Genomic DNA, 54,429 nt, shown 5'->3' with positions numbered 1-54,429 from the left:
GTCGAGGCCGGCACCGAGGTGACCTGGGCCATCCGGGCCGCCGCGCCGACGCGTACCTACGGTGGTGGAGACGCCGACGCCCTCCCGGCGCGGGGCGCGCTCGGCGCACGGCTGCGTGCGCACGTCGACGCCGGACGGATCCGGCTGCTCACCGGCTTCTCCGTGCGGGCGCTCACCCCGACCGACGGCCGGGTGAGTGTGGCCCTGCGGCACGGCGACGGCAGCGCCGAGTCGATCACCGTCGACCGTGTCGTCGCGGCCACGGGCTTCCGCCCCGACCACGGCATCGCCGCCGAGCTGCGGCTGGACCTCGACCCGGTGCTGGGTGCGACCCGTGCCCTGGCCCCGCTGATCGACCCCAACGAGCACTCCTGCGGCACGGTGCCGCCGCACGGCGTGGACGTGCTCGCCCATCCGGAGCACTGCTACTTCGCCGTCGGCATGAAGTCCTACGGCCGGGCGCCGACGTTCCTCATGGCCACCGGCTACGAGCAGGTCCGCTCCGTGGTCGCCGCGCTCGCCGGTGACTGGGCGGCCGCCCGCGACGTCCAGCTCGACCTGCCCGAAACCGGCGTGTGCAGCAGTGATTCCGCCGTCTCGGCGGGCGACGACTGCTGTGGGTCGCAACCGACGGGGCGTGGACTGTCCACAGGCGTCTCCGGTGGGCTGCGGTCCGCGCCGATCAGCCTCGTCGCCCTCGACGCCGCGCCAGCAGGAGGTTGTTGCGCCAGCTGATCACCGGTACGACGGCGCCCACCGCCCTCGCGCTCGGCGGGCGCCGTCACCGTCGGCTAGCGCAGGCCACGCAGGTACGCGCGGACGGGCGGGCGACGAGCCGCTCGGCGGGAATCGGACGGGAGCACCGTTCGCACACGCCGTAGCTGCCGTCGTCGACCCGTCGCAGCGCGACGTCCAGCTCGGCCAGGCGTCGGCGGGTGGCGTCCAGGACGGCGGTGAGCTGCGCGCGTTCGAAGGCGATGGTGCTGCCCTCGGGGTCGTGTTCGTCATCGGCGTTGGACGACCGGGACGCCTCGAAAAGACTCCGCAGGTCGCCGTCCAGGGCGGTGGCCTGAGCCTCGGTCTGTTCGCGTAGCCGCAGCAACTCCTCGCGGACCGCGCTGAAATCGCTGTTCATGACCATTCCACAGTACCTGGGGGATGACAGCGGTCACATCACTGGCATTCCGAGACGACCGGTCATATCGTAGTGTCTGTCAGTCAGCCGGAACCCCGGGCGAGAGGAGGGCCACGAGATGCCACGACCGAAGTCACCGGCCTCCGTCGGAACCCGGCAACGGTTGTCCGACGCGGCGTTGGACCTGTTCCACCTGCGCGGCTACAACGGCACGAGCGTCCAGGACATCGTCGCCGCTGCCGGGGCGCCCAAGGGCACCTTCTACAACCACTTCGCCAGCAAGGAAGACCTCGCCCTCGACTCGGTGGCGAGATACTCAGCGGCGATGGGGCTGGAAATGCTCGACGAGAAGCGGGGCGGCACGCCGCTGGAGCGGATCACCGCTCACCTGAGATACATCACCGGCCTCGGCGACACCATGGGTGATCGCGGATGCCTGCTCGGCAACTTCGCCACCGAGATCCCGGCACACAGCGATGTTCTGCGCAACGCGGTCGACGCCGGCTTCGGCCGCTGGGTCGCCGCGCTCGCCACGGCGATCGAGCAGGCGCGGGCCGCCGGTGAACTGCACGGCGACGAACCCGCCGCCGATCTCGCCGGCTTCGTCGTCTCCAGCTACGAGGGGGCGGCAGCGCGGGCGAAGGCATCCGGTGACCCGGCCGCACTCCAGGAGTTCTTCACGATCACCACGGCCCGGATCCTCACCTGATCCGGGTCCGATCCCAGCGGTGACAGCCCGCGTCGTCCCATCCGCGCGGCGCGTACCCAATCCAAGACGACCGGTCGTACGCCTTCGGCCGGGAAGCAGCACCCCACACCTGAGGAGTGAGACATGAGCACCTACCTGATCAACCACCTGCGTATCCCGGGCGGAGTTCCGACCGAGGATTCCCTGCGTTACCTGGAGCAGGTGCAGGCCACCACCGAGGCGTACGGCGCCAAGTGGCTCGTCCTGGACGCCGAGGTGCAGGTTCTCGAGGGCAGCTGGCCCGGTTCGGTCGTGCTGATCGAGTTCCCGGACGCGGAAACCGCCAGGACCTGGTACAACTCGCCCGAGTACCAGGCGATCCTGTCGCTGCGCGTCGATCACACCATCAACGACCTGGTCCTGGTGGACTCGGTCGGCCCGGACTTCACTGTGGCGGGCTACGCGCGTCAGATCCGGACCCTGCTCGGCCAGTGACCAGCGCTCGCTGACCTGCCGTACCGCGATCCCCGCGCACGCCGTGCCGTGCGCGGGGATCGGCTACATGAAGTTGCGGGTGTGCAGGGCGGAGAGCGCCGCCGCCTCGTCGTCCCGGAAACCCAGCCGGACGAGGCGGCGCTGACGGCCCTGATCCATCGCGTGCTTCAGAGCCCGCACCCGGTCGAAGCCGGCGGACACGTCATTCGGCTGCCAGCCACCCGCCGCGAGCACCACCAGCGCGTCGAAGACATCAGCGTTGAGCCCGGCCGTGTCGACCAGCGCGTCGTGGCGGCGGTGGATGGCCGCCCGCAGCCGGTCCCGCAGCAGCGGATCCAGCCGCGCCTGATGCTCCAGGTGTGCCATGCCGAACACCACGTGCCGGCGCTCGTCCTGCATCGCGAGCCAACAGATCCGGCGGGTCACCGGGTCCGGGGCGAACTCGTGCAGGAACGAGAGCAGATCGACGAAGCTGCCCTCGCCGAGCACGGAGAGCAGGAACGACGCCAACGCGAAGTCCGACTCCGCGACGAGGGTGAACAGCGACTGCCGACCGCCAGCGGACGACGTGCCCATCTCGGCGCCCCGCAGCAGCGCCCGCCGGCTGAAGACCTCCATGTGCCGGGCCTCGTCGGCCATCTGCACGGCGAGCAGCTGCACCACCTCCCGAAAGTGCGGATGGATGCGCCCCACGAACCGGGCCGGCACGACGAGGGCGGCCTGCTCGTTCTCGACCAGATAGGTCATCACCTGTACCACAGCGGCCTCGACGTCGGCCGGCAGCGCGAACGGGTCGTCCCACGGCACCGCGGTCTGCGGGTCCCACTGTCGGGCGGCGGCCTGCGCGTACAGGTGTGGGGCGATGTCGGCCCAGACCAGGTCGCGGTCGTCCAGGTCGAACCGGGCCTCCGGACCACCGGCTTCCAGGAGCGCGCCCCGGGCGCCGAGCCCCCACCTTGCGGGCGGACGGCTGCTCAGCGCCGACGGCAGGGCCGGCCCGGCCCGCTCAGCGCCGAACCAGCGGTCGTCATCCGCCGACCCCCGGACCACCACCGCCACCAGCTCGTTCGCCTCGCCCCGGTCAGGCCATTCGACCCGATGACCCCGGCCACGACACCAGGCGGGCAGGTGGACGCGCAGCGCCGGGTCGCGACCGGAGACCGCCAACCGGCTGCCGGGCGGCAACCCGGCCAGGGCGCGCTGCACCAGCAGGTGCGCGCCACTGCCGAAACCCAGGTCACCCAGGTCGACAGCGGCGACAGGTGTCACGCTCACGGTCGGTAGTGCGGGGCCGTCACCCGCCCGTCGGGAGAGTAGAAACCGCTGGCGTCGACAGCGGCGGCGAGGGCGGCATACCCGGTGGTGCGGCCCTCCCGCCAGGCCGTCAGCCCTTCCAGGTCGAGCAGTGGACGCACCTGCGGATCGGCGTACGACATGCCGAGCAGGAGCGTGCCGAAGAGCCGGACGCCTTCGGACTCCGGCGCGCGGACAGTCATGTTGCAGTGGTCGTAGCGTGCGGTCTGGGCCACGACCCGGGTGCCCTCGGGCGGTAGCGTGCCCTCCTGGACGAACGCCAGGTGGTTGGCGTCGATCATGCAGGCGGCGTCGACCTCCCCGGCCACCAGGGCGCGCGCCGCGTCGCGCTCGCCGCCGATGTGGTCGCCGTGCAGGCCGACACCCACGTCGAAACGGCGTATGTCGACAGTGACACCGGCCGCCGCCAGGTGGCCCAGCGGAATGAGCGTCGCCTGTGGACTGTCGATCGCCCCGACGGCGACCACCCGTCCGGCGAGGTCGGTGAGCTGGCGCACCGGCGAGTCCGCGCGAACCACGACGATCGAGGTGAGGTCCTGGTCGGTGTCGCGCATGGTGAGCGCGCGCACGGCAGTGCCGTCGGCGGCCGCCAGCCGCTCGGCCCGCAGCCAGGCCAGGGGAGAGTTCCAGGCCGCGTCGATCCGCCCGGCGACGAGGTCCTCCACCTGTCGTTCGTAGTGCGAGTAGAGGACGAAGTCGAAGTCCAGGCCCCGCCCGCGCAGCCAGGTGCGGAAGCCCTCCCAGATGGTCACCACCTTGGGGTCGTACGCGACGGCGCCCATCAGGACGGTGGGCGCGGGCATCAGCGGTTGGCCTCGTCGAGCAGCGGCAGCCCGGTGGCGAGCCGACCGACGAAATCGTGCAGCGCGTCGGTGGTCGGCGCCATCACCCGGGCCGCGCGGGCGTCGCGGAAACGACGCTCAAGACCCAACTCCTTGCGGAAGGCGCTGCCCCCGCAGAGCTGCATCGCGCCATCGGTCACGTCGGCGACTGTCTCGCCGGCGAGCGCCTTGACCTGGAGCACCCGCAGCATCGCGTCGTCCCGGCCCGTCTCCAGAGCGGTGAGCGTGTCACCCAGGAAGGCACGCAGCGCGGCGGTGCGGATCATCAGCCGGGCGAGGTCGCGTCGGGTGACTGGCGCGTCGCGCAGGGCGGCGCCGGTGTGCGCGAGCGTGGTCCTGGTCAGATGACGGCCCGCCTCGGCCACGGCGCTGTCGGCGAGACCGAGGCAGAAAGCGGCGTTGAGCACCAGGAACCAGGGCAGGACCGCGCCGAGAGCGGTGTCGAGCCCGGCCCCGTCGGCGGCCATCCTCGCCGTCGCCGGAACCCGGAGCCCGTCGGCGGTCATCGGCCGAGAGCCGTTGCCCCGCAGACCCAGCCCGTCGAAGTCGCCGGCCACGTTCAGGCCGGCGCTGTCGGCCGGCACCAGCCACAAGGTCATCGGACCGGCGTCGCGGCTCAGCGGAAGGCTCGACCAGACGTAGCTGTTGGCCTCGCCGGCCGAGGTGACCCAGCTCTTACGGGCGTCGAGGCGGACTGTGTCGTCGTCTGCGGCTGTCGCGGTGCCGGTCGGCGACCAGAAGTGGCTGCGCGATCCGTACTCGGAAAAGCCCAACGTGGTGAGGTGATCCCCGGCGGCGATGGCGGCGCGGACGTCGCGCGGGCCGTGCGCCTCGACGACGGCGGTCGCCGCGTAGTGCATGAGCACCACCATCGCTGTGGACCCGCACTCGGCGGCCAGCCGCTCGATCACCTCGGCGACCGCCCGCATGCCGTGGCCGGCGCCACCGACCTCGGTCGATGAGGCCAGGCCGAGCAGACCGGCTGCGGCGAGAGCGTCGACACCCGGACGGGGGAAGACCCCGTCCCGGTCGACGATCGGCGCCTGCGGGCGGACCACGTCGTCGATCACCGTGCCGAGCGTGTCAGTGGGATCGGTGGCGGTCTGGACATTGTCGACACTGGTCGTCATGCTCGGTTGCCCCTTCAGGGAGGCCGATGGGACCGCCGTCGACACTATCCGAACCCGTAGACGGAGCGCGAGCGTCGGATCACCGTCTGGCGCGAGCGTCGTCCCGATGGGGTCGGCCGTGCCCGTCGTCCCGGTCGATGCGCAGCTCGCGCTCCAACTCGGTGATGACCGCCCGCAGGTCGTCCAGCCGTTGGGTGAGCGCGATCCGGTCCACCTCGTCCGGTACGCCGTCGCCGTCCTCGTCGTATCCGGGGGCCAGTCGCTCGGTCATCTCCAATCGGCGAGCCTCCTCCATGGAGTTCACGATGACCGCGATGAGGATGTTGAGCAGCAGGTTGACGGTGATGACCACGTAGCTGACGTAGTAGAGCAGCGTCCATGGTGAGATCGCCAGGCCCTGTTCGATGAGGTCCGGCAGCGTCTCCAGCGACAACAGCACGAACAACGTCAGCAGCGACCGGCCGATGTCGCCGTACTCCTGCGGATACCTGTCGCCGAAGATCAGCCAGCCGGCCATGCCGTACACGTAGAGCGTCACGACGGCCAGGGCGAGGAACCCGGTCACGCCCGGCAGGCTGCGCCACAGCGCGGAGACGATGGTCCGCAGACCCGGCGAGAACCGCACCAGGCGGACCATGCGGGCGACCCGGACGACCCGCAGCAGCGCCGGATCGCCGTGCAGACCCGGGATGAAGATCGCCGCGATCACCACGAAGTCGAAGACGTTCCAGCCGTGCCGGAAGAAGTCCTGTGGGCGTCTGCCGTAAGCGGCCAGCCGGATGGCGATCTCGACGACGAAGACGGCCCGGAAGAGCAGCTCCAGCCCGTGCAGCGCGGTGCCCGCCGGGCTCAGATCGTCGTACGTCTCCAGGCCGAGAACGATGCCGTTGGCAAGGATGACCACGACGATGGCGATCTCGAAGGGCCGTGACCGGGCGAGCTGGTCGCATCGGTCGGTCCAACCCGAGCGGTTGCCCGGTGTGGACGGCCCACCCCGCGGGGCGGGCACTGCTGCGTCGCTCACCAGTCGACCGGCTCGATCGTGTGACGGCGCGGGTGGTGTGCGGGCATGCCCACCAGCCTAGCCAAGATCAATGACGGTGTGCGATCGCGCGACCGTTCAGGAGTGCGGCGTCCGCCGCGTCGTCACGGGCGCCGCGAAGAAGTCGGCGAGCGGTTCGACGATCCTCGGGTGCGCCCGGTTGATGGCGTCGTGGCCACTGCGCGGGATCATCAGTGTCCGGGCGCGCGGTAACGCACGGGCCAGTGCCGTGTTCTGTTGCACGTAGTAGGGCGGGCCGTCGGCTCCGCAGGCCAGCAGCACCTCGGCGCTCACTTCGGCCCACCGGGTGGCCGGGCCGTCGTGCGCCAGGATCAGCGCCGCCTCGTCCAACGTCGTCGGCAGCAGTTCGCCCATCGTCCGGCCGATCGGCGTACGCAGGAACGCGCGGATGATCGCCACCCGGACGGCGAGTGGGAGTCTCGCCGCCGCCATCTGCGAGTTGATTCCCGCAGTCGTGATGGCGAGGCTTCGGGCGGTGTCGCCGGCTTGTAGTGCCGCCCGGGCGGGCGCGAGCCACGCCGACGGGAAGCTGCCGTCGATCGAGACCGCGGCGTCGTAGAGGGCGAGCCGTTCGATCGGCAGTCGGGGCGCGGCTTCGAGCGCCAGGAAACCGCCGCCGCTGTGGCCGATGACGTTGCCGGACCCGGTGCGCTCCAGCACCGCGGCGAGGTCGTCGACCTCCTGATCGACGGTGTAGGGCATCGACCTCGGTGGTGCGTCGGCCCGTCCCCGTCGGTTGTAGAGGTGCACCGTGAACCGGTCGGCGAGCGCCCTGGCCAGCCGCCGGTAGACGTCGATCGTCACGCCGCCACCGTGCACCACGACGATCCCCGGCCCCGCTCCCGTCGAGTGCAGCACGATCGTCGCGCCGTCCCGTGCTTTGACCTGCTCCATGTCCGGTCCACCCTTCCCACGCCGACAACAACTGCAAACGCCGTTCGCAGTTTACAGTAGATCAGTGAGTGACGCACCCGCGAGTACCGGTCACGCCGACCCGGGCCGGCAACCGATCTGGAGCAGACCCGAACGCGGCAGCCGCGGCCCCGCGCCAGCGCACAGTCGGGAGGCCATCGTCGCGGCCGCCATCGCCCTGGCCGACGCCGAAGGACTGGCGGCGGTGTCGATGCGCGCCGTGGCCGCCGCGCTCGGCACCGGCGCCGGGTCCCTCTACCGCTACCTGACGTCCCGTGACGACCTGCTGGACCTGATGACCGACCGGGCGGTGGGGGAGCTGCGCCCGTACCCGCAGGTGGAGGGCGACTGGTTGGAGACGATGGTGCTGCTGGGACGACGGCAGTTGGCGCTGTTCGGCACCCACCCGTGGTTGCTCGACGTGATCCACCGGCCCTCCGGCATCGGCCCGGAGGGCCTGGCCTGGTTCGACAACTGCATCCGGGTGCTGGAACCCGTGCGCTGCCCGGTCGCCGCCAAGTTCGAGGCCATCGCGATGATGACAGGCGTGGTGAGCCTCTTCGCCCGCCGTGAATCCGCCGCTGGGGCGTTCAGCTTCGCCGGGCTGGATCTCGCGGCACACCCGCACCTGGTCGCGGCGTTCATTCAGCCCTCCGGACCGGCCCCCCGCGCGGACCTCGTCGAGCGGACCCTGCGCAGTCTGCTCAGCGGCCTGCTGATCACGGAGTCGACCGAGGTGGGCTGAGCGGATCGGCGCACAGGCCGTGTCCGTTGTTCCTTCGCCACCACGACATCCCCTGGTCTAGGTTCTCGATGGTGAGCGGGACCAGGCCGGCCCGCGCCAACTGCGAAGAGGTGCGCGATGTCCGACCCTGATCTTGCCGACCTGCGCCAACGGGCCAAGGACGGTGACCGGGACGCTGTCGACCAGCTTGTCGAGCTCGCGGGGGAGCGGGGTGACCTCACGGAGTTACGTCAGCTGGCCGAGGACGGCAGCGCCGACGCGGCGGCTCAACTTGTCGAACTCGCCACCGAACTCGGCGACATGAACGAGCTGCGGCGTCTCACCGACCGGGGCGACAAGGACGCCGCTGACCAACTCGTCGAGTTGGCCGCGGAGCGGGCGGACGTCGGCGAGCTTCGCCGGCTCGCCGACGGTGGGAACCGGGACGCGGCCGACGTCCTGGCCGAGCTCACCGAAGAACAGGACGAGGCGGAGTAGCCGGCCGGGACGCGGGAGCGCCCGGTGTCACGTCGCGGTGGTGAGGTACCTGCGGTAGCCGAGCGCGGACTGCGTTAACCCGACGGACGCGTAGAACCGGTGGGCATCGGTACGCGCGGCGTTCGACACCAGTTGGACCTTGTAGCAGCCGGCTGCCGTCGCCTCGTCGAGCGCCGCCAGCATGAGGGCCCGGGCAACCCCACGGCGGCGCCAGTCGGGCGCGACCACCACGTTCTCCACCACCATGTACGGTCGCGCGCCGTGGGTGAGGTTGGGGGCGACCAGGGTGTCGAGGGTGCCCACGAAGGTGTCCCCGGCGACGGCCAGCAGGAGCCGGCGGCCGGCTTGGGCGTGCAGGTCACGCCAGGCGGCGGCGAGCCGGGCGGGGTCCGGCCGCGCGTCGTCGGGAGCGAGTTGCCACAGCACGTCGAAGACCAGTTCGGGGTCGTCCTGCGCTACGGCGGCCCGGACGACGAAGTCGTCGCCGCTCACCGGGTCGCGGCCGGAGTGTCCAGGTCGGACCGCACGGCGTGTCGACATGGCGGCTCGACGGGCCGGGGGAGCTGCTCATCGACGTGCCTCACCATGCCGTCGAGGATACGTCTGCGGTTTCACCGGGTGACGGGCGACGGCGAACGGAGGCCCCGTCGCCCGTCTCGGTGAGGGATCCGGTTCAGGCCCGCGCGGCCCGGATGGCGTCGCGCAGCGGGGTGCTGGGCCGGCCGAGCAGACGGCTGAGGTCGTCGCTGTCGGTTGCCAGCTCGCCGTTGGCGATCGAGTGGTCGAGCGCGGCGACGAAACCGGCGGTGCCCGCGTCCAGGCCGACGTTCTCCAGGGCCGAGGCCAGCTCGGCGGCGGACATGTCCTGGTGGACGACTCTGGTGCCGGTCACCTCTGTGACGGCCTCGGCCAGCTCGTCGAAGGTGAAAGCGGTGCCGCCCAGTTCGTGGACGGCGTTGCCGTCCTCGTCGCGGGTCAGCGCGGCCACGGCCGCCCCCGCGTAGTCGGCCCGGGTCGCGGTGGAGATCTTGCTGCCGCCGGTGGCACCGAGAATCGTGCCGGACCCCAGGTACTGCGGGAGTTGGTCGGTGTAGTTCTCGGTGTACCAACCGTTGCGCAGCACCGTGTAGGTCAGACCGGACGCGGCAAGGACCTCCTCGGTGGCCTTGTGCTCCGGGGCGAGCGGGTTCGCTGTGGTGTCGGCCTTCAGGATGCTGGTGTAGACGAGACGCTCCACCCCGGCGAGCTTGGCGGCGTCGATGACTGCGGTGTGCTGCGCGACGCGCTGGCCGGGAGCGTCGCCGGAGATGAGCAGCAGGCGGCGTACGCCGGCCACGGCGCCGGGCAGCGTCGACGGGTCGTCGTAGTTGGCCTTGCGGATCTCGACCCCGCGCGCGGCCAGGTCGGCGGCCTTCTCCGGGCTGCGGACGATGGCGGCGATCTCGGCGGCGGGTACGCCGCTGTCGAGCAGTTGCTCGATCACCAGGCGGCCCAACCGGCCGGTGGCGCCGGTGACGGCATAGGTGGGCATGGGAACCTCCGGAGGGTGGGGACAGATCAGTAAGCACTTACGAATCTACAGCACTAACCGATGGGAGGCATGGGATAGGCTGGTGAGGTGAGCGACATGCCGGCCCAGGACCCGGCGGGGCCTACCCAGGATTTCGTCAGCGATGTCTTCGCCAGGGGTTGCACCTCCCGGGCGGCCTTCGAGGACGTCACCTCGAAGTGGGCCTCGCTGGCCCTGTTGGCGCTCGGCGAGGGCAGCTACCGGTTCAACGCGCTGCGTCGCCGCATCGACGGGGTCAGCGAGCGGATGCTCTCCCAGACCCTGCAGACCCTCGAACGCGACGGGATGCTCACCCGGGAGGTGCTCACAGCGATCCCACCGCGCGTCGAATACTCGCTGACCCCGCTCGGGGCCCGGGTCGCCGAACAACTGCGTGGCCTCGCCGATCTGCTGGAGGCCTCGGTGCCCGAGTTGCAGACCGCCCGCGACAGCCGCGAGCGCGACCGGGGCTAGGGCGATCCCGCGCCGGCCTCGCGTCGCGCCACGACCGTCCTCGGGCTCTGGCGGATGCGTTGGGTCGCCACGACACATGCCAGCACCACCAGCGCCGCCGCGATCGAGGCGGGGGAGACCACCTCGCCGAGCAGCAGCGCCGACCACAGCAGGGTCAGCACCGGCTGGGCGAGTTGGACCTGGCCCACCTGCGCTATACCGCCCCGGGCCAGGCCCGCGTACCAGGCAAAGAAGCCCAGGAACATCGAGACCCCGGTGAGGTAGCCGAACGCCGACCAGGCGAGAGCGTCGGCCCGCATCGGGCTGGTGGCGGCGGCGAACGCCGTGACGGGAACGGTGATGGGCAGCGAGAGCAGCAACGCCCAGCAGATCGTCCGAGCGCCGCCCAACTCGCGGGCGAGCGCGCCGCCCTCGGCGTAGCCGAGGCCGCAGAGCACCACCGCCGCGAGCAGGAACAGGTCGGGCACTGTGAGGGCTCCGCGTACCGCGCCGCTGACGCCGAGGAACGCGAGGACCGCCAGCAGTCCGCCCGCGCTCACGATCCAAAACAGCGGCGGTGGGCGTTCGCCGGCCCGCAGCACCGCGAACACGGCCGTCATCGCGGGCAGCGCGGCGATGACGACAGCGCTGTGCGCGGAGGTCTGGGTGAGTAGCGCCATCGAGGTGAACAACGGAAAGCCGACGATGACGCCGAGGGCGACGATCGGCAGCCGTTGCCACTGACCGCGGGTGGGCCGCGGTGCGCCGGTGAGACGCAGGTACGCCAAAGCCAGCAGCCCCGCGCCGACAGCCCGGCCGAAGGCGACGAACCACGGGTCGAGTTGCTGCACGACGATGCGGGTGGCCGGAAGCGACAGGCTGAAGCCGAGCACACCCAGGGCGCCGAGGCCGAGCCCGAGGACCCGATCCGCTGTTACCGTGTTTCGGGCAGTAGCGCTACTCTTGTCCCTCATGGAAAACGGTAACGCAGCCCAACGCGTTATCCAAGATCTGCGGGGTCTCGCGGTCGCCGCCGGTCCCGGTGCCCGGCTGCCCTCGGTACGCGAGTTGACCGCCCGACATCAGGCGTCGCCGGTCACCGTCGCCGAGGCGATCCGTCAGTTGGCGGCCGAAGGGCTGATCGAGGCACGGCCCGGCCGAGGCACCTTTGTGGCCACATCACCGGACGAGCCGGGGGTGCCCGACCTGTCCTGGCAGACCGTCGCGCTCGGGCCCCGCCGGTTCGGTCAGGACGAGATGCAGGCGCTGTTGGCGCTGACGCCCGCCGGAACGATCCCGCTGTCCGGTGGCTACCTCCACGCTGACCTCCAGCCCGCCGCCGCGCTCGGCGCCGCCCTCACCCGGGCCGCCCGCCAGCCGGCGAGCTGGCAGCGCGGGCCGGTCGAGGGTCGCACGGACCTGCGCGCCTGGTTCGCCCGCGAGGCCGGTGCGGGGCTGCACGCCGAGGACATGCTGATCTGCCCCGGCGGGCAGGCCGCTCTGTCGTCCGCGTTGCGGGCGCTCACCGCGCCCGGCGACGCCCTGCTCGTCGAGTCGCCGACCTACCTGGGTGCGTTGGCAGCGGCCCGCGCGGCCGGGCTGCGGGTGGTGCCCGTGCCGGCCGACGCCGACGGGGTACGGCCCGACCAGCTCGCCGCCGCGTTCGCTCGCACCGGCGCCCGGCTCTTCTACTGCCAGCCTCTCTACGCCAACCCGCACGGCGCGACACTGGCGCAGCACCGCCGGGCGCAGGTCGCCGAGGCGGTACGCGACGCGGGTGCGTTCCTGATCGAGGACGACTACGCCCGTGACCTCACCATCGACGATCCGGTCCCGCCACCACTGGCCAGCGACGATCCCGACGGCCACGTCATCTACCTGCGCTCGCTGACCAAGTCGACAGCCCCCGGGCTGCGCGTCGCCGCCATCGGAGCCCGGGGCCCGGCCGGAGCGCGACTGCGCGCCGCCCGGCTGCTCGACGACTTCTTCGTCGCCGGTCCACTGCAACAGGCGGCGATCGACTTCCTCACCTCTCCGGCGTGGTCGCGGCATCGCCGGGCACTGCGCGCCGCTCTGCGGACACGCCGGGACGCGTTGCTGACCGCGCTACGCCGGCACCTGCCAGGCCTTGCCCCGCAGTCGGTCCCACGTGGCGGCATGCACCTCTGGGTGCCCCTCGCCGCCGGCACCGACGACGCGGCGCTGGCCGCTGCCGCGGCGGCCGAGGGCGTCGCCGTCTTCCCGGGTCGGCCCTGGTACGCGGCCGAACCCCCGGCCCCGCACCTTCGCCTCACCTACGCGGCAGCCGCGCCCGAACTCATGGACGAGGCCGTTCGGCGTCTCGCCCGCGTCCTCAGTTGAACACCGGGCGCCTGGTTGGTTGGCGTCCTGGTCGGGGGTCTCAGGTGTTCAGCGTCTCGCGCGGCGGCACACCGAAGCTGGCGTGGTATCGCGCGGTGAACCTGCTGTGGCTGGCGAATCCCCACCGGCTGGCGATCGCCGAGACCGTCTCCTGGCGTGGGTCGGCGTGCAGCAGGTCGTGGTGTGCCCGGACGAGTCGAACCCGACGCAGGTAGGCCATCGGGGTGGTGCCGAGGTGACGGCGGAAGGCGAGTTGCACCGCCCGGAGGGAGACGCCGGCCGCGCCGGCGATGTCGGCCGCGCTGATGTCCCGTTCGGCGTGCTCCTCCAGAAACGTGATCGCCCGTCGCAGCGTGGCGGTGGTGGCGTCGTTCCGGTCCGCGGCGGTCGGTTCGGTGAACGCGGTGTTGGGGAAGACCGCGAGCGCCGCCGCGGCCAGCATCCGGGCGGCGTTGCCGATCACCAGCGACTGTGCCCCGGCGGCCGGGCTGTTCAACACGACGTCGCGGACGAAGCTGGTGGTGTTGCGCCACTGCCGGGCGAGGGCTGCGCTGGCGGCACCCAGCTCGGTGAACTCGATCCGGCCGGGCCGGCGGGCCGGTGCGGTGGTGGCCACCTGCGCCAGCACCGACAGGTCCAGTACGCAGAGCTCCACCTCACCGGGATGCCAGTGGACGGTGCATGGCTCCTCCGGCCTGGTGACGAGGAAGACCTCGCCGGGGCCGAACCGGTGGGCCGATCCGGCGCAGGAGCGATCGACGTGTGCGGTGCGGGTGTGACCGATGACCAGCCCGCCGAGGGTGCTGGCATCGATCTCGAGGTGCCCGGTCTGGCGGGTGGTCGCGATGGCAAAGGGGCCGGTGTCGGCGCGGTGGTGGGTGAGCCGGTATCCGTTCCTGCTCTGGATGCGCAGTTTCGGGTCGTACGTGGCGGACAGGAATTCCTGGATGGCCGCCGGGTCGCGGCTGTCGAACTGGTGGGTCTGCACTGGCGATGACGTCATCCGCTGTCTCCGTCCGGTGGAGGTGCCGCCGGGTCCTGGAACGGGTGCCGACGGCAGGTTCGGGACGTGCCGGGGTGCTCGGCGGTGACCCGGCACATCGTTGGCCGGCGGTGCGGTGGGATGGAACGTCGCGAGCGGGACGGCAGCGACCGGTTGAGGGTGTCGGATCTGGTCTGACCATTCACTGACGCTGAGGTGCAATATCCGTAGATGGGAATGTCACCATACGACAATCACCGACGTGGCGTCCTCCGAATCACTGTGATGTGTCGGCAGGTCGACTTCGTTTTCTGGCTAGCGCGCCGAATGGTTCTACGTCTGCTGTCCTAGCCGCCCTCGCGTCCGACAGCGAAATCTTGTTCATGATTCGTCGGAGGATGACCGGGTCACTGCCGGGAGCCGATCCACGGAGGGGGAAGCGTTGGACAGTACCGATCCTGACCGCGTCGTTCGGCTGGCCGTCGCCGAGGCGCTGGCCCGGGTGGCGGACGAGGACAGCCTGGGTCTGGGCGAGGGGGACGCGCTGGAGAGGCTCGGACGTGGGCTCCGTGAGGTGCTGCGCCGCGCCCTCGACGATCGGGTGCCACTGACCACGCCGCAGTTCGTCGACCTCTGCCGCGACCTGGGTCTGCACCGTGACGCCTTCGACCTGCTGGGGCACTACCTGATGACCGCGTTGCTGACCCAGCACGTCGGACCGGACGCCCTGATCCGCGTCGGGGTGCTCTTCGGCACCGTCGGGCGCTACCTGCCCGGTGCCCGCCCGGTGGCCCACCGCAACGAAGGGCCCGCGGCACGGCGACGCGACGTGCGCTCGGACAACAGCGTCGTCGGTCGGTACCGCCGCGCCAAGCTGCCGGAGCACCTCCCCAACCCGCCGAGCTGGACCTGCACCGGATGCGGCCGCGAGTGGCCCTGCGCCACCAAGCAGAGCCAACTGCTCGCCGAGTTCGGTGGAGCGCGCGCCTCCCTCGCGGTCTATCTCGGCTCCTGCCTCGTCGCCGCCGCCCAGGACCTGCCCACGATGCCGTTGCCCCGGGTCCGGCTCCGATTCCTGGGCTGGCTGCCGCGCGCCCGGATCTGACCGGGTGGCGGTGCGGCCTCAGTCCTGATCGGCACTCCGCGCGGTCGCGGTGTGACCCGCCGCCGTCCCGGCCCGGCACTCCGACAGGTCGGGGCAGGCTGTTCATCGCGCGCACCCGCTGCGTACGGCGGGTGTTCACCACCCTCTCCGAAGCTCCTTGATCGAAAGAGCATTCGCTTGATCGAGGAGAGGCTCTCACGTGAGAGACAAGCATCCCGAAGAGACCGAGCACGCGCAGCTGTCCCGGCGCAAGCTGGTCAAGTACGCGGGCGTCGGCGCGACGCTGGCCGCGGCCAGCCCACTGGTCGGCGCCGGTGCGGCGTGGGCCGGCGAGGACCGCCGGCCGGGTGACGACGACAAGACCGACCGGGGTAACTCCAGGAACCGGGCGTGGCGTGCGGGCGACCACCACATCCACTCCGAGTACAGCGGTGAGTTCGACACCACGAAGTCCCCGATCGTCTTCCACAAGGGCGCGGATGCGGTCTACCCGATCGTCACCAACGCCATCATGGCCAAGAACTTCGGCCTGACCTGGGCGATGTGCACCGACCACGGTGGACCGACCCACTCGAAGGTGAACATCGAGCAGGCGTACCCCGACCTGCTGCGGTCCCGCAAACTGGTCCCCGAGGTGCTCCAGTTCTGGGGCATGGAGTTCGACGCGCCCTCGCTGGACCACCACACGCTGATGATCCCGCGCCACGAGGACGAGGCGAAGCAGCTCTTCGAGCTGGAGAGCCGGTTCGCCAAGTACGACGCGTTCCCCACCGACCCGGCCCGCGACACCGAGGCCAAGATGGTGGAGTTCCTCAAGGTCGCCCGGGGCATGCCGCACAAGCCGTTGGTGATCGCCCACCACGCGTCCCGCTCGGCGCCCGGTCTCGGCGTCTACGGTCAGGACACCCCGCGCGAGTTCCGCAACGGCAACAACGCCGCGCCGGACGTCTACATCGGCTTCGAGGGCGCGCCCGGTCACCAGGCCGGCCCGCTCAACGGTGGCAAGCGGGGCGGCTACGGCAACCATCCCACCTACGGCGGCTTCGACCAGATGACCGCCCGGGTCGGCGGCCTGTGGGACTCACTGCTCGGCGAGGGCCGACGCTGGTGGATCACCGCGACCTCGGACTCGCACGTGCACTGGACCCGCGGCGGCTCCGACTTCTGGCCCGGCGAGTACAGCAAGACCTACGTGCACGCCCGCCAGGACTATGGCGACATCATGGATGGCCTGCGCAACGGCCGGATCTGGGTCACCACCGGTGACCTGATCCGCAGCCTCGACGTCACAGCCACGTCGCAGGGCAGGACCGCCGAGGTGGGCGAGACGATCACGGTGAGCCGTCGGAACCGTACCGATGTCGACATCGAGATCACGTTCCGCCCGCTGGGTGGGGTGAACGCGAACGGCGACCGGCCCGAGGTCCGCCGGGTCGACCTGATCGTCGGTCAGATCACCGGCCCGAGCGCCAGCCTGGACGCCGACACCAACCCCACCACGAAGGTGGCGGCGCGGTTCGGCCCGCGGGACTGGCGTCGGCAGGGCGACAGCTACGTCATCCGGCACACACTGCGCAATGTCGAGGCGGACACCTACGCGCGGGTGCGCGGCACCAGCACCGACGAGGCCGAGCCGCTCGCCGACGGGCTGGAGAGCCCGTGGGAAGACCTGTGGTTCTACTCGAACCCGGTGTTCGTGCACGTGCGCTGACCCGGCGCGGTAGCGACATCGCGGGCCTGTCCGGCACCGCTCGACCCCACGACATCGGGCCGTGGCGGGCGGGCCCGCAGTATCCGCAGGTCAGTCGGGCGTGCCGCGGCGGGCTCGGGGGGTGGCGGTTCGTCCGCTGCGCGCCGTCGCGGCACCGGTCCGGCGCGCGGCGGCCGGTGCCGTCGCCGAATCCGCCTGTACCTGTGTCACCACCTCGCAGAGGTCGCGCAACGGGTCCACCGCCTGGGCCGAGCAGGCGACCTTCTGAAGCAGTGACCGCAGCGTCGCCGACTCGGTCGAGGTGAGCGCCCCCAGCAGGTGCGCCTCGACCTGCCGCAGCGCCAACCGCCGCTGCTCCCAGGCGGCACGGCCGGCGTCGGTGACCTCGATCAGTCGGTTGCGCCGGTCAGCCGGGTCCGCGCGCCGGGCGACGAACCCGGGCCGCTCCAGGTCGTCGATCAGGTACGTGAGGACGGTGCGGTCGATGCCGATCTCCTCGGCGATCGCGCCCTGGTTTCGGGCCGGCCCGTTGCTGGCCGCGGTGAGCAGTTGGTAGCCGCGCGGGCCACCGGGGAAGTCGGCGAGCGTGTGCTCGGCCGCCCGGACGTAGCCGCGGAAGACGATGCCCAGCATCCAGCCCAGGTCGTCGTCGAGCGGATCGGGCCGGTCCGGCCGGTGAGAGGCACCCGTCATCCCCCGACAATACCGCAGCGGCGCAGACCTTGTTGGCAGAAGATATTCTGTGTGACATAAGGTTAAGGCCGCGACGCATCGTCCGAGGCGTCGGAAAATCGGGAGGCTCGCAGATGAGCGACTACGGCCACGACCTGGTCTTCGGCTCCTTCGTCACGCCCAGCGCTGACAATCCGGACCGTACGGTCGGTGTCGCCGTCCTGGCCGAGCAGGTCGGGTTGGACCTGGTCACCTTCCAGGATCACCCGTACCAGCCGGCGTTCCTCGACACCTGGACGCTGCTGAGCTTCGTGGCGGCCCGTACCAGCCGGGTGCACCTGTCGGCGAACGTGACGAACCTGCCACTGCGCCCGCCGGCGGTGCTCGCCCGCAGTGTGGCCAGCCTGGACCTGCTCAGCGGTGGCCGGGTCGGCCTCGGCCTCGGGGCGGGGGCCTTCTGGGATGCCATCGAGGCGATGGGTGGTCGGCGGCTGACTCCCGGCCAGGGCGTACGAGCGCTGGAGGAGGCCATCGAGGTCGTCCGTCAGCTCTGGGACGTCGAGACGCGCGGCGGAGTGCGGGTCGACGGTGAGTTCCACCGGGTGGTGGGCGCCAAGCGTGGTCCCGCTCCCGCCCACGCGGTGCCGATCTGGCTGGGCGCGTACAAGCCCCGGATGCTCCAGCTCACCGGTCGTCGGGCCGACGGTTGGCTGCCCACGCTGGGCTACCTCCAGCCCGGCGACCTGACCAGGGGCAACGCGATCATCGACGACGCGGCGCAGCAGGCCGGCCGGTCCCCGCGGGACGTGCGTCGGCTGCTCAACATCGCCGGAGAGTTCTCGCGCGTCGGGCGCAGTCCGCTGAACGGGCCCGCCGAGCAGTGGGCCGAGGAACTGGCGGAGCTGGCACTGGAGGAGGGCGTCGGCACCTTCATCCTGGGCAGCGACGACCCCGACGACCTGCGCCGCTTCGCCGGCGAGGTGGCCCCCGCCGTCCGCGAGCTGGTCGCGGCAGAACGTGACCGGGGCGCGACTCCGCAGCGTACGCCGGAACCGGAGCCGGAGCCGGTCGCTGCGCCGCCGGTCCGGGCGAGCCGCGCCACCGCGTCCGGTGGCGCGTTCGCCGTGGTGCCCACCCCTGACGACGGTGTACGGCGAAGCGAGCAGCAGGTGTGGGACGAGTCGACCCGGCCGACCGGGCCCGCGCCCGACCCGCAGCGCACCTACACCCCGCAGGAGCAGGCCACCGGCGCCCACCTCGTGCAGATCCACGACGGCCTGCGTGCCGAGCTGGCCCAGATTCACGACCTGATCGAGCAGGTGGCGGCCGGCGAGATCGACGCCGGCGCGGCCCGGTCCCACATCAACACGATGACCATGAGGCAGAACCGGTGGACCCTCGGGGTCTACTGCGAGTCGTACTGCCGCATCGTCACCACCCACCACACGATCGAGGACCAGTCGTTCTTCCCCAGGTTGCGGGCACGTGACCCCCGACTCGGTCCGGTGGTCGACCGGCTGGAGCAGGAGCACCACGTCATCCACGACGTGCTGGAGGGTGTCGACCGGGCCCTGGTCGCGTACGTCGGGTCTCCGGACGGCCTCGCCGAGCTGCGGGCCGCGGTGGACCTGCTGACCGACGCCCTCCTGTCGCACCTCAGCTACGAGGAGCGGGAACTGGTCGAGCCGTTGGCGCGGTTGGGCATCGCCTGATCAACGCGGCTCGGGGTTGCCCCGATCCCACCTGAGAGAATACTCTCGAAACATGTCTCTCAAGAATCCGTACGGGGATTTCGAGATCAGCGAGCCGCAGGCGCTGCGGGCGTTGGCCCACCCGGTCCGGCTGGCGATCCTGGAGCACCTCCAGCGGCACGGCCCGGCCACGGCCACCGGGCTCTCGCCGCACGTCGGCGCCACACCGTCGGTGGTCAGCTGGCACCTGCGGCACCTCGCGACGTTCGGCCTGGTCCTCGACTGGGACGGTGCCACCAGCAAGCGGGAACGCTGGTGGCAGGCGGCAGCCCGCGGCTTCCGCTTCACGGTGCCGGAGGGCACCGAGGGGCAGTCCGCCGGCCAGCAGCTCCGCGGCGAGATGTTCGCCCGCAACGCCGACGCACCCCAGCAGTGGCTGCTGCATGAGGAGCCCCGACTGGACCCCGAGTGGCGCGCGCTGGCCGGCATGGCCGACACCCGGTTCGTGGCCACCGCCGACGAGCTGCGGCAACTGGAGGAGTCCATTGAAGAGCTGATCGCCCCGTACGTACGGCGCAAGGACGAGTCGGCCCCGCCCGACGCGCGGATCGTCCGGATGCTGCGCTACCTGCTGCCCGAGCCGGGAGACGAAGCCCCGGCCGAGCCCGCCGACGGCCCGGCCGCGTCATGACCGCCACCGACGCCCCCGCCGACACCGCGCCCCCGCCGGCCCTGCACCGTGACCGGCGGTTCCGCACCTTCTGGATCAGCGAGACGATCTCCAACTTCGGCGATCGGATCAGCGAACTGGCCCTACCGCTGATCGCCGTCACCCTGCTCACCGCCACACCCGTGCAGGTCAGCGTTCTCACCGCGCTGATCTGGCTGCCCAACCTGCTGGGCCTGTTCCTGGGCGCCTGGGTGGACCAGCGCACCCACAAGCGACGACTGCTGATCATCGCGGATCTGCTCCGCGCCGCGGTGCTGCTCAGCCTGCCGGTGGCCTATCTGTTCGACGCGATCACCCTCACCCAGCTCTACCTGGTGGCACTGCTCACCGGCTTCGGAGCGGTGCTCTTCGCCATGGCACGCCAGGCGTTCTTCGTCGGCCTGGTGCCGAGATCGGCGTACGTGGACGCGAACAGCAAGATGAGCATGAGCCGGTCGCTCTCCTTCATCGCCGGTCCGGCCGTCGGCGGTGGGCTGGTCCAGGCGCTCAGCGCGCCGGTCGCGATCGTCACCGACGCGGTCAGCTTCCTCGGCTCCGCGCTGCTGCTCAGCCGCATCCCGGTGACCGAGCCACCGCCGGCACCGCGTCGGACGTCCACCCTCGGCATGGTCCGCGAAGGGCTCGTGCTGGTACTGCGACACCCGGTGCTACGGGCCGCCCTCGGCTGCACCAGCACCGTCAACTTCTTCACCTTCATCGCCGGCGCGCTGCTGGTGCTCTACGCCAGCCGCGAACTCCACCTGTCGGCGGGCGCGATCGGCATCGCCCTCGGTTTCGGAGCGATCGGCGGATTTGCCGGCGCGGCGCTCGCACCGAGGGTCTCACGCGCCATCGGTCTGGGCCGTACCGCAATGATCGGCGCGATGCTCTTTCCCGCGCCGCTGGCGCTGACCGCGCTGGTTTCCGGACCCACCTGGACGAAGGTGGCCATGCTGGCGGCCATCGAGCTGGTCTCCAGCGTCGGGGTGATGCTGATGGACGTGAACCTCAACGCCCTCCTCATCGCCGTGACCCCCGACGACGCGTTGGGACGGCGGGCCGGTGCCTACAGCGCCGTCAACTACGGCATCCGACCACTCGGCGCGCTGGTCGGCGGGGCGTTGGGCACCACCATCGGGCTGCGGCCCACCCTGGCCATCGCCGGCCTGGGTGGCGTGCTCGCCGTGCTGTGGTTGCTCGCGTCGCCGGTGCGCCACATCCAGACCCTGGATCCGGCCTGAGGGCTGCGGCGGCGCTCGATGGTGCCGTCGTCAGCGGCTCGGCTCGCCCTGGCCTGGGCCACGGGCGCAGGCCAGCGAAGGTCAGCCGACCTGCGCCAACAGAATCCGGGCCAGCTCGGTGGGCTGGGAGAACATCGGCCAGTGACCAGTGGCCATGGTGACCAGTCGCCACTGGTCGCTGGTCAGCAGTTTCGCCACAGTGTCGTTGGGCTCAGGCCCGTCGAGCAGGCACTTGACGTACGTCGCCGGCAGCTCACCCAACGGCCGGGCCAGCACGGCCGGCTCGGTCAGGGTGGCTCCCGGATGCGGCGTGCAGCCCTCGATCAGCCGGGCGACCTGCTCGTCGGTGAGACCCTGACCGTCCGCGTCGGCCGCGCCGAGCGGAGCCCAGTAGCCGTTGTTGGAGGCGATCTGCGCCTCGAAGGCCGCCTGGCCCTGCCACCAGGCGGAGGCGAACGACCCACCGTCGACAGGCACCTCCGCGTCCACGAAGACCACCCGGCTCAACCGGTCGCCGATCCGCTCGGCGGCCTGACCCACCGGAATGCCCGAGTAGCTGTGCCCGACCAGCACCACGTCGTGCAGGTCGCCGCGCTCGATCTCGTCGACGATGTCCCGCACATGGGTCTGCTGCCCGGCGGGCACGCCCTGCTTCTCGGCGAGGCCGGAGAGGGTCAACGCGTGGGTGCCGTGGCCGGCCGCCCGAAGTGGTGCCACCACCTCGTCCCATGCCGAGGATCCCAGCCACGCCCCTGCCACCAACACGAAATCAGCCATGGCCGGGAGCGTAATCCCGACCTGCGACAGGTCGGCGGGTCACGACCAGGTGCGGGCCTCGGCCGCGAACACCTCCGGCGGACTCGCCACCGGAAGCACACAGAGCAGGTGGCCACCGGGCGCCCGCAGGATCCGGCACTCCAGCCACCGCGACACCTCGGTGGCACCCAGAGCCATCAACCGCCCGGTCTCGGCCGGCACATCGTCGGTCTCGATGTCGAGGTGGAAGCGCGGCGCGTCGTCGACCGCCTGGACCGCGGTGACCAGCCCCGGCAGCGCCTCGTGCAGGCCGACGAACTGCGGCTCGGCCGGAACGGGCCGGGTGCCGACACCGAGCGCCGCCGACCAGAACTCCGCAGCCTGGGCGGCCTCCGCCTCGGGAGCGTCGATCAGCAGCGCGTACACACGGCTTCGGTGCATGCCGGCCAGGATATCGAGAATGTCGATGTGTTGCGCGACGCGATGCGTGACACCTGCACGACGGCGACCGCGCGGGCTCACCCGGAGGCATCGAGGTGGGCCGCGATCTGCCTCGGCAGCGGATGGGAGCTACGAAGCGACCGGCGGCCACCGCCGGCAGCGCGATCTCCGGTGGGTACGCCTGGTACCCGGTGATCGTGTCTGTCGAGTTTCTACTCAGGCCGGGGTTTCCCGGTGCGAACCGGCGGCTGCCGGACCGGGCACTCAGGGGTGGTCCCGGGCGGGTGGCCCGGCCTCGACCGGTATCCGGTAGATCTGCACCGGGTAGTCGACGGCCGAGACCCCGCCGTTGAGCCCGGCGGTCAGGTGCAGCTGGGCCGCCGGCATCCAGAGCCGCGCGTCGGCGTCGAGCCACATCGCGTCCACCCAGGCCAGCCGGGGGTCGGCGACGAGCGTCCGTACGCTGCGGTCGGGTGCGAGGACGAGGACGCGCCGCCGTTCCAGATCGCTGAGGTAGATGGTGCCGTTGGCGTCGATGGCGGTGCCACCGGTGCTGGGTGTGTCACACCAGCGTTCGACAGTCCGGGCCAGCTCGTCGGCGGACACCGACGGGTCGTCCAACCAGCGGGTGACGATCCGGGACATTCCGCCCGAGGCCGGCTGGTAGTAGAGCCAGCGACCGTCCGGCGACACCTCCAACTGGTCCACGTGCAGGCGTACCTCGGCGCCGCCCGGGTCGCGCAGCACGCGACCGTCGGCGACCACCGGGCCGCCCGCCGTGCTCGGATGCCCGTCCAGCACCCGTCTCGACCGACCCGAGTCGAGGTCGAGCACGATGAGGCCGGCCGCCCCGGCGTCGCTGCAGTACGCCATCCGGCCGTTGAATCGGACGTCGTCGACGTAGCTGCCCGGGTGCACCGCCTCATCGAGGTGGTAGACCCGCTCCACGTTGTCGTCATCCGGGTCGACAGCAATCAGCCGAGCACCGCCCGGCACCTGCGCGCCGCCGATCTGCGGCGAACCCGAGTCGACGATCCACAACCGGCCATCCGGGCCGACGCGCAACCCGTTGACGTGCACGAACGCCCCACTCGGCGATTGGTTGGCACTGTTCCACTCGGCGTCGGGGTAGGGGACACGACGGCCGTCCGGCAGCGCCTCCACCACCTGCACGCCGGGCCGATCCGCCGACGGGTAGCTCAGGAACACCCGCCCGCGCACCGTGGTCACGCCCGTGCACACCCGGTCTTCCTGGAACACCGGCGTCAACCGGTGATCCTCCTCGGTGGGCAGCGACGACATGGACCTGCTCCTCACCCGCCCGGCGGCGCCTCGGTTTCGGCCGGTGACCGACGGCTACTGCCATCCGGCGCGGTATCCCCGGAGCGCGCCGGCCGAAACCGCCGGTCGCAGGACACCGCCGCCGCTGATCCGGCGAGAGGGTGCCAACGGCGCTCAGCCGGTCGGCGGTGCCGGGGGGCCGATCCGCGCGGCGAGCTGCTTCGGGGCCATGACGACGTAGCTCTCGGTGAGCAACTCACCCACCTCCTCCCAGTCGGTGTTCCCGTCCAGGACCATGCCCATCACGTTCGGGCTCCAGTCCGGTTTGTAGAAGGGGTGCCCGGTGGCGAGGAGCCCGGCGATCTCGTCGAGTGGCGACCGGAAGGTCAGCAGGCAGGCGGGCTGGTCGACTGCGGCAGCCCGTGCGTGCACCGGCTGGCGATCGGGGTCGACGGTGAGCACGTGAGCGATGGTCCGCTTGCGGATCCGCCAGCGGGTGCCTACCCAGGCGGGCTCCTCGTAGGTTTCCGGCAGCCCGAGACAGATCGGCCGCAGCCGGTCGAGGATCTCGGGCGGGACGTCTCCAGGTGCGCTCACGGGCAACGACGCTAGGCGGTCGGTGTGACAAGTTCCGCTCGTCGAAGCCGGCCCGGGCCGGTGGTGCGCGCCCTGTGGATCCGCCAGGATGGGCGGGGCGACAGTGGGCCGTCGCCCCGGCCCGACCCGCCCCCGTGCCCGCTGAGGAGTGCCGTGCCGTCCACCCTGCTCTCCCGCCGTGACCTCGACTTCCTGCTGCACGAGTGGCTGCGGGTGTCCGAGCTCGTCGAGCGGCCCCGCTACGCCGAGCACTCCCGGGAGACCTTCGACGACGCCCTCGATCTCGCCGAGCGGGTGGCCACCGAGCAGTTCGCCCCGCACAACCGCGCCGCCGACCTGGCCGAGCCCACCTTCGACGGGCAGCGGGTGCGGCTGATCCCGCAGGTCCGTGCGGCCTTGGACAGCTTCGCCGAGACGGGCCTGCTCACTGCCGGGCTGGACGCCGCTGTCGGTGGCCTGCAACTACCGCACGCCGTCGCTGCGGCGTGCTTCACCTGGTTCCAGGCCGCAAACGTGGCCACCTCGGCGTACCCGTTCCTGACCCTGGGCAACGCCAACCTGCTGCTGGCCCACGGCAGCCCCGAGCAGGTGGACACCTACGTCCGGCCCATGCTGGACGGCCGGTTCTTCGGCACCATGTGCCTGTCCGAGCCGCACGCCGGCAGTTCGCTGGCCGACATCACCACCCGCGCCGAGCCGCAGGCGGACGGCACGTACCGGCTCTTCGGCACCAAAATGTGGATCTCCGGCGGCGACCACGAGCTGGCCGAGAACATCGTCCACCTGGTGCTGGCGCGCATCCCGGGCGCGCCGCCCGGCGTCAAGGGCATCTCGCTGTTCATCGTGCCGAAGGTGCTGGTCGGCCCGGACGGGTCGCTCGGCGAGCGCAACGACGTGGCATTGGCCGGGCTCAACCACAAGATGGGATTCCGGGGCACCACAAACACCCTGCTCAGCTTCGGCGACGGCGCGCATACCCCGGCCGGCCGCGCCGGAGCCGTCGGTCACCTGGTCGGTGCGCCGCATCAGGGTCTGGCGCAGATGTTCCACATGATGAACGAGGCCCGGATCGGGGTCGGGGCGGGCGCCACCGCGCTGGGCTACACCGGCTACCTCAAGAGCCTGGCGTACGCGAAGGAGAGGCCGCAGGGCCGGCCGGTCGGCGCGAAGGACCCGGCCGCCGCGCAGGTGCCGATCATCGACCACCCTGACGTCCGACGGATGCTGCTGGCCCAGAAGAGCTACGTGGAGGGGGCGCTGGCGCTGGTGCTCTACTGCGCGCGATTGCTCGACGAGCAGAAGACCGCACCGGCCGAGGCCGACCGCGAGCGCGCGCACCTGCTGCTGGGCGTGCTCACCCCCATCACCAAGAGTTGGCCGTCGCAGTGGTGCCTCGCCGCCAACGACCTGGCGATCCAGGTGCTCGGCGGTGCCGGCTACACCCGCGACCACGATGTGGAGCAGCACTACCGGGACAACCGGCTCAACCCGATCCACGAGGGCACCCACGGCATCCAGGCACTGGACCTGCTGGGACGCAAAATGATCATGCAGGGCGGCGCTGGTCTCGCCCTGTTGACCACGACGATCGGTGACACGGTCGAGCGGGCCCGGAAGGTCGGGGGAGAGGCGTCCGAGCTGGCGGACCGGCTGGCCGCCGCGGTGGACCGGGTCACCGCTGTCACCCGCCGACTGTGGGCCGACGGTGACCCGGTGCTCGCACTGGCCAACGCCAGCGCCTACCTGGAGGCCGTCGGGCACGTGGTGATCGCGTGGATGTGGTTGGAGCAGGTGCTGGCGCTGCCGGCGGAGGGCGCCGGCGACGCGTTCCACGCCGGCAAGCGGCAGGCCGCCCGCTACTTCTTCGCAGTCGAGTTGCCCCGCACCGGCCCGCAGTTCGACCTGCTGGCGAACATGGACCGAACCACGCTCGACATGCGCCCGGACTGGTTCTGACCGGCCCCGCCGCCGGTCACCGTCGGCGGGACTGGTGACTCATTGCCTGCCGCCCCTTGGCGAAGCCCCAGACGATCACGATCACCAGCGCGATCACACCGATGATGATCAGCCAGCGGACGGCCTCGAGAACCAACCCGAGCAGGATCAGCACGCCGGCGACCACGCCGACAACCCAGAGCAGTGCACGCATGTCGACCTCCCGTAACCGGCCGCGCCTGGTGCGGCCGGCCCCGGCTTCTCGTTCCCCGTCCGGCCGACACCATGCGCGCGCGGCACACCGAAGTCGATCAGGAGCCGGTACGCGCCACGTAGACGGTGTTTGCCGACTCCCCGCCGGTCAGCGGATTGGCGAACGGCACGACATGCGCGCGTACGCTCACGAACACCTCGGTGAGCGCGGCGGTGAACTCGGCGTCCGGCGGGTCGTCCGACCAGAGCGCGAAGACGCCCTCGGGGCGCAGCAGGGCGGCCAGGCGACGCAACCCGGCCGGCGGGTAGAACGCCGCGTGGCTCGGGTGCAGGACGTTGCGCGGGGAGTGGTCGACGTCGAGCAGCACCGCGTCGAACCGCCGGCCGGGCACCTCTGTGTCGAAGCCAATGTCACCGGCCACCGCCGAGAAGAAGTCGGCCTGCACGAAGCGGGTCCGCGGGTCCTCGGCGAGCCCCGCCGCGAACGGCAACAGCCCTCGTTGGTGCCAGTCGATCACGTCCACGATCGCCTCCACAACGAACAGTGAGCGCACCCGGGGGTCGCCCAGCGCCGCGCAGGCGGTGTAACCCAGCCCGAGACCGCCCACCACCACGTCGAGCGATTCACCGGCCACCTCGGCGAGACCGAGCCGGGCCAGCTCGATCTCCGCGACCGGGAAGAGGCTGGACATCAGGTACTCGTCGTCGAGCTTGACCTCGTAGACCTCGACCTGGAGTGCCGGGTCCCGGCGTCGGCGCAGGCTGATCGCGCCGATCGGGGTCTCCCGCCAGGCCAGCTCTTCGAAACGCGCGCCCACGGATGCCCTCTCGCCGCCGGATTCGTCCACGGATGGTACCGGTTGCCCCGCGACGGGCGGCCACGCAGGGTCCACGGGACATCGACGCAGCGCATATCCTGTGCCCGGCCGATCCACCGGAGGAGACTCATGCCGTCGCGGCAGGACCAGCTGCACTCCTACCAGTTCAGCGTCCAGCGGGCGGTCGCCGCCCTGGTCATGCGGGAGACCGACCCCGCGCAGTCGCCGTTTCGGCGGCTGGCCGGCGCCGGCCTGGCCAGCGTCCTGGTCGCGGCGATCGGGCTCGGTGGTTTCGCCCTCTACGGCCTGTTCGCCGGCGGCGGCAAGGGGTGGCGCGACCCGGGCGCGGTGATCGTGGAGAAGGAGTCCGGCGCCCGGTTCGTCTACCGCGAGCAGAAGCTGCACCCGGTGCTCAACTACGCCTCGGCGCTGCTCATCGTCGGTGCGGACCGCTCGAAGACGGTCCTGGTGTCCCGACGCACGATCGACGGAGTGCCGCGCGGGCTGCCGTTGGGCATCGCCGACGCACCCGACTCGCTGCCCGCCCCGGGCCGGCTGGCCGCCACGGCGTGGACGGTCTGCTCAACGGTCCCGGCCGGTGCGGGCGGCGAGGCGCCCCGCTCGGCGTTGCTGATCGGCACCGAGCCCGACGGCGGTCGGCAGTTGGGCGACGACGCGCTGCTCCTGCGTCACCCCGACGGTGGGCTGCACCTGGTCTGGCACCAGCGCCGCTACCTCGTCCGTGATCCCAGCCGGGTGCTGGCAGCGCTCGCCACCACCCGCGCCCAGGCGGTCCGGGTGGCGCCGGCACTGCTCAACTCGCTGCCCGCCGGCACCGACCTCGCCCCGCTCGATCTGCCCGCGCTGGGTCGGCCCGCCAGCCGGGTGCCGGGTGCGGCGATCGGCACGGTCTACCTGGTGAGCAACTCCGGTGGCGGCCGGCAGTACGCGGTGGCGCTCGACGCCGGCCTGGCCGGCATCACCGAGTTGCAGGCGGGGTTGTTGCTGGCCCGCACCGGGCAGGTCGAGCCGGTGCCGATGACGTTGGGTCGGTTCGCGGCGCTGCCCACGGTGCCTGATCTCGCCCCAACCGGTCCGAACGCCCCACCACCGGCCCCGCCCCGGCTCGCGGCCGGCGACGGCGGGGCGCTCTGCACCCGCATCGGCGACGATGGCGGGGTTGGTGAGGTGCGCTGGGGCGTACCGCTGCGGGACCTGACGGCCGTGCCTCGCACCGCGACGACCGGCGGCGCGGTGCTGGCCGACCATGTGGTGGTGGAGCCAGGCCGCGGCGCTGTGGTCGAGGCCGCCGCGGCGCCCGGCGCGACCGGCGGCGCGGTCTCCGTGGTCACCGACCTGGGCCGACGGTACGTGCTGGCCAACCGCGAGGTGCTCCCGATGCTCGGCTACCGCGACGTGCGGCCGGTGCGGCTACCGGCCGGGCTGGTCAGCCTGGTGCCTGCCGGCGCCACCCTCGACCCGGCCGCCGCCCGCGCCGTCGCCGCTGGGGACTGAGGGCGACCCGGCCCTGCGGCGTGGCGGAGCAGCGCGCGGCAGACGGTGCTCAGTCGGCCGGGCGGCGCAGGACGGTGACCGCGAACGGCGCGTCGTCACGCCACGGGCGCAGGTCCCAGGTGGCGAAGCGCTGCTCCACCCGCAGGCCGGCGGCCACCGCGTCGGCGTCGAACGCGGTCAGCGGGTAACCACGCTCGGTGCCGAAGCCCACGGTGAGCACCCCGTCGGGCCGCAGGTGCATCGCGACCCGGCGCAGCACCTCCGGTTCGGTGCCGACGGCGACGAAGGCGAGCACGTTGCCGGCCAGCACCGCCGCGTCGAACGGCTCGGCCTCACCCAGCGCCGGTAGATCCAGTTCGGCGAGGTCGGCGACCAGCCACGTCGGGCCGGGATAGTCGGCGCGGGCGGCATCCACCAGCGCGGGGTCGGCGTCCACCCCGACCACCGTGTGACCCCGCTCGGCCAGCGCGGCGCCGACGCGGCCGGTGCCACTGCCGGCGTCGAGAATGCGGGAGCCGGGCGCGACAAGGGCGTCCACCAGTCGGGCCTCGCCGGCCAGGTCAGCGCCCTCGGCCGCGAGCTTCCGGAACCGGTCGATATACCACTGTGAGTGCTCGGGACCGGTGTCGGTCGCCCAGCGGGTCGGGTTGGCCATGAGGCCACCGTATCCGGGCCGGTGGCGGCCGGGCGGGCGACCCGGACGAGACGATCATCCCTTCTCCGCGCCGCTGGTCAGCCCCTCGGTGAGCAGCCGTTCGCTCGCGAAGAAGAGGATCACGATGGGCAGCGTGAGCACCACCGACCCGGCCATCAGCACGGTCTTGGGGACCTCCACCCCGTCGGCGAGCAGTGACAACCCGAGTGACACCGTCCACCTGTTCGGTTTGTCGACCAGGAACAGCAGGGCGAAGAGGAACTCGTTCCAGGCGATCATGAAGTCGTAGAGCGCGACCGCCATGATCGACGGCATCGCCAGGGGCAGGCTGACCCGGCGGATGATGCCGAGCCGGCCGGCGCCGTCGATGGCGGCGGACTCCTCCAGGCTGACCGGAATGGTCTCGAAGTAGTTCTTCAGCATGTAGACCGACACCGGCAACGTCTGCGAGATGTAGACGAGCACCAGACCGAACAGCGAGCCGCGCAGCCCGGCCCGGGTGAAGACCACGAACAACGGGATCGCGATGACGATCGACGGGAACAGGTAGACCGCCAGGAACAGGAAGTCCACCTGTCGCCGGCCGAAGAACCGCAGCCGGGCCACCGCGTACGCGCCGGGGATCGCGACCAGGAGAGTGAGCACTGTCGCCGCGACGGCGACCAGACCGCTGTTGCGGATGAAGGTGAGGAAACCCTGGCCGCCGTCGTCGGTGGCCTTCAACACCTCGGCGTACGTGGCGACTGTCAGCTCACCGAAGCCGACCACCAGCGCCCCGGGGTCGAGCAGCAGCCGCTCGATGGGGCGCACCGAGAGCACCAGCATGTAGTAGAAGGGGAAGACCGTGATCACCAGGAAGACGGCGATCACCAGGCGGCGCAGCCAACGCAGGCTCACCGTCTCGACCACGTCCCGGTCCATCAGCTCACCCTCCGTCCGAAGAAGCGCAGATAGATCAGCACGAACACGATGAGCACCACGGCCAGCACCACCGCCTGCGCGGCCGCGGCCCCGATGTCGGTACGGGCGGTGAGGAACTCGTACACCCGCACGCTGACCACCTCGGTGCCGGCCGCACCGCCGGTGAGCAGGTAGACGTCGTCGAACTTGTTGAACGTCATGATGAAGCGCAGCACGCCCAGCAGGGCGATCACCGGCAGCAGTTGCGGCAGCAGGATGTGCCGGAACCGCTGGGTGGGGGTGGCGCCGTCGACCCGGGCGGCCTCCTCCAACTCGCCGGGCACCGCCTGGAGCCGGGCCAGCAGGAACAGGAACGCGAACGGGAAGTACCGCCACGCCTCGAAGGCGATCACCGTGGCCAACGCTGTCGACTCCTGGGTGAGGAACGGAACCGGGGCGTCCCAGCCGAGCAGGCGTTGACCCCACGCGTTGACGATGCCGAGCTGTGGGTCGAGCATCACCTGCCAGACGAACGTCACGGCGACCACCGGCGCCACGTACGGCAGCAGCATGGACGCCCGGACCAGGGTGCGACCACGAAACGGCCGGCGGACGACCAGTGCGGCCACCAGGCCGAGCACTATCGACCCGACGGTGCCGCCGATGCTGTAGATCAGCGTGACCCACAGCGTCTCGGCGAAGCCGGGGGTGTGCAGCACCCGGTCGATGTTGTCCATCGTGAACTCGCCGAACAGACCGGTCTTGCGCAGAGTGGCCAGCCGGACCCGCTGGAAGGCGAGCACCACCGTCCACACGATCGGAATGCCGATGACAGCGATGGTGACGAGCAGTGTCGGTGCTACCAGCGCGAGCCCGGCCCGGGATTCGCGGCGGCGCAGGGTCAACTGTCGGCGCCGGGGTGGCGCCGACCGCTCCCTGGTGGGGGAGCGGCCGGGGCCGGGCGCGGTGGTGGTCAATTGACGCCGGCCTTGATGGCGTCCACGTCCTTCGTGGCGCGGTTGGCGGTGGCCGCCGCGTCGGACTTGCCGGAGACGAGGTCGCCCAGGGCCTTGGGCACCGGCAACTCGCCGAGCATGGCGCCGACGAGTTTGCCCTGCCCCTGGCTGAGCCCCCAGCGCCCGAAGGTGTCCGGGCTGCGGCGCAGCGTGGCCAGCACCTCGTCGCCGTACACGTCGGTGAGGGGCTTCTTCGCGTCCACGCCCGCCTGGCTGGTGTTCCAGGCGGTCAGGTACGCCTCCGGCTCGGCGGGGGTGCCCTTGCGCACCGGGAAACGGCCCTCGGGGGACATGCCGAACCAGCGCGGGTAGCCGTCACTGAGCATGTACTCCACGAAGGACTTCGCCGGGTCGGTCACCGCGCCGTCGAGAACCGCCCACGAGCTGATCTCGCCGTACTGGGCCGGTTCGGTGCCGTTCGGGCCCTTGATCGCGGTGACGAACCCGCTGTTCTTCGCGAGGAAGGCCGGGTCCGCCTGGCACTGGGGGCAGGTCGGCTTGGCGTCGTTGCGCAGCCCGGCCAGCTCGTCGAGGATGAACGGTGACCAGATCACCATGGCGGCCTTGCCCGCGAAGTAGGTGGCCCGGGTGGTGTCCACGTCCTGCGCGCCCTTCACCGAGCTGGTGCGGATCAGGTCACCGTAGAAGCGGAACGCCTCGACGCACTGGGGCGAATCCAGTGTCACCTTCCCCGAGTCGTCGGTGAGCTGGCAGCCGTTGGCCAACGCCAGGTGCTCGAAGGTCTGCTGGGTGAACACGTCACTGGGGGCGGTCGCCGCGGTGATGCCGGCGACGCCGCCGGTGTTCAGTCGGGCCGCGGCGGCGGTGATCCGCTCGTACGTGTCGGGGGCGGGCAGGCCGGCCGCGGCGAACAGGTCCTTGCGGTAGACGAGCAGCTGCCCCCAACCGTCGCTGGGCACGGAGAGCTGTTTGCCGTCGTCGGAGGTGAGTTCCAGCGCTCGGGGGGAGAACGTCTGCTTGCCCAGCTTGTCGACGACCTCCGCGTTCGCCGAGGTGTGCAGCAGCTCGTTGCTGTCGAGCGTACGGATGCCGGCGAGGGAGACCGACCCGACCACGTCGGGCAGGTCGCCGGCGGCGGCGTTTGCGGCGATCAAGGAGGGGAACTGGTCCTCGTTGACGGTCACGAGATCGACCTGGATCCCGGTCTTGGCGGTGAAGTCGGCGATGATCGCCTTGGTGGCGGTGACCCGGTCGGCCACGTCCTCCAGGCTCCAGACGGTGATCTTCTTGCTGTTGCTGTCGGATGCGTCGTCGCCGCAGGCCAGCAGGGTGGACGCGGTCAGTGCCAGGATCACTGTGGTGGCGAGTATCCGCCTCGGAGGTGCTGACATCGATGGCACTCCTCTCGAAGGGTACATCAAGGATCCAACACCTTCGATTGATCAATAGCAAGACATATCGCGATTTTTTGCTATCCTGGAGCCCAGTGCTACCGGGATGTGACACATGGGCAACTGGGTGGTCTCTCTCGCCGGGCCTCGACGCATCAGCCTCGAGCCCTGCCCGCCGGATCCGCTCGGCCCCGGCCAGGTCCGAGTCCGCACCTGCTACTCGGGCATCTCCGCCGGCACCGAGCTGACCCTCTACCGGGGCAGCAATCCCCGGCTCAGCAAAGACTGGGACGACGCCGCCCGGATGTTCGTCCCCCGACAGAGCCCGGTTCCCTACCCGTTGATCGGCTTCGGCTACGAAGAGGTCGGCGAGGTCGTCGAGGTCGCGCCGGACGTCACCGACCGACACCCGGGGCAGCTCGTCTGGGGCATCTGGGGGCACCGGGCCGAGGCCGTGCTCGCCGCCGACGCGGTCCGCGCGCTCCCCGCCGGGCTGGATCCGCTCGCCGCTGTCTTCGCCCGCCCCGGCGCCATCGCGCTGACCGCCGTGCTCGCCGGTGACCTGCACCTCGGTGACTGGGTCGGCGTCTTCGGCCAGGGTGTCATCGGGCTGCTCGCCACCCGGCTCGCGGTGCTCTCCGGGGCCCGGGTGGTGGCCGTCGACCCGGTTCCCGACCGGCTGGAGCACGCCGCCAGATACGGCGCACAATCCACTGTGGACGCCACTGTCACCTCCGCCGCCGCCGCGTTGCGCCAGGCCACCGCCGGCCGGGGAGCCGATGTCTGCCTGGAGTTGTCCGGCGCGTACCCGGCGCTGCACGAGGCGATCCGCTCCACCGCCCACGCCGGCCGGGTCGTGGCCGCCGGCTTCTACCAGGGCCAGGCCGACGCGCTCGGCCTCGGCGAGGAGTTCCACCACAACCGCATCCAGTTGGTGGCCGCCCAGGTCTCCGGGCCCACCCCCGCGCCGAGCATGGCCGGCCGGTGGACCGGAGACCGGGTCGCGCAGACCTTCATGGACCTGGTGGCCGACCGCAGCGTCGACCCGCTGCCGCTGGTCAGCCACATCGTCGACGCCAGCGCGGTCGCCGACGCCCTCGCGCTGCTCGACCGCGGCGCCGGTGACGTCCTCCAAGTCGTGCTGAGGTTCTCATGACCACCATCGCGCTGGCCTGTCAGGAACAACTCCTGCCGGGCACCAACCTGATCCAGAAGTACGCCCTCGCGGCCGCACTCGGCTACCAGGGCATCGAGCTACGCGGCCGCGGCGACCTGGCGTTCGCCCGCCGGTTGCCCGAGCTGCGCCGGGCCCGCGCCGCCGGGGTGGTGATGCCCACCGTCTGCGTCGAGATGGACCACTTCATCGGCGACTTCGACAGCGCGCGGTCCGCCGACGCCGTCCACAACCTGCGCTCCCAACTCTCGGTGATCGCCGAGCTGGGTGGCGTCGGGGTGATGACCCCGGCCGCCTGGGGGATGTTCTCCCGACGACTCCCGCCGTTCGAGCCACCCCGCCCGCCGGACGGCGACCGGCAGGTGCTCCTCGACGCCCTCGGCGAGCTGGGCGAACACGCCCGGGCCGAGGGCGTCACCCTCTTCCTGGAACCCCTCAACCGGTACGAGGACCACATGGTCAACCGTCTCGACGAGGCGGTGGCGCTCTGCGCTGCGCTCGGGCTGCCGTCGGTCCGGGTGGTCGCCGACACCTTCCACATGAACATCGAGGAGGACGACGTGCACCGCGCGCTGCGCGCCGCCGCGCCGTACCTCGGGCACGTCCAGGTCAGCGACTCCAACCGGTACCAGCCCGGCGCCGGGCACCTGGACTGGACGGCGCTGGTGCGTACCCTCCTGGAGCTGGACTACCGGGGGTGGCTGTCCCTGGAGTGCCGGCTGCGCGGCGACCCGGTCCGCGCCCTGCAACAGGCGGCCACGGTGCTGCGACACGCGCTGCCCCGGCGGGCCGCCGCGTGACCGCCGGTGCTGGGCAGACAGGTGTCGGCGCGCCCGCCGCCGCCGAGTCGGCCCGCAGCAGTGTGCGCGCCGACACCGCCGGTACGGGTGGCCCGGCCGACGCGGCCGGGCTGCGTCGGCTCGCGATCGACACGCTCGACGCCAACTGGGAGCACGACCACACGGTGCCCTCACGCACGCTCTACCCGCACCAGTGGAGCTGGGACTCCGCGTTCATCGCGATCGGGTTGGCCCAGGTTAGCCCCGACCGTGCCTGGCGGGAGCTGGCAAGCCTGTTCGGGGCGCAGTGGGCCGACGGACGGGTGCCGCACATCGTGTTCAACCCGGCGTTGCGGGTCGGCGCGTACTTCCCGGGGCCGGAGATGTGGCGATCGGCCGACGTGCCGGGAGCGCCGACGGTGGCCACCTCCGGCCTGGTCCAGCCGCCGGTGCACGCGCTCGCCGCGTTGTTGGCGTACCGGCGGACGCCCGACCCGACCGCCCTGCGCGTGCTCTACCCCGCGTTGGTCGCCCAACAGCGCTACCTGGCCGACCGGCGGGACGTGGCCGGTGACGGACTGGTCTGCATCGTGCACCCGTGGGAGTCGGGGTTGGACAACAGCCCGGCGTGGGACGAGCCGATGGCCGCGGTGCCGGCCGAGGCGGCAGTGATGCGGGCGTACCGTCGGCACGACACCACGCACGCCGACGCCGCGCACCGCCCCACGGACCTGGACTACGCGCGCTACCTGGCGATCGTCGCCGCCTACCGCGACCACTGCTACTCCGACCGGGACCTGGCCGGCGGGCACCCGTTCCTGGTGGAGTGCCCGCTGTTCAACGCGGCGTTCGGGGCCGCCGAACACGCCCTCGCCGAGATCGCCGCGCTCGTCGGTGGGGACCCCGGACCGCACCGGGTCCGCGCGGCCCGCATCACCGAAGCACTGGTACGCCGGCTGTACGACCCGGACACCGGCACGTTCCAGCCCCGTGACCTGCGCACCGACCGGTTGGTGAGCGCCCGTACCGTGCTCGGGCTGACCCCGCTGATCCTGCCCGACCTGCCGACCCGGCATGTCGACGCGCTGGTCGTCGAGGCCCGGTCGGCGCGCTTCGGGGTGGCCCGTCGGATGGACCGGCCGCTGCCCACCTACGACCGCACCGCACCCGACTTCGAGCCGCTTCGTTACTGGCGTGGGCCGAGCTGGCTCAACATCGGCTGGCTGGTCCGGCGTGGGCTGCTCGGTCACGGGCACCCGGAGCTGGCCGCCGGGCTGCGCCGTTCGATGATCGGTCTGGTCGCCGGGGCCGGCTGCCACGAGTACTTCCACCCGGACACCGGTGCCGGGCTGGGCTCACCGGCGTTCAGCTGGACTGCCGCGCTGCTGCTCGACCTGCTCGCCGACTGAGCGCGGCGCCGGGTGGTAGCGTCCCCGATCCCGGCGGCCGTAAGGAGCATCGTGCGCGAGATCGACAAGGTGGCCTGGATCCTCGTCGAGGACGGTCGGGTGCTGAGCACCCGGTCGGTGGGCAAGGACGTCTGGTACCTGCCGGGCGGAAAGCGCGAGCCGGGCGAAACCGACCTGGAGACCCTGCGCCGGGAGGTCGACGAGGAGTTGAGCGTCGAGATCGACGGCTCAGGCGCCGTGCACCTGGGCACCTTCACCGCACAGGCGCACGGCCACACGACCGGCATCACAGTGCGGATGACCTGCTACCGGGCCGGCTATCGGGGGCAGTTGCGGCCGGCCAGCGAGATCGCCGAGATGGCCTGGCTGGGATACGCCGACCGACACCGCACCTCGGCGGTCGACCAGATCATCTTCGACCACCTGCTGGCCGAGGGGCTGCTGACCTAGCAGCAGTTTGTCGCGGCCGGCCAGGGGTAACCGCCCGAGCGTGACCGACGGCGACGGGTTCCCGTACTTCATCGACGCGGTGTCCCAACGGTCCGGCCTGCCGGCCGAGGAGGCCGGCGTGCTCGCCCGCGCCGTGCTCCAGACGTTGGCCGAGCGGGTTACCGGCGACACGCCCGGGGACCTCGTCGGGCACCTTCCGAACGAGGTCGACGGCTACCTGAGCGGCCCGGCCCCCGATGCGGCCGGGGCCTCCGGTCCGGCCCCGGATCCGGCCGGTACGGCCCTTCCGGCCACGGATCCGGCAGGGGTCCTCGGCCCGGATGCTGGGGCCGATGGGTTGACCAGCGGGGTGGGCCTGGGGGTCGGCGGTGCCGGCGCGACCCCGATGGAGGCCGGCCCGACGGAGTTCCTTCGTCGGGTGGAACAGCGTGCCGGGGTGGACCCGGCCACCGCCCGGGCCGGGACCGGCGCAGTCTTCGCGACGTTGCGGACGGCGATGACGGTGCGGGAGTTCCGGGAGATGGTGGCGCGACTGCCGCGCGACGGCGGCTTCTGAGCTGACCTCGTGTCTGCCGGAGCACCCCGGCCGCCGGCTGGTCCGCGAGTCAACTCATGCCTCGGGCACCTCCTCGGGCTCGGCGACCCAGGCGGAGAAGACCGGTACCCCGTGCCACGGGCCGGTGACGCCGTCGGCCCGGGTGTCAGTGGCGACGGCCACCACCGCGTACGGGTGGCCGAAGCGCAGCTCGGCGGTGCGGGCCACACCCTCCGGCGGCATGCTGGTGATTCCGGCCATGCCGGTCACCGCCGCCGCCTCGAAGCCGTACCTGTCGAACCGGGCCACCGCCGTCTGCCGTGCCGTGAAGTCGTCTATCCGTGGCGCCAGCGCCGCCGCGAGCGTGGTGGCCGCAGCGGGGAAGCCGAGCGCCGAAGCGGTCAGGTCATGGTCGTTCCGAGCGGACCAGCAGGGGAGGACGGCGTTGTGCCGTTCTTCGCGGCCGTCACGGTCCCAGGTGTGTACCCGCTCCTCGGTCAGCGTCCAGAGCGGAGTCTCGCCGAGCGGCAGGTCGAACAGCGAGCGGCTGCCCGCTGGTTGCGCGCCGTCGGCCGCGTCGGCACTCAGGTCGTACGCGATGGCCAGCACCTCGGCCGGTGGCACCTGCGGCGCGGCGGCCACCGAGAGGACGACCAGCCCTGCGCCGTCGGTCGTCCGGGCCGGTGCGGCGTGCACGATCACGTCACCGGCCCGCGCGGTGGACGCGATGGCGCAGCGGTGGCTGCCGCTCGGGCTGCGCAGTGCCCGCCGTAGTTGGCCGGTCCACGGGCTGTTGGCGCCGAGCGTGCGTGCATCGGCGACGTCGAACGGGGTCGCCCAGGACACCCGGGTCGCCAATGCGCTGGCCAGGATGAACACCACCTCCGATTCGACCTTCAGGGGAAACGTCTCGATCAGGCCGAGGGTGTGCTTGCGCGCCCAGGCGTTCAACCCGGCCTGATCGGGCAGTACGCCGACCTCGGTCGCGCGGGGCAGCGCGGCCCGCCACGCCGCCGATCCGTCGTCGCCCTGCCCCGCTGTGTGCCAGAGCGCGGTGGCGGACCCGACCAGCGGGTGCGGCGCGTCCAACAGTGTTCGGGCCACCTCGGCCGCGCTCGGCAGGTCGGTGCCCAGCGCCTGCGCCAGCTTCACGGCGGCTCCGTCCGCTACGGCCGGATCAGGGTCGGCCGTCGTGGCGGTGACCGCGAGCAGCAGCCAGGCGCCGAGCGGGGAGGCGACGTGGTGCCCGTCGCCGACCGTCGCGTGAAGTCGCGCGGCGTACGCGGACAACGGGCCGTGCAGATCGCTCCTCATGCCCACACTCTGCCCGCCGACCCGGCTCACGACCACAGTTCGAACGGCTCGTCGATCCGCGTGCCGGCGAGAAAGGGGGTGATCAGCCGGGGGAGCTGCCCGGGGTAGAAGCGTTCCCGACTGGCCACCACCTCGGGCAACGGCCACCAGCGGAAGCCGAAGTAGTCCTCCCGCTCGTAGTCGAGCCGGTGCGTCTCGTCCACGTCCGGGCCGGGGCCGGTCAGCCGTACGGCGACGACAACCTCGTCCTGGACGTGCCGTACCTGGCGGTGCAGAAAGCTGGCCCGACGCCGCCAGGTTGGCGCGCCCACCTGGTCGGCGCTGACCACGATGCCGGTCTCCTCCCGCAGCTCCCGTACCGCCGTGTCGCGGTAGGTCTCACCGGGATCCATGCCGCCGCCCGGCAGCTCCCACCAGGTGCCCAGCCGGGGGTGGTCCGGGTCCCGGGTGTGGAACAGCAGGACCCGTTCGGTGCCGTCGGTGACCACCACCCGTACCGCTCGTCGCTCAAGGATCGGCAGGTCGCGGGGGAGCTCGTCCATCGGGCCAGTCTGTCGCACCCGCCCGCCACGGCGGCGGGTAGGCTGCCCGCCGTGGCTGGTCTGTTGAGGAATGTCGCGGCGCGTATCTCCCGGGTCGGTGCGGTGATCCCGTCGCCCCGCCGTACCGGGCCGGCACCGGCGCAGGTGGCCCGCCGCCGTCAGGTGAGCGCGTTGCAGCGTCGGGAGCTGACCTACGCCCCGGAGCGGGACGGTCAGGCCGACCCGGGTGAGATCGTCTGGACGTGGGTGCCGTACGAGGACGACCCCCGCCAGGGCAAGGATCGGCCGGTGCTGGTCGTCGGGCGGCACAGCCGGACCCTGTTCGGGCTGATGCTGTCCAGCCAGAGCGATCGGGACGGGCAGCGGCACTGGTTCGCGCTCGGGCCGGGGGAGTGGGACCGGGACAACCGGCCGAGCTGGGTCCGGCTGGACCGGGTGCTCACCATGCGCGAGGACAGCATCCGCCGGGAGGGCGCCGTGTTGGACCGGCCCCGGTTCGACCGGGTCGGGCAGGCGTTGCGCGCCGGCTACGGCTGGCGCTGACCGCGCCGGGTGCGGCTGGGGCGGATCGGTAGCGAGCCGCGCGCCGGGCAGCCCCAGCGGTGGGGCACCTGGCGGTGAGGTCTATTCGCGGCTCGGGCCGACCCCGGCACCCTTCGCGTCCGGCGGCGGGTAGGGCTGGTCGGCGAGGAGCCGGGCCAGGTGTGCGGTGTTGAGCGCCAAAGCCTTGGTGGTGCGGCCCGTGGTGTCGGGCTTGGGGCCGGCGTCACGGTAGTCCACTGTGTGCAGCGCCTCGCCGACCCAGTAGGTCGCGGCGGCGGCGGCGATGGTGAACCCGACCTCGTTGAGTGCCTGCTGCACCTCGCCGATGGTGTGGTGGGCGCCGTCCTCGTTGCCGACCACGGCGACGCCGGCCACCTTGCCGTAGGTGCGGAGCCGGCCCTCATCGTCGGTCTCGGAGAGTTCGGCGTCGAGGCGTTCGAGGACCATCTTGCAGACGCTGGAGGGCTGACCGAGCCAGATCGGCGTGGCGATGATGAGCACCTGTGCTGCCATCAACTTGGCGCGGATCGCCGGCCAACCGTCGCCGTCGCCCTCGCCCGTGGACACCCCGAAACGCACATCGTGATCGACGACCCGGATCATTTCGCCCTCCACGCCCTGCGTGGCCAACTCGGCGAGCACTTCCCGACCGAGCTGCTCGGCGCTCGACGGCGCTGGCGACGGTTTGAGGGTGCAGTTGAGTACGAGGGCGCGGATGGTCGCCACGTCGGTTCCTCTCGGCGGTCGTAGCTGGTGCCGGTATCCCATACCCGGATAGGACGTCTCAGAACACCCCGGCCAGCGGCAAAAACGCTGGGCCGGTGGCCGGAGCGCTGGCATGGTGTCCGCATGGTGCGCGACGTCGTGCGGCAGGTGGTTGAGCGGGTGGAGACGGGCTTCGGCCTGCGCCTGTCCACCGTGGAGCGCGTCAGCCACGGCGCGGACCAGCACGCCCGACTGTGGCTGGCCCGGGCCGCCGACGGCGGCCGGTACGCGGTCAAGCTGAGCGGTGGCGGCACCCCGGCCGGTCTGGTGGTGACGGCGTACCTGGCCGGACAGGGCGTGCCGGGCATCGCCGCGCCGCTGCGGTCCGTCGACGGACGGCTCTCCATCGACCACGACGGCCGCCGCCTCTCGGTGGTGCCGTGGGTCTCCGACCAGCGGGCACTCGACGGCCCGATGACCGGCGCGCACTGGCGGGCGTACGGCGAGGTGCTGGCCGCCGTGCACAAGGTGCCGGTGACCGACGAACTGAGCCGGCTGCTACCGGCGGGCGGTGCCGCGTACCAGTCGATCGTGACCGCGACCCGCGCGACGGCCGCGCGGCTGCGCGACCCGGACCCGGGCGATCTCGCGGACCCGCTGGTCGCGGAGCTGGCGGGGGTGTGGTCAGCGGTGGCGGACCGGCTGCGGTTTTTGACCCGCGAGGTCGAGCGCCGCGCGGCCGAGCAGCACGACCGGCCCGGCTCGCACGTCGTCTGCCACGGTGACCCGCACCTGGGCAACCTGCTGCTCGGCGCGGACGGACAGGTCTGGCTGATCGACTGGGACGACGCGGTGCTCGCCCCGCCCGAGTGCGACCTCATGTTCGTTCGCGGCGGGGTGCTCGCCTTCGCGCCGATCACTCCCGACCAGCAGCGGGCCGTGCTCGACGGCTACGGCACGGCCGAGGTCGACGGGGCGCGCCTGGCCTGGTTCCTCGCGGTCCGCGCGCTCGACGACCTCAGCGACTGGACCCGGCAGGCGTTGGACCTCGACGCCGAGGCGGCCGACCGGGACCGGGCGGCGCGGATCGTGCGTGGGCTGGTGTCACAGGTGGGTCTGGTCACTCTGGCCCACGCGGCGTTGCGCGAGGCGTGACCGGCGGTTCTGAGCGGCGAGCGGCTCGTCTGCACCTGACAAAAAAGTAAGGCAAAGAGCGAACCCGCTCCCTGCCACCTCCAACATATATCGCACCCGGGGCCTTGCGGCAAGACCCGGGTGGTGCAGCAGAATCTCCAGCCGACGCCCAAATCTGGGAAAATCGGGGGATTCCATGATCGATGTGATCATTGCTGGCGGTGGGCCGACCGGCTTGATGCTGGCCAGCGAGTTGCGACTGCACGGGCTGCACGCGCTCGTGCTCGAAAAGGAGGCCGAGCCGACCAGCTACGTCCGCGCGCTCGGCCTGCACGCACGCAGCATCGAGGTGCTGGACCAGCGAGGTCTGCTGGAGCGGTTCCTCGCCCTCGGACAGCAGCACCCGGTCGGGGGCTTCTTCGCCGCGATTCCCAAGCCGTCGCCGGGCGGGCTGGACACCGCGCACGCGTACGTCCTCGGCATTCCGCAGACCACCACCGACCGTCTCCTGAGCGAGCACGCCGACGAGGTCGGCGTCGAGATCCGGCGCGGCAGCGAACTCGTCGGGCTGAGCCAGGACGACAACGGGGTGACAGCGCGGCTGGCCGATGGGACGCAGTTGCGTTCCCGCTACCTCGTCGGCTGCGACGGCGGTCGCAGCACCGTACGCGGGCTGCTCGGTGTCGGCTTTCCCGGCGAGCCCAGCAGCGTCGAGACCCTGCTCGGTGAGATGGAGGTGGGCGTGCCGCCGGAGACGGTGGCCGACGTGGTGGCCGAGGTCCGCAAGACCCACCTCCGATTCGGTCTCGGACCCCTCGGGGAGGGGGTGTACCGCGTAGTCGTCCCGGCCGAGAGGGTGGTCGAGGACCGCACGGTCCCGCCGACCATCGACGACTTCAAACACCAACTGCGGGTGTACGCGGGCACCGACTTCGGTGTGCACTCACCGCGCTGGCTCTCCCGCTTCGGTGACGCCACCCGACTGGCCGAGCGTTACCGGGTCGGCCGGGTGCTGCTGGCCGGCGACGCGGCGCACATCCACCCGCCGACCGGCGGGCAGGGGCTCAACCTCGGCATCCAGGACGCCTTCAACCTCGGTTGGAAACTGGCCGCCGAGCTCAACGGCTGGGCGCCGGAGGGGCTGCTGGACAGCTACCACGGCGAACGGCATCCGGTGGCCGCAGACGTGCTGAACAACACCCGGGCGCAGATGCTGCTGCTCTCACCCGAGCCGGGGCCGCGGTCCGTGCGCCAACTGTTGTCCGAGCTGTTGGACTTCGAGGACGTCAACAGGTACCTGATCGAGAAGATCACCGCGATCGGGGTCCGCTACGACTTCGGCGCGGGCCACGACCTGCTCGGGCGCCACCTGCGTGACGTACGGCTGGCGCGGGGGCGCCTCTACGAGCTGATGCACGGCGGCCGCGGCCTTCTGCTCGATCAGACCGGCCAGCTCTCGGTCGCCGGGTGGGCGGAGCGGGTCGACCACGTCGTCGACGTCAGTGAGGAGTTGGAGGTGCCCGCCGTGCTGCTACGGCCCGACGGTCACGTGGCGTGGGTGGGCGACGACCAGAGCGACCTGCTCAGCCAGCTGGCCAGGTGGTTCGGCGCGCCGGCCAGCTGAAACGGTCAGCGCTCGCCGAGGAACGCGCTGTCGACAAGTTGGCGGGGCGATCGGGCGCCGCCGAGGCTCTTCGCCTGGTACATGGCCGCGTCGGCGCGGCTGAGCGCGTCGGTGAGCTGGGCCGGGCCGGTCACCGGGGCGAGCCCGACGGACGCGGTGACCCGGACGCTGCACCCGCTGAGCCGGATCGGCGCGGCGACGGTCTCGCTGAGCCGGCGGGTCGAGTGCTCGATCCAGCGCCGGTCGACTGTGGGGCTGGAGAGCAGCCCGGCGAACTCGTCGCCGCCGAGGCGCGCCACGAGGTTGTCCCCGGCGAAGCCGGCGAGCCGTTCGGCGACACTGATCAGCACCTGGTCGCCGGCGGCGTGCCCGTACCGGTCGTTGATCTGCTTGAAGTCGTCCAGATCGAGCACCACGGCGATCAGCGGCTGGCCGGCGGCGTCGGTGAGCAGGGCGGCTGCCAGGCGGTAGAAGGCGCGTCGGTTGGGCAGCCCGGTGAGCGGGTCGTGACTGGCGGCGTGCCGTTCGGCGGCCAGCTCTGCCTGGAGGTGACCGATCTCGGCCTCGGCGCGCACGGCCCGTCGGCGTAGTTGCCAGGAGGAGAGCAGCGCGCCCGCCGCGCAGACGCCGGAGGCGACACTCATCGGATCCGGCACGAACCCTCCCATCGCCGCGACCGCCTCCAGCCTTCGGTTGACGCGGCACGCCGCGTCGAGCCCAGTTTTGCCTGATCGTTGCCCGTGCGGGGGTAACACAAAGTGAACGGATGGGCACCGATCATGTGCGTTATCATGCTCGCCGTCGGATGCAGATGCAATAGCAGATGCACGTGCAGAACCGTCCAATGTCGATACCGCACCCCCTCGCCGTTACCGCTCCTCCCACGGCCACCGGCGGGCTCGTAACAGAAAGACGCCCCCATGCAGCAGCCACCCAATGGCGTACCGATCCACCAGTTGCCTCCGCTGAGCTGGCAGAAGAGTCGCCGCAGCAACCCCAGCGGCAACTGCGTCGAACTGGCCGAACTGCCCGAGGGAGCGGGCATCGCGGTCCGCAACTCACGACACCCGGAAGGGCCGGCCCTGATCTACACGGTGGATGAGATCGCCGCCTTCGTTCTCGGTGCGCGAGACGGAGATTTCGACCATCTGATCAACTGACCGGCCGGTGGTGGGTCGTCCCGGCGACGGGACCGATTCACCGGTGCGGAGGAGTTCACCTCACTGTCGGTCCATGGCATGCTTACACGTCGGCCGGGCCGGGGCGCCCGGCCGTCGTGGGTCGGTGTCCGGAGGTCCGCACGTGACGATGGTTCCCGCCGAGGGTGGCCCGACAACGGGGCCGACAGTGCTGCGCATGCTGCTCGGTGCCCAACTGCGCCGTCTGCGGGAGTCCAGCGGGGTGACCCGGGAGGGTGCCGGCTGGGAGATCCGCTCCTCCGAATCCAAGATCAGTCGAATGGAGCTCGGCCGGGTCGGCTTCAAGGAGCGCGACGTCGCCGACCTGTTGACCCTCTACGGCGTCACCGAGGACCACGAGCGTGACGCGCTGCTCAAACTCGCGCGGGACGCGAACAGCCCCGGCTGGTGGCACCGCTACGGCGACGTGTTGCCGTCCTGGTTCCAGTCGTACCTGGGCCTGGAGGCCGCCGCCGCGCTGATCCGCAGCTACGAGGTGCAGTTCGTGCCCGGCCTGTTGCAGACCCCGGAGTACGCCCGGGCGGTAGTGCTGCTGGGGCACGGGACGGCCGGTCCGGGTGAGATCGACAGGCGCGTCGCGTTGCGGATGCAACGCCAGCAACTGCTGCACCGGGAGAATCCGCCGCAGCTCTGGGCCGTGGTGGACGAGGCCGCGCTGCGCCGGCCCATCGGTGGCACCGAGGTCATGCGCGGTCAGCTCACCGCGCTCATCGAGGCGACCAAGTCGCCCCACATCCGGTTGCAGGTCATCCCGTTCGCCGCCGGTGGCCACGCCGCCGCCGGGGGCGCGTTCACCATCCTGCGCTTCGGCGACCAGGAGCTTCCGGACATCGTCTACATCGAACAGCTCACGAGCGCCATCTACCTGGACAAGCGCGACGATCTGGATTACTACGCGGTGGCCATGGAGCGGCTCTGCGTGGAGGCCGAGCCGCCCGAGCGTACGGCGGAGATCCTCGGCCGCCTGCTGGACGACACCTACCCCGCCTGACCCCTCGGTCGCAGGCCCCCGCAGACGGGACTCTCAGCTCACGTATTGACCGACGCCAACCGGTCGGGCTAGTCTCTGTATCGATACAGACTGGATCGATACAGAGGGGTGCCGGTGAAGCCAACACTGCAAGCCGTGGCCGACGCCGTGGGCGTCTCCCGCAGCACGGTGTCCAACGCCTACAGCCGCCCCGACCAGCTCTCCACCGCCCTGCGCGAGCGGATCCTGGACGCCGCCCGGCAACTCGGGTACCCCGGCCCCAACCCCACGGCGCGCTCCCTGCGCCGAGGTTTCGTCGGGTCGATCGGGGTGCTGTTCACCTCGCGACTGTCGTACGCCTTCACCGACCCGTTCGCGGTCCGCTTCCTCGCCGGTGTCGGCGCGGCGGCCGAGCGGCACGGCACCAGCATGCTGCTGGTGCCGCTACCCCCGGCGGTGACCGACGCCCGACAGGCGGTGGAGAACGCCGCCGTCGACGGGTTCTGTGTCTACTGCGTCGCCGACGAGGAATGGGCGCTGGACGTCATCCGCCAACGGGGGCTGCCGTTCGTCAGCACGGCCGCCCGCGACGACGCCGGCGCCGACGAACGGTTCGTCGGCATCGACGAGCGGGCCGCCGCACGCGGCGTCGCCGCGCACGTCGCCGGGCTCGGGCACCGTCGGGTGGCGCTGCTCGCCGACTCCGTGCTGCCCGACGCGCCGGCCGGCCCGCTCACGCTGGCCGGAGTCGACCAGGTGCCGCATCCGACCACCCGAGGTCGGCTCAGCGGGTTCGCCGACGCCTTCGCCGAGGTCGGCGTCGGCTGGGCCGAGCTGACGGTGGTCAACGTCCCCGGCAACAGCCGCCCGGCGGCAGCCGCAGCCATCGCCGGGCTGTTCGACAGACCCGCACCGCCGACCGCCGTCCTGGCCTGCTCCGACGTCCTCGCGTTCGGTGTGCTGGACGCCCTGGCCGCACGGCCGGCCCATGATCGTCCGGCCGTCTCGGTGACCGGCTTCGACGACGTCCCCGAGGCCGCTGCGGCCGGCCTCACCACCGTCCGGCAACCGGCCGAGGAGAAGGGCCGGATCGCCGCCGAACTGCTGCTCGAACCGCCCGCGGACGCCGCGGCCGGTCACGTGCTGCTGCCCACCGCACTCGTCGTCCGGGCTTCCACCGGACCTGTCCCAAGGAGTTGACCATGGAACTTCCCACCGGATACATCACCGCGCTCGACGCCATGAGCCGGCACGTCAATTCGGCCCGACCGGACGCTCCGGTCCAGGTCGAGCACCCCCGCCGGGCCCTGCTCGCCCCGACCCGGCAGGCCACCGCCCTCGCCCTGCGCCGGCTCGCCGACCGCATCCAACCGCGACCGCTGCCCGGCACCCCGCGCTGCTCCTGACCCGCACCAATCCCATTCCGGCACGGACGGGACGAACAGTGTGGGGCCGGGCACGCAGAGTGGTCGGAGGCGGTGTTACCAGGCAGACTGGTGAAGCCATGTCGCCGCTCACGCCCACTCTCCGCCTCCACGACCGCTACGTACTGCACGAGCGGATCGGTCTCGGTGGCATGTCCGAGGTGTGGCGAGGCGACGACGAGGTGCTCGGGCGGCCGGTCGCGATCAAGGTACTCGCCGGGCAGTTCGCCACCGACCCACAGCTGCGGGCCACCATCCAACGCGAGGCCCGCGCCGCCGCCCGGCTGACCCACCCACACGTGACCCAGGTGTACGACTACGCCGAGGCGAGCCTGGCCGGCGGCGTCGTGGTCCCGTACCTGGTGATGGAGCTCGTCGACGGTCACAACCTGGCCGACCGGCTGCGGACCGGGCCGCTGCCCTGGCCGGAGGCGGTCCGGGTGGCCGGGCAGATCGCCGCCGCGCTGGCCGCCGCGCACCGCATCGGCGTCGTGCACCGCGACGTCAAGCCCGGGAACGTCATGCTCACCGACACCGGCGCCAAGGTGCTCGACTTCGGCATCGCCGCGCTCGGCGGCCTCGACAGCCAGTCCGGCGAACCGCTGATGGGCACCCCCGCCTACTTCGCCCCGGAACGGCTGACCGCCGGCCCGCCCGACCCGGCGAGCGACGTGTACGCCCTCGGCGCGCTGCTCTACCGCACCCTCACCGGTCGGGCGCCACTGCCCGTGCAGAGCTGGGAGGACGCCCTGGAGGTGCACCGGCGGGGCACCCCGGTGCCGCCGCTGCGGGTGCCCGGCCTTCCCGCCGACATCGCCGCGCTGACCGTCGCCTGCCTGGCCGCCAACCCGGCCGACCGGCCGAGCGCCGCGCATCTGGCCCGCCGCTTCGGCGCCGGTCAGCCGGTCGAGCCGCCCACCGAGCTGCTGCGCATCCGGCCGGCCGCCCACCCGCCCACCCTGATCGACCGGTCAGTGGTGGCCCGACCCGCCCCGGCAACCGCCGCACCAGCCCGCCGCCGCTCGCGTCGGCCGCTCGCCGCGCTCGTCGCGGCCGTGCTGACCGGCGTCGGCGTCCTGCTCGCGCAGAATCCGCTGGGCAACCCGGGCACACCCGACCCTGCCGAGATCGCCGCCGCGCCGTCGACCTCCGCCCCGGCCCCGGCGCCCACCACACACTCGCCGACACCTGCCGCACCGTCCTCACCACCCCCCGCCGCCAGCACCGCGCCCCCGACCGTCGGGCAGCAGCTACCGGTCAGCTTCCGGGAGGTGAGCAGCGAGTTCGCCGCCGTCCTCGCCAGCGCTGTCGCCCGCGGTGACGTCGACCCGAAGACCGCGGAAGACCTGCGTGACGACCTCGCCGACCTCAACCGCCGCAACAGGGATCGCGCCGAGCGCACCGCCGACCTACGGAAGCACATCGCCGAGCTGGTGCGGCGCGATCGTCTACCAGCGCAGACGGGCGCGAAACTGGACGCTCTGCTCGCCCGGGCCGGCAGCTTCTCCACCAGCCGTACGGACGACTGATACCCCGGTCGATACCGCTGGCATGATGTCCCGATGCGGACACGTCTGATCTTCGTACGACACGGCGAGTCGGTCCACCAGCTCGAAGGAATCGTCGGTGGGCCACGTGGCTGTCGGGGCCTCACTGCCCTGGGCCACGAGCAGGCACACGACCTGGCCAACCGGCTCACCGGAGAGGTCGCCCCCGACGGTCCGGTGGCGGTCTACTCCTCCGTGCTGCGCAGGGCCGTCGAGACCGCGCAACCGATCGGCGCAGCGTTCGGCGTCCGGCCCGTTGCCGACTGCGGTCTCTGCACCTGGCACACACCCCCGTACGCCGACGGCCTGCCGACCGCCCTCTTCCGCACCGACCACGCGGTGGCCGGTGGCGGCGTGTTCCGACCGTTCGAGGAGGGCAACGAGACCTGGGCCGAACTGGTGGTCCGCGTCAGCCGCGCGATCATGGAGATCGCCCACCGGCACCGGGGCTCCACAGTGGTCCTGGTCGGCCACAGCGAGACCGTCGAGGGCGCCTTCCACGCGCTCGGCGCGCAGCCGGTGTTCCGGGCGTTCGACCTGGACGTGCCGCCGGCCTCGATCACCGAATGGACCACCGACCACGACCCCGGCGGTTGGCCGCCGGCCCGCTGGACGCTGCGTCGCTTCGCCGACTCCGGCGGGTGGGTCAGAGGCTGATCCAGCCCACGCGACGTCCGACCGGCTCGGGCCTTCGGCGGCGCTAGTCGGCCGCCAGGATCTGCTCGCGCAGGATCTCCGCGTGCCCGCAATGCTGGGCAAGCTCGCGCAGCACGTGCAGGTAGACCCAGCGCAGCGGCAGCGGGCCGCGCCGGTTGCCGCGGAGCAGGTCGTCGAGGCCCAGGGTGGACGTGGCGCGGCGGGAGGCTTCGCAGGCTTCCCGATGCGTGCGCTGGATGGTGGCGATCGTGTCGCCGTCGTCGAGGATGAACGACTCGTCCGGCGTGGCCGGGATGCCGATCTCGGTCCGGGGCCGACACGTGACGGCTTCGTCGAACCAGACCTTCTCCACGAACGCGGCGTGCTTCACCAGACCCAGCAGCGTCGTCCGGGACGGCACCAACGACCGGCGCGCCTGCTCCTCGGTCAGCCCGTCCAGGTAGCCGTTGAGCGCTCTGCGGTGCTCGTCGATGAACGCCTCGAACTGCGTCTGGGCTGACTGGCCGACGACATCATCGGCGAAGGTTCCCGGGAAGGATGTCATTCCCGAAGCATTCCAAAGATCATCGTCAGCGCGCAAACACGATGCTCAGCCGAAGGAGAGGAGAGCGCCACGCTCGTCGAAGCGGGCCGTGCCCGCCCAGGCGATCTCCCAGCGGTTGCCCTCCGGGTCAGCGATGTAGCCGGAGCGCCCACCCCAGGACCGGTCGGTCGGCTCCGCCACCACCGTCGCGCCCGCCGCGACGGCAGCGGCGAACGCCGTGTCGACCTCGTCGCGGCTGTCGACATTGCAGGCCAGGGTGACCCCGGACCAACCTGGGGCCGGCGCGGGCACGCCCGGCGCCGCCTCGGCGGCCAACTCCGGCAGGGGGTAGAGCGCGAACAGCACACCGCCGAGCAGGAAGGCCGACCAGCCGTCGTCACTCGCCGGCAACTCGGGCCACCCCAGCGACCGGTAGAACGACCGCAGCGCGGCGACGTCGCGGGCTCCCACGGTGACCACGGACAGCCGGGAGGGCACAGTGCTCATGGGCCGATCCTGCCGCAGACGTACGACAGGTTCAGGCGCGGTCAGTGGAGGCTGACGCTGACCGACTCGCCCGGTTCGGTGCCCGCGCGGGCGTACACCTCGCCGTTTGGCGTCCAGACGCCCGAGAGCCCCGCCGCCTCGGTGTAGCCACCGCCGGTCGACCCGGCGAAGCTCGCCACCGCCACCCAGACCTGGTGCGCGATGGAGATCCGGTGCGCCCGCTGGTCTGTCACCGCGGCGTCGCGGGCCGACTCCAGGACGCCGGCCGCGTACACGTCGATCCCGAGCGCGGCGGTCCGCGCCGCGTGCGCGGCCACGCCGGTGTCCTTGCAGATCGCCAGCCCCAGCCGCCAACCGTCCACATCGAGCACGACCGGGGCGTCGCCCGGCCGGAACCGGCGGGCCTCCGCGTCCCCCAGCCACATCTTCCGGTACGTCACCGTCGCACCGCCACCGGTCACCGCCAACATCGCGATGTGGTCACCCGCGACCGGCGCACCGGCCAGGGCCAGCGCGTCCGTGTCGGCGCACGCCTCGACCAGCGGCGCCAACCGCCGGTCGTCGACCGACACGACCGGCGCGTCCAACTCGTACCCGGTCAGCGACAGCTCCGGAAAGACCACCACCCGGGCGCGCGCCGCGCGGACCGCGGCGGCGTGCGCCCGCGCGTTCTCCGCGACATCCAGGGGTACGCACGGCGGCTGCGCCACCGCGAGCCGAAGCGGGGTGCGGTTTTCCGCACCCCCACCGGTGTGGTCGACCCGCGCGGTCGGGCGGTCGGCCTCATGGTCGGCTCTCAGGATTACTTCGTAACGTGGGCGCATGATTCGAACGTCCCACGCCGTGTTCGCCACCGGAACCCCCGCCGCCGCAGCGGAGCCACCACAGGACGGGATCGTCGGCTACGTCACTGACCTGGTGGAACGACTCGGCGGGCCGGGTGCCGGCCTGGCAGTGGCGTTGGAGAACCTCTTCCCGCCGATCCCCAGTGAGGTGATCCTGCCGCTGGCCGGGTTCGTCGCCGCGCAGGGACGGATGAGTCTGGTCGGTGCGATCTTCTGGACCACACTGGGTTCGGTGCTGGGCGCGCTGGCGCTCTACCTGATCGGCGCGGCGCTGGGACGCGACCGGATGCGTGCCATCGTTTCCCGGCTCCCACTGGTCAAGCTCAGCGACGTGGACCGGACCGAGGCGTGGTTCCTGCGGCACGGCGTGAAGGCGGTCTTCTTCGGCCGGATGATCCCGATCTTCCGGAGCCTGATCTCCATCCCGGCGGGCGTGGAGCGGATGCCGGTGACCACGTTCCTGCTCTACACCACGCTGGGCAGCCTGATCTGGAACACCACATTCGTGCTCGCCGGTTACCTGCTGGGCGACAACTGGCACCTCGTCGAGGGCTACGTCGGCACGCTCCAGAAAGTGGTGATCGTGGTCTGCGTGGCGGCGGCCGCCTGGTTCGTCGGGTCCCGCGTGCTGAAAGCCCGCCGCGCCGCGCGGAACCCGGAGCCGACCGAACCCGAGCAGAGCGCACTGAACGCGATGCCCGACCCGGGTGGGCGCGGCACCCTCTACCGAAGCGGATCGTGGGCCTCGGACGAGCGCTAGCCGACCCCCCTCTGGTTTCCTTTGCTCTGCTCCTTGCTCTGCCTTTGCTCTGCTGCCCCCCATGCGCCAGCCGGGGTAGCGCGCGGGCGCGGCACGTGACGCGGAGCGAGGAGGGAACAGCGGAGCGAGGGGAAGCGGGCTCGGTGCGAAAGGCGGGTGAGACGGTGGGGGAACGGCGAACCGGCAGGTGGTCGGGTCGTCTTCGACTGCCGGTCGGCGTCGCCGTCGGCATCGCGACGGCCGCCGTCGAGGCCGCCTTCCTCGCGGTCGCGGCCGTCGCGTTCAGCGTGTGCGCGTTCGCGCCTGCCGCCAGCCGTCGGGTCGCCGGCCTGACCAGCAGGTACGGGGGTTGGCTGGTGCGGATGGAACATCGCCGCCTCGTCGGGCTGCTCGGCGCGGAGGATCTGCCCGCGCCGAACACCGTGGCGACCCGCCGTCAGCTCGGCTACCTGGCCGTCCGACTGTTACCCGGCACGCTCGGCCTGCTGGCGTACGCAGTGCTCGGCGTGGGCGTGGTGCTGGCCGGGATCGTGCTGAGCGCGGCGGTACGCGGAGAGCTGACAGTTCTCGACGCCCTGTCCCAGACCGCCGTCGGGGCGGTGCTGTTACTGCTCAACGTTCAGGCCGTAGCCAGCATCGCCGCGCTGGACATCCGCCTGGCGCGACGACTGCTCGGCGCGGGTAGCCGGGCGGAGCTGACCCGGCGGGTCCACGAGCTGACCACCAGTCGGGCCGGGGTCATCGCCGCTGTCGACGCCGAACGGCAGCGCATCGAACGCGACCTGCACGACGGCCTCCAACAGCGGCTGGTCGCCCTCGGCATGCTGCTCGGCCGGGCCCGACGCGCCCGCGACGCCGACCGCACCCACGCACTGCTCACCCAGGCACACGAGGACGTGCAGCGGGCCATCGAGGAGTTACGCGAGGTGGCGTGGCGGGTCTATCCGTCAGCACTGGACGACAGCGATCTGGGCGAGGTCCTGGCCATCGTCGCCCGCGGATCCGAGGTGCCGGTGCGGATCCGCTGCGCGCTGCCCGTCCGCCCCGAGCGGCAGGTCGAGACGGTGTTGTACTTCGTGGCCTGCGAGGCGCTCACCAACGCCACCAAACACGCCGCCGCTACCCTGGTCACGGTCGACATCGGAGTACGGGATGGGTGGATCCGGATGCGCGTACACGACGACGGCGTCGGCGGGGCGGAACCGACCGGACGCGGCTTGTCCGGGCTCGCGCGACGGGTCGCCGCGCTGGACGGTCGGCTGCTGGTGACCAGCCCGGCCGGCGGTCCGACGACCGTGCTGGCGGAGTTGCCGTGCGACTAGTCCTCGCCGAAGACTCGACTCTGCTCCGGGAGGGCCTGACGCGGCTGCTCGCCGACGAGGAGCACGAGGTGCTCGCGGCGGTAGCGACCGCAGACCAGCTTGTCGAGGCGGTCGAACGGTCCCGTCCCGACGTGGTCGTCACCGACGTCCGGATGCCACCCAACCACACCGATGACGGGCTACGGGCCGCCCTGGAGATCCGTCGTCGGTGGCCCGACACCGGCGTCCTCGTACTCTCCCAGTACGTGGAGCGGCGTTACGCCGGGCGGCTGCTAGCGGACCGTCCCGAGGGGGTCGGCTACCTGCTCAAGGACCGGGTCGCCCAGGTGGACGACTTCCTCGACGCACTCGACCGGGTCGCCGCCGGAGGCACCGCCCTCGACCCGGAAGTGGTCCGTCAGGTGGTGGCCGGCTCGGACCGGCCCGACCCGTTCGGTCGGCTCACGCCGCGGGAACGCGACGTGTTGGACGAGATGGCGCAGGGGCACACGAACCTCGCCATCGCCCAGCGGCTGCACGTATCGCAGAGTGCGGTCGAGAAGCATGTGAACGCCATCTTCGACAAACTCGACCTCGCACACGCAACGGGCTACAGCCGACGAATCCTCGCAATCCTGCGCTACCTCGGCACCTGACCGGGGGCCTACGACCGGCCGCGCCCTTCGGGGGCGCAAAACCGGGCCGGTCGGCTTGATCGACTCGGGTTTCATGATGTCGGCGTGTCCGGGAGTCCGGGATGCCCCGACTTCCGTGAACCCGAGTGGATCACGGCGTGTGCGGGGCGGATTGACGCCGCAGGTCGGGCGCCGTGTGGGCGTTTTGTCCGTGGCTAGGGTCTTGTGGGTGGTGACCGGGCACACCCATGAGCCGGAATCATGGCCGGGGCGGGGTCGTTACATACCCTGACGATCGCAGTACCACCGGCCCGCCGCCGCCCCATCGGGGCAGGTCGCCCTGGTTGGAATGCCGGCCAACGCCCGGTCGTTACAGTCCCCACGAACGACCTCTGGCACCGCCTCGACGGGGGTGCCGACGGGTGGGCCAACCCGGAATGACCCCGGTCCGCCGGTCGTTACACAGGGTCCCGGCGCCACGAGCCCTCCGGCTCGTCAGGTCGCCGACCCGACGCCCAGATGGACGTCACCCCCCAGACTTTCCCCCCTTGGTATGTGCAGCGCCGGACGAGGTGCTCACACCCCGCCGCCGCCCCCCTTTGGTGGTCGGGGTGTCCTACCCCCGAAGGAGCTACCCCTCATGAACACGATCTTCCGTAAGAGCATGCTGTCTGTTGCTGGTCTCGCGTTCGCCGGTGGTGTCTTCGCCGGCCCGATCGCCGCCCACGCCGCCACCCCGGCCGTGGACGCCAAGCCCGCCGCCGTGGCCGTCCAGTCGGCGCCGAAGCCGCAGGGCGACCAGTCCCACATCACCCTCAACGACGAGCAGACCGCGAACGTGAAGGCGATCATCGCCGCGACGAAGAAGGCCGGTCTGCCGGAGCGGGCCGCGGTGATCTCGATCGCGACGAGCCTGCAGGAGTCGAAGCTGGAGAACCTGGGCCACCTCGGCGATATGAACGACCATGACTCGTTGGGCCTGTTTCAGCAGCGCCCGAGCTCGGGTTGGGGCACCCCGGAGCAGATCACCGACCCTGAGTACTCGACGACGGCGTTCCTCAAGGGTTTGAAGCAGGTCGACGGGTGGCAGGACATGCC

Annotated in this window: 60 protein-coding genes and 1 pseudogene (1 of these 61 only partly in view); 32 read left to right on the top strand and 29 right to left on the bottom strand. The window is 71.7% G+C overall.

Going from position 1 to position 54,429, the window contains the following annotated elements; translation table 11 throughout:
- Positions 1–735: the 3' portion of an FAD-dependent oxidoreductase gene (locus tag AB0B98_RS25875; RefSeq protein ID WP_357365941.1), read on the top strand. It extends 657 nt beyond the left edge of the window; only the last 735 of its 1,392 coding nucleotides appear in the window; its start codon lies off the left edge, out of view; it ends in the stop codon at positions 733–735.
- Positions 736–781: 46 nt separating this feature from the next.
- Here AB0B98_RS25875 and AB0B98_RS25870 read toward each other — a convergent pair whose 3' ends face one another.
- Positions 782–1,135, bottom strand: coding sequence for a TraR/DksA C4-type zinc finger protein (locus tag AB0B98_RS25870; protein ID WP_357365939.1), 354 nt, complete (start codon positions 1,133–1,135; stop codon positions 782–784).
- A gap of 118 nt (positions 1,136–1,253) precedes the next feature.
- Here AB0B98_RS25870 and AB0B98_RS25865 point away from each other — a divergent pair, with 118 nt between their 5' ends.
- Positions 1,254–1,844 (top strand): TetR/AcrR family transcriptional regulator, encoded by a 591-nt coding sequence (locus AB0B98_RS25865; protein ID WP_238668421.1) that lies wholly within the window; start codon positions 1,254–1,256, stop codon positions 1,842–1,844.
- 123 nt (positions 1,845–1,967) lie between these two features.
- Entirely contained in the window at positions 1,968–2,318 is a 351-nt protein-coding gene (locus AB0B98_RS25860) for a DUF1330 domain-containing protein (protein WP_238668420.1), read from the top strand.
- Positions 2,319–2,381: 63 nt separating this feature from the next.
- Here the strand turns inward: AB0B98_RS25860 and AB0B98_RS25855 are convergent, their stop codons facing one another.
- From AB0B98_RS25855 to AB0B98_RS25835, 5 genes are all read right to left on the bottom strand, one after another.
- Complete coding sequence (locus AB0B98_RS25855; protein ID WP_357365937.1) at positions 2,382–3,593, bottom strand: ferritin-like domain-containing protein; 1,212 nt, start codon at positions 3,591–3,593, stop codon at positions 2,382–2,384.
- Entirely contained in the window at positions 3,590–4,435 is an 846-nt protein-coding gene (locus tag AB0B98_RS25850) for a PhnD/SsuA/transferrin family substrate-binding protein (RefSeq protein WP_357365935.1), read from the bottom strand. The genes AB0B98_RS25855 and AB0B98_RS25850 overlap by 4 nt, the downstream gene beginning before the upstream one ends.
- Complete coding sequence (locus tag AB0B98_RS25845) at positions 4,435–5,604, bottom strand: acyl-CoA dehydrogenase family protein (protein ID WP_357365933.1); 1,170 nt, start codon at positions 5,602–5,604, stop codon at positions 4,435–4,437. Before AB0B98_RS25845 ends, AB0B98_RS25850 begins: the two co-directional genes overlap by 1 nt.
- A 79-nt stretch (positions 5,605–5,683) precedes the next feature.
- Complete coding sequence (locus AB0B98_RS25840) at positions 5,684–6,628, bottom strand: ion transporter (RefSeq protein WP_357365931.1); 945 nt, start codon at positions 6,626–6,628, stop codon at positions 5,684–5,686.
- Between the two features lie 96 nt (positions 6,629–6,724).
- Complete coding sequence (locus AB0B98_RS25835) at positions 6,725–7,561, bottom strand: alpha/beta fold hydrolase (protein WP_357365930.1); 837 nt, start codon at positions 7,559–7,561, stop codon at positions 6,725–6,727.
- 64 nt (positions 7,562–7,625) lie between these two features.
- On the opposite strand from AB0B98_RS25835, the gene AB0B98_RS25830 reads away from it, so the two are divergent.
- Both AB0B98_RS25830 and AB0B98_RS25825 read left to right on the top strand, forming a co-directional pair.
- Positions 7,626–8,324 carry a helix-turn-helix domain-containing protein gene (locus AB0B98_RS25830; RefSeq protein ID WP_357365928.1) on the top strand — a complete coding sequence of 233 codons (699 nt, stop codon included), beginning with the start codon at positions 7,626–7,628 and terminating at the stop codon, positions 8,322–8,324.
- Positions 8,325–8,441: 117 nt separating this feature from the next.
- Entirely contained in the window at positions 8,442–8,801 is a 360-nt protein-coding gene (locus AB0B98_RS25825) for a hypothetical protein (protein WP_238668413.1), read from the top strand.
- Between the two features lie 27 nt (positions 8,802–8,828).
- On the opposite strand, the gene AB0B98_RS25820 is transcribed toward AB0B98_RS25825, so the two are convergent.
- Complete coding sequence (locus tag AB0B98_RS25820) at positions 8,829–9,341, bottom strand: GNAT family N-acetyltransferase (protein WP_357365926.1); 513 nt, start codon at positions 9,339–9,341, stop codon at positions 8,829–8,831.
- A 133-nt stretch (positions 9,342–9,474) separates the two neighbouring features.
- Positions 9,475–10,332: an SDR family oxidoreductase gene (locus AB0B98_RS25815; protein ID WP_357365924.1), complete on the bottom strand. Its 858-nt coding sequence runs from the start codon at positions 10,330–10,332 to the stop codon at positions 9,475–9,477.
- 96 nt (positions 10,333–10,428) lie between these two features.
- Between AB0B98_RS25815 and AB0B98_RS25810 the strand changes: the two genes are divergently transcribed.
- A complete protein-coding gene (locus tag AB0B98_RS25810) occupies positions 10,429–10,824 on the top strand; it encodes a helix-turn-helix domain-containing protein (protein WP_357276779.1) in 396 nt (131 codons plus the stop codon).
- Here the strand turns inward: AB0B98_RS25810 and AB0B98_RS25805 are convergent.
- Positions 10,821–11,777, bottom strand: coding sequence for a DMT family transporter (locus AB0B98_RS25805; RefSeq protein WP_357365922.1), 957 nt, complete (start codon positions 11,775–11,777; stop codon positions 10,821–10,823). The genes AB0B98_RS25810 and AB0B98_RS25805 overlap by 4 nt on opposite strands.
- Between AB0B98_RS25805 and AB0B98_RS25800 the strand changes: the two genes are divergently transcribed.
- The gene (locus AB0B98_RS25800) at positions 11,776–13,164 is read left to right on the top strand and encodes a PLP-dependent aminotransferase family protein (protein ID WP_357365921.1); all 1,389 of its coding nucleotides are present in this window, start codon (positions 11,776–11,778) and stop codon (positions 13,162–13,164) included. The genes AB0B98_RS25805 and AB0B98_RS25800 overlap by 2 nt on opposite strands.
- A 40-nt stretch (positions 13,165–13,204) precedes the next feature.
- Here AB0B98_RS25800 and AB0B98_RS25795 read toward each other — a convergent pair whose 3' ends face one another.
- Positions 13,205–14,167, bottom strand: coding sequence for a helix-turn-helix transcriptional regulator (locus AB0B98_RS25795; protein ID WP_238668408.1), 963 nt, complete (start codon positions 14,165–14,167; stop codon positions 13,205–13,207).
- A gap of 421 nt (positions 14,168–14,588) precedes the next feature.
- Here AB0B98_RS25795 and AB0B98_RS25790 point away from each other — a divergent pair, with 421 nt between their 5' ends.
- A complete protein-coding gene (locus tag AB0B98_RS25790; RefSeq protein WP_357365919.1) occupies positions 14,589–15,251 on the top strand; it encodes a hypothetical protein in 663 nt (220 codons plus the stop codon).
- Between the two features lie 199 nt (positions 15,252–15,450).
- Entirely contained in the window at positions 15,451–16,962 is a 1,512-nt protein-coding gene (locus AB0B98_RS25785) for a phosphoesterase (RefSeq protein ID WP_357365917.1), read from the top strand.
- A 90-nt stretch (positions 16,963–17,052) separates the two neighbouring features.
- Here the strand turns inward: AB0B98_RS25785 and AB0B98_RS25780 are convergent, their stop codons facing one another.
- Positions 17,053–17,655 (bottom strand): MarR family winged helix-turn-helix transcriptional regulator, encoded by a 603-nt coding sequence (locus AB0B98_RS25780; RefSeq protein WP_357365915.1) that lies wholly within the window; start codon positions 17,653–17,655, stop codon positions 17,053–17,055.
- A gap of 113 nt (positions 17,656–17,768) precedes the next feature.
- On the opposite strand from AB0B98_RS25780, the gene AB0B98_RS25775 reads away from it, so the two are divergent.
- From AB0B98_RS25775 to AB0B98_RS25765, 3 genes are read left to right on the top strand one after another with little or no spacing between them, the layout of a single operon-like run.
- Positions 17,769–19,346, top strand: a complete 1,578-nt coding sequence (locus tag AB0B98_RS25775; RefSeq protein WP_357365913.1) for an LLM class flavin-dependent oxidoreductase — start codon at positions 17,769–17,771, stop codon at positions 19,344–19,346.
- A gap of 52 nt (positions 19,347–19,398) precedes the next feature.
- Complete coding sequence (locus AB0B98_RS25770; RefSeq protein WP_238668403.1) at positions 19,399–20,016, top strand: helix-turn-helix domain-containing protein; 618 nt, start codon at positions 19,399–19,401, stop codon at positions 20,014–20,016.
- Positions 20,013–21,275 (top strand): MFS transporter, encoded by a 1,263-nt coding sequence (locus tag AB0B98_RS25765; protein ID WP_357365911.1) that lies wholly within the window; start codon positions 20,013–20,015, stop codon positions 21,273–21,275. Before AB0B98_RS25770 ends, AB0B98_RS25765 begins: the two co-directional genes overlap by 4 nt.
- 81 nt (positions 21,276–21,356) lie before the next feature.
- Here the strand turns inward: AB0B98_RS25765 and AB0B98_RS25760 are convergent, their stop codons facing one another.
- The 5 genes and pseudogenes from AB0B98_RS25760 to AB0B98_RS25740 all read right to left on the bottom strand — a co-directional run bounded on the left by AB0B98_RS25760 (position 21,357) and on the right by AB0B98_RS25740 (position 24,350).
- Positions 21,357–22,052, bottom strand: coding sequence for an alpha/beta hydrolase (locus AB0B98_RS25760; protein WP_357365909.1), 696 nt, complete (start codon positions 22,050–22,052; stop codon positions 21,357–21,359).
- 39 nt (positions 22,053–22,091) lie between these two features.
- On the bottom strand, positions 22,092–22,472 hold the full coding sequence (locus tag AB0B98_RS25755) for a VOC family protein (protein ID WP_238668400.1): 381 nt from the start codon (positions 22,470–22,472) through the stop codon (positions 22,092–22,094).
- Positions 22,473–22,590: 118 nt separating this feature from the next.
- Positions 22,591–22,692 (bottom strand): annotated as a pseudogene (locus AB0B98_RS25750) (DUF4291 domain-containing protein); the annotation flags it as partial.
- A 44-nt stretch (positions 22,693–22,736) separates the two neighbouring features.
- Positions 22,737–23,774, bottom strand: coding sequence for an L-dopachrome tautomerase-related protein (locus tag AB0B98_RS25745; RefSeq protein ID WP_357365906.1), 1,038 nt, complete (start codon positions 23,772–23,774; stop codon positions 22,737–22,739).
- A 153-nt stretch (positions 23,775–23,927) separates the two neighbouring features.
- Positions 23,928–24,350 carry an MmcQ/YjbR family DNA-binding protein gene (locus tag AB0B98_RS25740; RefSeq protein ID WP_357365904.1) on the bottom strand — a complete coding sequence of 141 codons (423 nt, stop codon included), beginning with the start codon at positions 24,348–24,350 and terminating at the stop codon, positions 23,928–23,930.
- Between the two features lie 153 nt (positions 24,351–24,503).
- Between AB0B98_RS25740 and AB0B98_RS25735 the strand changes: the two genes are divergently transcribed.
- The gene (locus tag AB0B98_RS25735) at positions 24,504–26,306 is read left to right on the top strand and encodes an acyl-CoA dehydrogenase (RefSeq protein ID WP_357365902.1); all 1,803 of its coding nucleotides are present in this window, start codon (positions 24,504–24,506) and stop codon (positions 26,304–26,306) included.
- Positions 26,307–26,322: 16 nt separating this feature from the next.
- On the opposite strand, the gene AB0B98_RS25730 is transcribed toward AB0B98_RS25735, so the two are convergent.
- Together AB0B98_RS25730 and AB0B98_RS25725 are read right to left on the bottom strand one after the other, a co-directional pair.
- Positions 26,323–26,499 carry a hypothetical protein gene (locus AB0B98_RS25730; RefSeq protein WP_357365900.1) on the bottom strand — a complete coding sequence of 59 codons (177 nt, stop codon included), beginning with the start codon at positions 26,497–26,499 and terminating at the stop codon, positions 26,323–26,325.
- 97 nt (positions 26,500–26,596) lie between these two features.
- Complete coding sequence (locus AB0B98_RS25725) at positions 26,597–27,316, bottom strand: spermidine synthase (RefSeq protein WP_357365898.1); 720 nt, start codon at positions 27,314–27,316, stop codon at positions 26,597–26,599.
- A 129-nt stretch (positions 27,317–27,445) separates the two neighbouring features.
- Here AB0B98_RS25725 and eccB point away from each other — a divergent pair, with 129 nt between their 5' ends.
- Positions 27,446–28,831 (top strand): type VII secretion protein EccB, encoded by a 1,386-nt coding sequence (eccB, locus tag AB0B98_RS25720; protein WP_357365896.1) that lies wholly within the window; start codon positions 27,446–27,448, stop codon positions 28,829–28,831.
- A 49-nt stretch (positions 28,832–28,880) separates the two neighbouring features.
- Here the strand turns inward: eccB and AB0B98_RS25715 are convergent, their stop codons facing one another.
- Genes AB0B98_RS25715 through AB0B98_RS25700 form a run of 4 tightly spaced genes read right to left on the bottom strand, consistent with a single transcriptional unit; the run spans position 28,881 to position 32,754 of the window.
- The gene (locus tag AB0B98_RS25715; protein ID WP_238668391.1) at positions 28,881–29,486 is read right to left on the bottom strand and encodes a class I SAM-dependent methyltransferase; all 606 of its coding nucleotides are present in this window, start codon (positions 29,484–29,486) and stop codon (positions 28,881–28,883) included.
- Positions 29,487–29,540: 54 nt separating this feature from the next.
- On the bottom strand, positions 29,541–30,407 hold the full coding sequence (locus tag AB0B98_RS25710; RefSeq protein ID WP_091406739.1) for a carbohydrate ABC transporter permease: 867 nt from the start codon (positions 30,405–30,407) through the stop codon (positions 29,541–29,543).
- Positions 30,407–31,363 carry a sugar ABC transporter permease gene (locus AB0B98_RS25705; protein ID WP_238668390.1) on the bottom strand — a complete coding sequence of 319 codons (957 nt, stop codon included), beginning with the start codon at positions 31,361–31,363 and terminating at the stop codon, positions 30,407–30,409. Before AB0B98_RS25705 ends, AB0B98_RS25710 begins: the two co-directional genes overlap by 1 nt.
- A complete protein-coding gene (locus tag AB0B98_RS25700; protein WP_357365893.1) occupies positions 31,360–32,754 on the bottom strand; it encodes an extracellular solute-binding protein in 1,395 nt (464 codons plus the stop codon). The genes AB0B98_RS25705 and AB0B98_RS25700 overlap by 4 nt, the downstream gene beginning before the upstream one ends.
- A 115-nt stretch (positions 32,755–32,869) precedes the next feature.
- Here AB0B98_RS25700 and AB0B98_RS25695 point away from each other — a divergent pair, with 115 nt between their 5' ends.
- The 5 genes from AB0B98_RS25695 to AB0B98_RS25675 all read left to right on the top strand — a co-directional run bounded on the left by AB0B98_RS25695 (position 32,870) and on the right by AB0B98_RS25675 (position 37,122).
- Positions 32,870–33,910 (top strand): zinc-binding alcohol dehydrogenase, encoded by a 1,041-nt coding sequence (locus tag AB0B98_RS25695; protein WP_357365891.1) that lies wholly within the window; start codon positions 32,870–32,872, stop codon positions 33,908–33,910.
- Complete coding sequence (locus AB0B98_RS25690; RefSeq protein WP_238668387.1) at positions 33,907–34,728, top strand: sugar phosphate isomerase/epimerase family protein; 822 nt, start codon at positions 33,907–33,909, stop codon at positions 34,726–34,728. Before AB0B98_RS25695 ends, AB0B98_RS25690 begins: the two co-directional genes overlap by 4 nt.
- Before the next feature lie 110 nt (positions 34,729–34,838).
- Complete coding sequence (locus AB0B98_RS25685; protein WP_357366066.1) at positions 34,839–36,116, top strand: hypothetical protein; 1,278 nt, start codon at positions 34,839–34,841, stop codon at positions 36,114–36,116.
- Between the two features lie 51 nt (positions 36,117–36,167).
- Complete coding sequence (locus AB0B98_RS25680; RefSeq protein WP_357365889.1) at positions 36,168–36,566, top strand: NUDIX domain-containing protein; 399 nt, start codon at positions 36,168–36,170, stop codon at positions 36,564–36,566.
- Between the two features lie 40 nt (positions 36,567–36,606).
- Positions 36,607–37,122, top strand: a complete 516-nt coding sequence (locus tag AB0B98_RS25675; protein WP_357365888.1) for a DUF2267 domain-containing protein — start codon at positions 36,607–36,609, stop codon at positions 37,120–37,122.
- Between the two features lie 54 nt (positions 37,123–37,176).
- Here AB0B98_RS25675 and AB0B98_RS25670 read toward each other — a convergent pair whose 3' ends face one another.
- Both AB0B98_RS25670 and AB0B98_RS25665 read right to left on the bottom strand, forming a co-directional pair.
- Positions 37,177–38,415, bottom strand: coding sequence for a hypothetical protein (locus tag AB0B98_RS25670; RefSeq protein ID WP_357365886.1), 1,239 nt, complete (start codon positions 38,413–38,415; stop codon positions 37,177–37,179).
- 26 nt (positions 38,416–38,441) lie between these two features.
- The gene (locus tag AB0B98_RS25665; protein WP_357365884.1) at positions 38,442–38,957 is read right to left on the bottom strand and encodes an NUDIX domain-containing protein; all 516 of its coding nucleotides are present in this window, start codon (positions 38,955–38,957) and stop codon (positions 38,442–38,444) included.
- Between the two features lie 51 nt (positions 38,958–39,008).
- Between AB0B98_RS25665 and AB0B98_RS25660 the strand changes: the two genes are divergently transcribed.
- Positions 39,009–39,500 carry a type II toxin-antitoxin system PemK/MazF family toxin gene (locus tag AB0B98_RS25660; protein WP_124778425.1) on the top strand — a complete coding sequence of 164 codons (492 nt, stop codon included), beginning with the start codon at positions 39,009–39,011 and terminating at the stop codon, positions 39,498–39,500.
- 81 nt (positions 39,501–39,581) lie between these two features.
- Here AB0B98_RS25660 and AB0B98_RS25655 read toward each other — a convergent pair whose 3' ends face one another.
- Complete coding sequence (locus AB0B98_RS25655; protein ID WP_357365882.1) at positions 39,582–40,226, bottom strand: NAD(P)H-dependent oxidoreductase; 645 nt, start codon at positions 40,224–40,226, stop codon at positions 39,582–39,584.
- Between the two features lie 123 nt (positions 40,227–40,349).
- Between AB0B98_RS25655 and AB0B98_RS25650 the strand changes: the two genes are divergently transcribed.
- Together AB0B98_RS25650 and rox are read left to right on the top strand one after the other, a co-directional pair.
- On the top strand, positions 40,350–41,360 hold the full coding sequence (locus AB0B98_RS25650; RefSeq protein WP_357365880.1) for a phosphotransferase: 1,011 nt from the start codon (positions 40,350–40,352) through the stop codon (positions 41,358–41,360).
- Positions 41,361–41,535: 175 nt separating this feature from the next.
- Positions 41,536–42,963 (top strand): rifampin monooxygenase, encoded by a 1,428-nt coding sequence (rox, locus tag AB0B98_RS25645; protein ID WP_357365878.1) that lies wholly within the window; start codon positions 41,536–41,538, stop codon positions 42,961–42,963.
- 5 nt (positions 42,964–42,968) lie between these two features.
- Here rox and AB0B98_RS25640 read toward each other — a convergent pair whose 3' ends face one another.
- Positions 42,969–43,619, bottom strand: coding sequence for a GGDEF domain-containing protein (locus tag AB0B98_RS25640; protein ID WP_091407349.1), 651 nt, complete (start codon positions 43,617–43,619; stop codon positions 42,969–42,971).
- A 264-nt stretch (positions 43,620–43,883) separates the two neighbouring features.
- On the opposite strand from AB0B98_RS25640, the gene AB0B98_RS25635 reads away from it, so the two are divergent.
- The 6 genes from AB0B98_RS25635 to AB0B98_RS25610 all read left to right on the top strand — a co-directional run bounded on the left by AB0B98_RS25635 (position 43,884) and on the right by AB0B98_RS25610 (position 48,760).
- The gene (locus AB0B98_RS25635) at positions 43,884–44,123 is read left to right on the top strand and encodes a DUF397 domain-containing protein (RefSeq protein ID WP_091406718.1); all 240 of its coding nucleotides are present in this window, start codon (positions 43,884–43,886) and stop codon (positions 44,121–44,123) included.
- Positions 44,124–44,265: 142 nt separating this feature from the next.
- Positions 44,266–45,153 (top strand): helix-turn-helix transcriptional regulator, encoded by an 888-nt coding sequence (locus AB0B98_RS25630; protein WP_238668379.1) that lies wholly within the window; start codon positions 44,266–44,268, stop codon positions 45,151–45,153.
- Between the two features lie 135 nt (positions 45,154–45,288).
- Positions 45,289–46,332, top strand: a complete 1,044-nt coding sequence (locus tag AB0B98_RS25625; protein ID WP_357365876.1) for a LacI family DNA-binding transcriptional regulator — start codon at positions 45,289–45,291, stop codon at positions 46,330–46,332.
- Positions 46,333–46,334: 2 nt separating this feature from the next.
- Positions 46,335–46,538 (top strand): hypothetical protein, encoded by a 204-nt coding sequence (locus AB0B98_RS25620; RefSeq protein WP_238668377.1) that lies wholly within the window; start codon positions 46,335–46,337, stop codon positions 46,536–46,538.
- Positions 46,539–46,636: 98 nt separating this feature from the next.
- Positions 46,637–48,085: a serine/threonine-protein kinase gene (locus AB0B98_RS25615; RefSeq protein ID WP_357365874.1), complete on the top strand. Its 1,449-nt coding sequence runs from the start codon at positions 46,637–46,639 to the stop codon at positions 48,083–48,085.
- A gap of 33 nt (positions 48,086–48,118) precedes the next feature.
- Entirely contained in the window at positions 48,119–48,760 is a 642-nt protein-coding gene (locus AB0B98_RS25610) for a histidine phosphatase family protein (RefSeq protein ID WP_357365872.1), read from the top strand.
- A gap of 43 nt (positions 48,761–48,803) precedes the next feature.
- On the opposite strand, the gene AB0B98_RS25605 is transcribed toward AB0B98_RS25610, so the two are convergent.
- From AB0B98_RS25605 to AB0B98_RS25595, 3 genes are read right to left on the bottom strand one after another with little or no spacing between them, the layout of a single operon-like run.
- Entirely contained in the window at positions 48,804–49,304 is a 501-nt protein-coding gene (locus AB0B98_RS25605) for a DinB family protein (protein WP_357365870.1), read from the bottom strand.
- Between the two features lie 45 nt (positions 49,305–49,349).
- Positions 49,350–49,790: a VOC family protein gene (locus AB0B98_RS25600; RefSeq protein WP_357365869.1), complete on the bottom strand. Its 441-nt coding sequence runs from the start codon at positions 49,788–49,790 to the stop codon at positions 49,350–49,352.
- Between the two features lie 41 nt (positions 49,791–49,831).
- The gene (locus tag AB0B98_RS25595) at positions 49,832–50,614 is read right to left on the bottom strand and encodes a carbon-nitrogen hydrolase family protein (RefSeq protein ID WP_357365867.1); all 783 of its coding nucleotides are present in this window, start codon (positions 50,612–50,614) and stop codon (positions 49,832–49,834) included.
- Between AB0B98_RS25595 and AB0B98_RS25590 the strand changes: the two genes are divergently transcribed.
- From AB0B98_RS25590 to AB0B98_RS25575, 4 genes are all read left to right on the top strand, one after another.
- Positions 50,613–51,395, top strand: a complete 783-nt coding sequence (locus tag AB0B98_RS25590; protein ID WP_196922654.1) for a DedA family protein — start codon at positions 50,613–50,615, stop codon at positions 51,393–51,395. The two genes, AB0B98_RS25595 and AB0B98_RS25590, sit on opposite strands and share 2 nt — an antisense overlap.
- A 164-nt stretch (positions 51,396–51,559) precedes the next feature.
- Positions 51,560–52,717 carry a histidine kinase gene (locus tag AB0B98_RS25585; protein ID WP_357365865.1) on the top strand — a complete coding sequence of 386 codons (1,158 nt, stop codon included), beginning with the start codon at positions 51,560–51,562 and terminating at the stop codon, positions 52,715–52,717.
- Positions 52,708–53,352: a response regulator transcription factor gene (locus tag AB0B98_RS25580; RefSeq protein ID WP_357365863.1), complete on the top strand. Its 645-nt coding sequence runs from the start codon at positions 52,708–52,710 to the stop codon at positions 53,350–53,352. The genes AB0B98_RS25585 and AB0B98_RS25580 overlap by 10 nt, the downstream gene beginning before the upstream one ends.
- 619 nt (positions 53,353–53,971) lie before the next feature.
- Positions 53,972–54,429, top strand: a 458-nt coding sequence (locus AB0B98_RS25575; RefSeq protein WP_357365861.1) for a hypothetical protein, incomplete at its 3' end; no start/stop codon positions are given.

Origin of the sequence: Micromonospora sp. NPDC048947 (genome assembly GCF_040649495.1) — a bacterium.
In the GTDB taxonomy this organism is placed as follows: domain Bacteria; phylum Actinomycetota; class Actinomycetes; order Mycobacteriales; family Micromonosporaceae; genus Micromonospora; species Micromonospora alfalfae.
This window is presented reverse-complemented; position numbering and strand designations above follow the sequence as displayed.

Bases quoted from the DNA above. Each gene is read 5' to 3' on its own strand.
- AB0B98_RS25870 (WP_357365939.1), bottom strand. From the start codon at position 1,135: ATGAACAGCGATTTCAGCGCGGTCCGCGAGGAGTTGCTGCGGCTACGC.
- AB0B98_RS25865 (WP_238668421.1), top strand. From the start codon at position 1,254: ATGCCACGACCGAAGTCACCGGCCTCCGTCGGAACCCGGCAACGGTTG.
- AB0B98_RS25860 (WP_238668420.1), top strand. From the start codon at position 1,968: ATGAGCACCTACCTGATCAACCACCTGCGTATCCCGGGCGGAGTTCCG.
- AB0B98_RS25850 (WP_357365935.1), bottom strand. From the start codon at position 4,435: ATGCCCGCGCCCACCGTCCTGATGGGCGCCGTCGCGTACGACCCCAAG.
- AB0B98_RS25845 (WP_357365933.1), bottom strand. From the start codon at position 5,604: ATGACGACCAGTGTCGACAATGTCCAGACCGCCACCGATCCCACTGAC.
- AB0B98_RS25835 (WP_357365930.1), bottom strand. From the start codon at position 7,561: ATGGAGCAGGTCAAAGCACGGGACGGCGCGACGATCGTGCTGCACTCG.
- AB0B98_RS25825 (WP_238668413.1), top strand. From the start codon at position 8,442: ATGTCCGACCCTGATCTTGCCGACCTGCGCCAACGGGCCAAGGACGGT.
- AB0B98_RS25820 (WP_357365926.1), bottom strand. From the start codon at position 9,341: ATGTCGACACGCCGTGCGGTCCGACCTGGACACTCCGGCCGCGACCCG.
- AB0B98_RS25815 (WP_357365924.1), bottom strand. From the start codon at position 10,332: ATGCCCACCTATGCCGTCACCGGCGCCACCGGCCGGTTGGGCCGCCTG.
- AB0B98_RS25810 (WP_357276779.1), top strand. From the start codon at position 10,429: ATGCCGGCCCAGGACCCGGCGGGGCCTACCCAGGATTTCGTCAGCGAT.
- AB0B98_RS25800 (WP_357365921.1), top strand. From the start codon at position 11,776: ATGGAAAACGGTAACGCAGCCCAACGCGTTATCCAAGATCTGCGGGGT.
- AB0B98_RS25805 (WP_357365922.1), bottom strand. From the start codon at position 11,777: ATGAGGGACAAGAGTAGCGCTACTGCCCGAAACACGGTAACAGCGGAT.
- AB0B98_RS25795 (WP_238668408.1), bottom strand. From the start codon at position 14,167: ATGACGTCATCGCCAGTGCAGACCCACCAGTTCGACAGCCGCGACCCG.
- AB0B98_RS25780 (WP_357365915.1), bottom strand. From the start codon at position 17,655: ATGACGGGTGCCTCTCACCGGCCGGACCGGCCCGATCCGCTCGACGAC.
- AB0B98_RS25775 (WP_357365913.1), top strand. From the start codon at position 17,769: ATGAGCGACTACGGCCACGACCTGGTCTTCGGCTCCTTCGTCACGCCC.
- AB0B98_RS25770 (WP_238668403.1), top strand. From the start codon at position 19,399: ATGTCTCTCAAGAATCCGTACGGGGATTTCGAGATCAGCGAGCCGCAG.
- AB0B98_RS25765 (WP_357365911.1), top strand. From the start codon at position 20,013: ATGACCGCCACCGACGCCCCCGCCGACACCGCGCCCCCGCCGGCCCTG.
- AB0B98_RS25760 (WP_357365909.1), bottom strand. From the start codon at position 22,052: ATGGCTGATTTCGTGTTGGTGGCAGGGGCGTGGCTGGGATCCTCGGCA.
- AB0B98_RS25755 (WP_238668400.1), bottom strand. From the start codon at position 22,472: ATGCACCGAAGCCGTGTGTACGCGCTGCTGATCGACGCTCCCGAGGCG.
- AB0B98_RS25745 (WP_357365906.1), bottom strand. From the start codon at position 23,774: ATGTCGTCGCTGCCCACCGAGGAGGATCACCGGTTGACGCCGGTGTTC.
- AB0B98_RS25730 (WP_357365900.1), bottom strand. From the start codon at position 26,499: ATGCGTGCACTGCTCTGGGTTGTCGGCGTGGTCGCCGGCGTGCTGATC.
- eccB (WP_357365896.1), top strand. From the start codon at position 27,446: ATGCCGTCGCGGCAGGACCAGCTGCACTCCTACCAGTTCAGCGTCCAG.
- AB0B98_RS25715 (WP_238668391.1), bottom strand. From the start codon at position 29,486: ATGGCCAACCCGACCCGCTGGGCGACCGACACCGGTCCCGAGCACTCA.
- AB0B98_RS25710 (WP_091406739.1), bottom strand. From the start codon at position 30,407: ATGGACCGGGACGTGGTCGAGACGGTGAGCCTGCGTTGGCTGCGCCGC.
- AB0B98_RS25700 (WP_357365893.1), bottom strand. From the start codon at position 32,754: ATGTCAGCACCTCCGAGGCGGATACTCGCCACCACAGTGATCCTGGCA.
- AB0B98_RS25695 (WP_357365891.1), top strand. From the start codon at position 32,870: ATGGGCAACTGGGTGGTCTCTCTCGCCGGGCCTCGACGCATCAGCCTC.
- AB0B98_RS25690 (WP_238668387.1), top strand. From the start codon at position 33,907: ATGACCACCATCGCGCTGGCCTGTCAGGAACAACTCCTGCCGGGCACC.
- AB0B98_RS25670 (WP_357365886.1), bottom strand. From the start codon at position 38,415: ATGAGGAGCGATCTGCACGGCCCGTTGTCCGCGTACGCCGCGCGACTT.
- AB0B98_RS25665 (WP_357365884.1), bottom strand. From the start codon at position 38,957: ATGGACGAGCTCCCCCGCGACCTGCCGATCCTTGAGCGACGAGCGGTA.
- AB0B98_RS25650 (WP_357365880.1), top strand. From the start codon at position 40,350: ATGGTGCGCGACGTCGTGCGGCAGGTGGTTGAGCGGGTGGAGACGGGC.
- rox (WP_357365878.1), top strand. From the start codon at position 41,536: ATGATCGATGTGATCATTGCTGGCGGTGGGCCGACCGGCTTGATGCTG.
- AB0B98_RS25635 (WP_091406718.1), top strand. From the start codon at position 43,884: ATGCAGCAGCCACCCAATGGCGTACCGATCCACCAGTTGCCTCCGCTG.
- AB0B98_RS25620 (WP_238668377.1), top strand. From the start codon at position 46,335: ATGGAACTTCCCACCGGATACATCACCGCGCTCGACGCCATGAGCCGG.
- AB0B98_RS25615 (WP_357365874.1), top strand. From the start codon at position 46,637: ATGTCGCCGCTCACGCCCACTCTCCGCCTCCACGACCGCTACGTACTG.
- AB0B98_RS25610 (WP_357365872.1), top strand. From the start codon at position 48,119: ATGCGGACACGTCTGATCTTCGTACGACACGGCGAGTCGGTCCACCAG.
- AB0B98_RS25605 (WP_357365870.1), bottom strand. From the start codon at position 49,304: ATGACATCCTTCCCGGGAACCTTCGCCGATGATGTCGTCGGCCAGTCA.
- AB0B98_RS25600 (WP_357365869.1), bottom strand. From the start codon at position 49,790: ATGAGCACTGTGCCCTCCCGGCTGTCCGTGGTCACCGTGGGAGCCCGC.
- AB0B98_RS25590 (WP_196922654.1), top strand. From the start codon at position 50,613: ATGATTCGAACGTCCCACGCCGTGTTCGCCACCGGAACCCCCGCCGCC.
- AB0B98_RS25595 (WP_357365867.1), bottom strand. From the start codon at position 50,614: ATGCGCCCACGTTACGAAGTAATCCTGAGAGCCGACCATGAGGCCGAC.